The 57,671-nt window shown below is 30.0% G+C and carries 52 protein-coding genes (2 of these 52 running past the window's edge); 26 read left to right on the top strand and 26 right to left on the bottom strand.

Annotation, left to right across the window (positions count from 1 at the left end):
* The 3 genes from hemE to hemF form a co-directional block, all read left to right on the top strand.
* On the top strand, positions 1-706 hold the 3' portion of the coding sequence (gene hemE, locus ACFO3U_RS00730; RefSeq protein ID WP_379737472.1) for a uroporphyrinogen decarboxylase. 320 nt of this gene lie to the left of the window's left edge; the window shows 706 of its 1,026 coding nt (coding positions 321-1,026); the start codon falls outside the window, past its left edge; it ends in the stop codon at positions 704-706.
* Between the two features lie 51 nt (positions 707-757).
* Positions 758-1,309 carry a transposase gene (locus ACFO3U_RS00725; protein WP_379737470.1) on the top strand — a complete coding sequence of 184 codons (552 nt, stop codon included), beginning with the start codon at positions 758-760 and terminating at the stop codon, positions 1,307-1,309.
* Between the two features lie 104 nt (positions 1,310-1,413).
* Positions 1,414-2,316, top strand: coding sequence for an oxygen-dependent coproporphyrinogen oxidase (gene hemF, locus ACFO3U_RS00720; RefSeq protein ID WP_379737469.1), 903 nt, complete (start codon positions 1,414-1,416; stop codon positions 2,314-2,316).
* Positions 2,317-2,372: 56 nt separating this feature from the next.
* Here hemF and ACFO3U_RS00715 read toward each other — a convergent pair whose 3' ends face one another.
* Together ACFO3U_RS00715 and ACFO3U_RS00710 are read right to left on the bottom strand one after the other, a co-directional pair.
* Positions 2,373-4,226: a hypothetical protein gene (locus tag ACFO3U_RS00715; protein ID WP_379737467.1), complete on the bottom strand. Its 1,854-nt coding sequence runs from the start codon at positions 4,224-4,226 to the stop codon at positions 2,373-2,375.
* 8 nt (positions 4,227-4,234) lie between these two features.
* Complete coding sequence (locus tag ACFO3U_RS00710) at positions 4,235-4,867, bottom strand: hypothetical protein (RefSeq protein ID WP_379737465.1); 633 nt, start codon at positions 4,865-4,867, stop codon at positions 4,235-4,237.
* 155 nt (positions 4,868-5,022) lie between these two features.
* Here ACFO3U_RS00710 and hemB point away from each other — a divergent pair, with 155 nt between their 5' ends.
* The 3 genes from hemB (at position 5,023) to ACFO3U_RS00695 (ending at position 7,028) form a co-directional block, all read left to right on the top strand.
* Positions 5,023-6,021 carry a porphobilinogen synthase gene (hemB, locus tag ACFO3U_RS00705; protein ID WP_379737463.1) on the top strand — a complete coding sequence of 333 codons (999 nt, stop codon included), beginning with the start codon at positions 5,023-5,025 and terminating at the stop codon, positions 6,019-6,021.
* Positions 6,021-6,530 carry a DinB family protein gene (locus ACFO3U_RS00700; RefSeq protein ID WP_379737461.1) on the top strand — a complete coding sequence of 170 codons (510 nt, stop codon included), beginning with the start codon at positions 6,021-6,023 and terminating at the stop codon, positions 6,528-6,530. The genes hemB and ACFO3U_RS00700 overlap by 1 nt, the downstream gene beginning before the upstream one ends.
* Before the next feature lie 78 nt (positions 6,531-6,608).
* Positions 6,609-7,028 (top strand): c-type cytochrome, encoded by a 420-nt coding sequence (locus ACFO3U_RS00695; RefSeq protein ID WP_379737459.1) that lies wholly within the window; start codon positions 6,609-6,611, stop codon positions 7,026-7,028.
* 1 nt (position 7,029) lies between these two features.
* Here the strand turns inward: ACFO3U_RS00695 and ACFO3U_RS00690 are convergent, their stop codons facing one another.
* Both ACFO3U_RS00690 and ACFO3U_RS00685 read right to left on the bottom strand, forming a co-directional pair.
* Positions 7,030-7,713, bottom strand: a complete 684-nt coding sequence (locus tag ACFO3U_RS00690; protein ID WP_379737457.1) for a response regulator transcription factor — start codon at positions 7,711-7,713, stop codon at positions 7,030-7,032.
* Positions 7,706-8,980 carry a sensor histidine kinase gene (locus tag ACFO3U_RS00685; RefSeq protein ID WP_379737455.1) on the bottom strand — a complete coding sequence of 425 codons (1,275 nt, stop codon included), beginning with the start codon at positions 8,978-8,980 and terminating at the stop codon, positions 7,706-7,708. Before ACFO3U_RS00685 ends, ACFO3U_RS00690 begins: the two co-directional genes overlap by 8 nt.
* A 149-nt stretch (positions 8,981-9,129) precedes the next feature.
* Here ACFO3U_RS00685 and ACFO3U_RS00680 point away from each other — a divergent pair, with 149 nt between their 5' ends.
* The 7 genes from ACFO3U_RS00680 to ACFO3U_RS00650 all read left to right on the top strand — a co-directional run bounded on the left by ACFO3U_RS00680 (position 9,130) and on the right by ACFO3U_RS00650 (position 14,808).
* Positions 9,130-9,582 (top strand): DUF1573 domain-containing protein, encoded by a 453-nt coding sequence (locus tag ACFO3U_RS00680; RefSeq protein ID WP_379737453.1) that lies wholly within the window; start codon positions 9,130-9,132, stop codon positions 9,580-9,582.
* 87 nt (positions 9,583-9,669) lie between these two features.
* Positions 9,670-10,143 (top strand): methylated-DNA--[protein]-cysteine S-methyltransferase, encoded by a 474-nt coding sequence (locus ACFO3U_RS00675; protein ID WP_379737451.1) that lies wholly within the window; start codon positions 9,670-9,672, stop codon positions 10,141-10,143.
* Between the two features lie 64 nt (positions 10,144-10,207).
* Positions 10,208-11,365 (top strand): serine hydrolase domain-containing protein, encoded by a 1,158-nt coding sequence (locus ACFO3U_RS00670; protein ID WP_379737449.1) that lies wholly within the window; start codon positions 10,208-10,210, stop codon positions 11,363-11,365.
* A 46-nt stretch (positions 11,366-11,411) separates the two neighbouring features.
* Positions 11,412-12,125 carry a 3'-5' exonuclease gene (locus ACFO3U_RS00665; RefSeq protein WP_379737448.1) on the top strand — a complete coding sequence of 238 codons (714 nt, stop codon included), beginning with the start codon at positions 11,412-11,414 and terminating at the stop codon, positions 12,123-12,125.
* Between the two features lie 103 nt (positions 12,126-12,228).
* Entirely contained in the window at positions 12,229-13,668 is a 1,440-nt protein-coding gene (locus ACFO3U_RS00660) for a nucleoside recognition domain-containing protein (RefSeq protein ID WP_379737446.1), read from the top strand.
* Positions 13,669-13,674: 6 nt separating this feature from the next.
* Positions 13,675-14,076, top strand: a complete 402-nt coding sequence (locus tag ACFO3U_RS00655; RefSeq protein ID WP_379737444.1) for a hypothetical protein — start codon at positions 13,675-13,677, stop codon at positions 14,074-14,076.
* A gap of 144 nt (positions 14,077-14,220) precedes the next feature.
* Complete coding sequence (locus ACFO3U_RS00650) at positions 14,221-14,808, top strand: hypothetical protein (RefSeq protein WP_379737442.1); 588 nt, start codon at positions 14,221-14,223, stop codon at positions 14,806-14,808.
* A gap of 33 nt (positions 14,809-14,841) precedes the next feature.
* On the opposite strand, the gene ACFO3U_RS00645 is transcribed toward ACFO3U_RS00650, so the two are convergent.
* The 6 genes from ACFO3U_RS00645 to trhO form a co-directional block, all read right to left on the bottom strand.
* Positions 14,842-15,501 (bottom strand): 3-oxoacid CoA-transferase subunit B, encoded by a 660-nt coding sequence (locus tag ACFO3U_RS00645; RefSeq protein WP_379737440.1) that lies wholly within the window; start codon positions 15,499-15,501, stop codon positions 14,842-14,844.
* 2 nt (positions 15,502-15,503) lie between these two features.
* Positions 15,504-16,202, bottom strand: coding sequence for a CoA transferase subunit A (locus tag ACFO3U_RS00640; RefSeq protein WP_379737439.1), 699 nt, complete (start codon positions 16,200-16,202; stop codon positions 15,504-15,506).
* Between the two features lie 65 nt (positions 16,203-16,267).
* Positions 16,268-18,553: a penicillin-binding protein 1A gene (locus ACFO3U_RS00635; RefSeq protein ID WP_379737437.1), complete on the bottom strand. Its 2,286-nt coding sequence runs from the start codon at positions 18,551-18,553 to the stop codon at positions 16,268-16,270.
* An 8-nt stretch (positions 18,554-18,561) separates the two neighbouring features.
* A complete protein-coding gene (locus ACFO3U_RS00630) occupies positions 18,562-19,047 on the bottom strand; it encodes a gliding motility lipoprotein GldH (protein ID WP_379737435.1) in 486 nt (161 codons plus the stop codon).
* The gene (locus ACFO3U_RS00625) at positions 19,028-20,194 is read right to left on the bottom strand and encodes a PSP1 domain-containing protein (RefSeq protein ID WP_379737434.1); all 1,167 of its coding nucleotides are present in this window, start codon (positions 20,192-20,194) and stop codon (positions 19,028-19,030) included. The genes ACFO3U_RS00630 and ACFO3U_RS00625 overlap by 20 nt, the downstream gene beginning before the upstream one ends.
* 195 nt (positions 20,195-20,389) lie before the next feature.
* Positions 20,390-21,748: an oxygen-dependent tRNA uridine(34) hydroxylase TrhO gene (gene trhO, locus ACFO3U_RS00620; protein ID WP_379737433.1), complete on the bottom strand. Its 1,359-nt coding sequence runs from the start codon at positions 21,746-21,748 to the stop codon at positions 20,390-20,392.
* Between the two features lie 171 nt (positions 21,749-21,919).
* Between trhO and recA the strand changes: the two genes are divergently transcribed.
* The 4 genes from recA to ACFO3U_RS00600 all read left to right on the top strand — a co-directional run bounded on the left by recA (position 21,920) and on the right by ACFO3U_RS00600 (position 25,497).
* Entirely contained in the window at positions 21,920-22,924 is a 1,005-nt protein-coding gene (gene recA, locus ACFO3U_RS00615) for a recombinase RecA (RefSeq protein ID WP_379737431.1), read from the top strand.
* Positions 22,925-23,017: 93 nt separating this feature from the next.
* Positions 23,018-23,425, top strand: a complete 408-nt coding sequence (locus ACFO3U_RS00610; protein ID WP_379737429.1) for a membrane lipoprotein lipid attachment site-containing protein — start codon at positions 23,018-23,020, stop codon at positions 23,423-23,425.
* A 12-nt stretch (positions 23,426-23,437) separates the two neighbouring features.
* Positions 23,438-23,980, top strand: a complete 543-nt coding sequence (locus ACFO3U_RS00605) for an RNA polymerase sigma factor (protein ID WP_379737428.1) — start codon at positions 23,438-23,440, stop codon at positions 23,978-23,980.
* Positions 23,977-25,497 carry a hypothetical protein gene (locus tag ACFO3U_RS00600; protein WP_379737426.1) on the top strand — a complete coding sequence of 507 codons (1,521 nt, stop codon included), beginning with the start codon at positions 23,977-23,979 and terminating at the stop codon, positions 25,495-25,497. Before ACFO3U_RS00605 ends, ACFO3U_RS00600 begins: the two co-directional genes overlap by 4 nt.
* A 95-nt stretch (positions 25,498-25,592) precedes the next feature.
* Here the strand turns inward: ACFO3U_RS00600 and ACFO3U_RS00595 are convergent, their stop codons facing one another.
* Positions 25,593-26,336: a lysophospholipid acyltransferase family protein gene (locus tag ACFO3U_RS00595; protein WP_379737424.1), complete on the bottom strand. Its 744-nt coding sequence runs from the start codon at positions 26,334-26,336 to the stop codon at positions 25,593-25,595.
* 135 nt (positions 26,337-26,471) lie between these two features.
* Between ACFO3U_RS00595 and trpS the strand changes: the two genes are divergently transcribed.
* A complete protein-coding gene (gene trpS / locus ACFO3U_RS00590) occupies positions 26,472-27,440 on the top strand; it encodes a tryptophan--tRNA ligase (protein WP_379737422.1) in 969 nt (322 codons plus the stop codon).
* 98 nt (positions 27,441-27,538) lie between these two features.
* Here trpS and ACFO3U_RS00585 read toward each other — a convergent pair whose 3' ends face one another.
* The 3 genes from ACFO3U_RS00585 to dprA form a co-directional block, all read right to left on the bottom strand.
* The gene (locus ACFO3U_RS00585; protein ID WP_379737421.1) at positions 27,539-28,189 is read right to left on the bottom strand and encodes a hypothetical protein; all 651 of its coding nucleotides are present in this window, start codon (positions 28,187-28,189) and stop codon (positions 27,539-27,541) included.
* A gap of 150 nt (positions 28,190-28,339) precedes the next feature.
* A complete protein-coding gene (locus ACFO3U_RS00580) occupies positions 28,340-30,913 on the bottom strand; it encodes a phosphoenolpyruvate carboxylase (protein WP_379737419.1) in 2,574 nt (857 codons plus the stop codon).
* A gap of 69 nt (positions 30,914-30,982) precedes the next feature.
* Positions 30,983-32,092, bottom strand: coding sequence for a DNA-processing protein DprA (gene dprA, locus ACFO3U_RS00575; RefSeq protein ID WP_379737418.1), 1,110 nt, complete (start codon positions 32,090-32,092; stop codon positions 30,983-30,985).
* Positions 32,093-32,237: 145 nt separating this feature from the next.
* Here dprA and ACFO3U_RS00570 point away from each other — a divergent pair, with 145 nt between their 5' ends.
* Both ACFO3U_RS00570 and ACFO3U_RS00565 read left to right on the top strand, forming a co-directional pair.
* A complete protein-coding gene (locus tag ACFO3U_RS00570; protein ID WP_379737416.1) occupies positions 32,238-33,176 on the top strand; it encodes an HU domain-containing protein in 939 nt (312 codons plus the stop codon).
* Between the two features lie 63 nt (positions 33,177-33,239).
* Positions 33,240-33,752, top strand: coding sequence for an acyl-CoA thioesterase (locus ACFO3U_RS00565; protein WP_379737414.1), 513 nt, complete (start codon positions 33,240-33,242; stop codon positions 33,750-33,752).
* Between the two features lie 89 nt (positions 33,753-33,841).
* Here the strand turns inward: ACFO3U_RS00565 and ACFO3U_RS00560 are convergent, their stop codons facing one another.
* From ACFO3U_RS00560 to ACFO3U_RS00535, 6 genes are all read right to left on the bottom strand, one after another.
* Positions 33,842-35,122, bottom strand: a complete 1,281-nt coding sequence (locus tag ACFO3U_RS00560) for a murein hydrolase activator EnvC family protein (RefSeq protein WP_379737412.1) — start codon at positions 35,120-35,122, stop codon at positions 33,842-33,844.
* Positions 35,123-35,125: 3 nt separating this feature from the next.
* On the bottom strand, positions 35,126-35,899 hold the full coding sequence (gene lolB1, locus ACFO3U_RS00555; protein WP_379737410.1) for a lipoprotein insertase outer membrane protein LolB1: 774 nt from the start codon (positions 35,897-35,899) through the stop codon (positions 35,126-35,128).
* 2 nt (positions 35,900-35,901) lie between these two features.
* Complete coding sequence (locus ACFO3U_RS00550) at positions 35,902-37,242, bottom strand: tetratricopeptide repeat protein (protein ID WP_379737409.1); 1,341 nt, start codon at positions 37,240-37,242, stop codon at positions 35,902-35,904.
* An 11-nt stretch (positions 37,243-37,253) separates the two neighbouring features.
* Entirely contained in the window at positions 37,254-38,264 is a 1,011-nt protein-coding gene (locus tag ACFO3U_RS00545; RefSeq protein WP_379737407.1) for a sugar phosphate nucleotidyltransferase, read from the bottom strand.
* A gap of 70 nt (positions 38,265-38,334) precedes the next feature.
* Entirely contained in the window at positions 38,335-38,769 is a 435-nt protein-coding gene (gene dut / locus ACFO3U_RS00540; RefSeq protein ID WP_379737405.1) for a dUTP diphosphatase, read from the bottom strand.
* 133 nt (positions 38,770-38,902) lie between these two features.
* Positions 38,903-39,514 carry a helix-turn-helix domain-containing protein gene (locus ACFO3U_RS00535; RefSeq protein WP_379737403.1) on the bottom strand — a complete coding sequence of 204 codons (612 nt, stop codon included), beginning with the start codon at positions 39,512-39,514 and terminating at the stop codon, positions 38,903-38,905.
* Between the two features lie 115 nt (positions 39,515-39,629).
* On the opposite strand from ACFO3U_RS00535, the gene ACFO3U_RS00530 reads away from it, so the two are divergent.
* From ACFO3U_RS00530 to ACFO3U_RS00510, 5 genes are all read left to right on the top strand, one after another.
* Positions 39,630-40,028 carry a type III secretion system chaperone family protein gene (locus ACFO3U_RS00530; protein WP_379737401.1) on the top strand — a complete coding sequence of 133 codons (399 nt, stop codon included), beginning with the start codon at positions 39,630-39,632 and terminating at the stop codon, positions 40,026-40,028.
* Positions 40,029-40,155: 127 nt separating this feature from the next.
* Positions 40,156-40,857, top strand: a complete 702-nt coding sequence (locus tag ACFO3U_RS00525; protein ID WP_379737399.1) for a PspA/IM30 family protein — start codon at positions 40,156-40,158, stop codon at positions 40,855-40,857.
* A gap of 2 nt (positions 40,858-40,859) precedes the next feature.
* Positions 40,860-41,510 (top strand): hypothetical protein, encoded by a 651-nt coding sequence (locus ACFO3U_RS00520; protein WP_379737397.1) that lies wholly within the window; start codon positions 40,860-40,862, stop codon positions 41,508-41,510.
* Between the two features lie 41 nt (positions 41,511-41,551).
* Positions 41,552-43,564, top strand: a complete 2,013-nt coding sequence (locus ACFO3U_RS00515; protein WP_379737395.1) for a flotillin family protein — start codon at positions 41,552-41,554, stop codon at positions 43,562-43,564.
* Positions 43,565-43,709: 145 nt separating this feature from the next.
* Positions 43,710-48,518: a DNA repair ATPase gene (locus tag ACFO3U_RS00510; protein WP_379737393.1), complete on the top strand. Its 4,809-nt coding sequence runs from the start codon at positions 43,710-43,712 to the stop codon at positions 48,516-48,518.
* 60 nt (positions 48,519-48,578) lie between these two features.
* On the opposite strand, the gene ACFO3U_RS00505 is transcribed toward ACFO3U_RS00510, so the two are convergent.
* Genes ACFO3U_RS00505 through ACFO3U_RS00490 form a run of 4 tightly spaced genes read right to left on the bottom strand, consistent with a single transcriptional unit; the run spans position 48,579 to position 53,303 of the window.
* Positions 48,579-50,045 (bottom strand): oligosaccharide flippase family protein, encoded by a 1,467-nt coding sequence (locus ACFO3U_RS00505; protein ID WP_379737392.1) that lies wholly within the window; start codon positions 50,043-50,045, stop codon positions 48,579-48,581.
* Positions 50,046-50,077: 32 nt separating this feature from the next.
* Positions 50,078-50,539: a hypothetical protein gene (locus ACFO3U_RS00500; protein WP_379737390.1), complete on the bottom strand. Its 462-nt coding sequence runs from the start codon at positions 50,537-50,539 to the stop codon at positions 50,078-50,080.
* A 2-nt stretch (positions 50,540-50,541) separates the two neighbouring features.
* Positions 50,542-50,967, bottom strand: a complete 426-nt coding sequence (locus tag ACFO3U_RS00495) for a GNAT family N-acetyltransferase (protein WP_379737388.1) — start codon at positions 50,965-50,967, stop codon at positions 50,542-50,544.
* Entirely contained in the window at positions 50,967-53,303 is a 2,337-nt protein-coding gene (locus ACFO3U_RS00490; RefSeq protein ID WP_379737387.1) for a S9 family peptidase, read from the bottom strand. Before ACFO3U_RS00490 ends, ACFO3U_RS00495 begins: the two co-directional genes overlap by 1 nt.
* 104 nt (positions 53,304-53,407) lie before the next feature.
* Between ACFO3U_RS00490 and ACFO3U_RS00485 the strand changes: the two genes are divergently transcribed.
* The gene (locus tag ACFO3U_RS00485) at positions 53,408-55,492 is read left to right on the top strand and encodes a prolyl oligopeptidase family serine peptidase (RefSeq protein ID WP_379737385.1); all 2,085 of its coding nucleotides are present in this window, start codon (positions 53,408-53,410) and stop codon (positions 55,490-55,492) included.
* Between the two features lie 64 nt (positions 55,493-55,556).
* Here ACFO3U_RS00485 and atpG read toward each other — a convergent pair whose 3' ends face one another.
* Positions 55,557-56,414 carry an ATP synthase F1 subunit gamma gene (gene atpG / locus ACFO3U_RS00480; RefSeq protein ID WP_379737384.1) on the bottom strand — a complete coding sequence of 286 codons (858 nt, stop codon included), beginning with the start codon at positions 56,412-56,414 and terminating at the stop codon, positions 55,557-55,559.
* 78 nt (positions 56,415-56,492) lie between these two features.
* Positions 56,493-57,671: the 3' portion of a F0F1 ATP synthase subunit alpha gene (atpA, locus tag ACFO3U_RS00475; protein ID WP_379737382.1), read on the bottom strand. It continues 396 nt past the right edge of the window; only the last 1,179 of its 1,575 coding nucleotides appear in the window; its start codon lies off the right edge, out of view — the gene reads right to left on this strand; it ends in the stop codon at positions 56,493-56,495.

Genomic DNA, 57,671 nt, shown 5'->3' with positions numbered 1-57,671 from the left:
TAACGTTTTTATTCCAGACATCAACGAAACTTTAGGATATGTTATGGATGCTATTGACATGACTCGAGAAAAACTTGATAATGAAGTGCCTTTAATTGGTTTTGCAGGTTCACCTTGGACAATTTTCTGTTATGCTGTTGAAGGAAAAGGTTCTAAAAGTTTTGATAAAGCCAAAGGTTTTTGTTTTACAAATCCTGTTGCGGCTCATTTATTGTTGCAAAAAATCACAGATACAACCATTTTATATTTGAAAGAAAAAGTAAAACATGGTGTAAATGCGGTTCAAGTATTTGATTCTTGGGGTGGAATGCTTTCTCCAGCAGATTATCAAGAATTTTCATGGAATTACATGAATCAAATTGTAGAAGCTTTAGCACCAGAAACAAAAGTGATTGTTTTCGGAAAAGGTTGTTGGTTTGCTTTAGACGAAATGGCAAAATCAAAAGCATCAGCAATTGGTGTAGATTGGACTATTACAGCAAGAAATGCAAGATATTTAACTGGTGGAAAGAAGACCTTACAAGGTAATTTTGACCCATCAAGATTATTATCTCCAATTCCAGTTATCAAGAGAATGGTACATCAGATGATAGATGATTTTGGAAAAGATAATTACATTGTAAATCTAGGTCACGGAATTTTACCAAACATTCCTGTTGATCATGCTAAGGCCTTTGTGGAAGCTGTGAAAGAGTATAAACAGTAGTTTGATTTCCTGCAAGGTTTTCAAAACCTTGTAGGTATAATGAGTTAATAAATGAAGTTAGAAGTATTAGAAAAAGACAGGTTTTATCACGTTTATAACAAAGGAATAAATGCTACTAATATATTTTCTAACAATGATAATAAAAGATATTTTTTAAAACAATTAAAGTTATATTTAAAGAATCAAATTTCAATTTATGCTTATTGTTTAATGGATAATCATTTTCATTTAGTTATAAAAATAAATTCTGAACCTGATATTGTTACACAAAGTTTTTCTAATTTTTTTAACTCTTACGCAAAAGCATATAACAAACATATTGGTAGAACAGGAAGTCTTTTTGAAAAACATTTTAAAAGAATTCGATTAGAAAATGAAGAATACTTGAAGAACTTAATAATTTATGTTCATATGAATCCTAAACATCATTTAGATATGGATTTTAAAGAATTTGTGTTTTCTTCATATCAAACTATTTTATTAGAAAAAGAAACTAAAATTGAACGAAAAACAGTTCTTGATATATTTGGAGGAAAGGATAATTTTATTTTTTGTCATAATGAAAGAAATGATAAATTAACAGAAAAATATACTTTTGAATAGAGTTTAATTTCCTGAAAGTTTTTTAAAACTGGGCAGTATATTTTAAGAAGAAATAACATAAAAAACACCTACAAGGTTTTGAAAACCTTGCAGGAGAGAGAAACATGAAAGATAAATTTTACGCATACATACAAAATTTACAAGACCAAATCTGCAAAGGTTTAGAAACTATAGATGGAAAAGCCTATTTCAAAGAAGATCTTTGGAGTAGACCAGAAGGTGGTGGTGGAAGAACGCGTGTTATTGAAAACGGAAATGTTTTTGAAAAAGGTGGAGTAAACATTTCGGCTGTTCATGGAAAGTTGCCTGATTCTATGCAAAAACTTTTTAATGTTGGTGAAGCAGATTTTTTTGCTTGTGGATTGAGTTTGGTTATTCATCCAAAAAGTCCAATGGTACCAACTGTTCATGCTAATTGGAGGTATTTCGAAATGTATGATGATCATGGAAATATAATCAACAGTTGGTTTGGTGGTGGACAAGATTTAACACCATACTATTTGTTTGAAGACGATGCTACTCATTTTCACCAAACTTGTAAAACCGCTTGTGACAAACATAATCCTGAATTTTATCCAAAATACAAAAAACAATGTGACGATTATTTTTGGAATGCTCATAGGAATGAAGCACGTGGAATTGGAGGATTATTTTTTGACTATTGCAAAGAAACTTCTGAAATGAAAATGGAAGATTGGTACAAATTTGTGACTGAAGTTGGGAATAGTTTCCTGAGTGCTTATTTACCAATTGTTGAAAAACGCAAAGATTTATCTTATACAGATGTTCAAAAGAATTGGCAAGAAATTCGTCGTGGTCGTTATGTAGAATTCAATTTAGTTCATGATAAAGGAACACTTTTTGGACTAAAAACTAACGGTCGAATTGAAAGTATTCTAATGAGTTTGCCACCACATGTTCAGTGGATTTATGACCATCATCCTGAAAAAGGAAGCGAAGAAGAAAAGCTACTTCAAATACTAATGAATCCTAAAGAATGGGTTTAAAAAAAAGAGCAGTAATTGAATAACTACTGCTCTTATTTAGTTCAATTTCCATTAGATTAATTCATATAATCAATTAAATCTAAGGTTTGTAAAATAATGTTTTTGTTTGAAAAATTAGAATTCAAATTCATTTCTACTTTCATGGTATTTCCATCTAATTTATTGGATGATTTCATTTCAATATTTCTAAATTGATCTGCTACTCGCAATGCTTTTGCAGTATCTCTTCCAAAATCCTCTACTAACATATAACTTTTGATAAAATCTTGGATATTGAAGTTTCCTGAAAAATAATAATCCGCAGATTCTTTTGCCATTCTTTTAGAAAAATCCGATGGAGAACCTTTGGTTAAGTAGTTTATTCCATTTGTAAAGACAAGGACATCACCTTCTTTCATGATAAACATATCTCCAAATTCATTCGTACCTTTTATTTTATAATTTCCGTTTTCTTGTACCAATACATCTTTCTTTAATCCTAATTTCAATAATTTTTCGCTCATTTTTGGATGAGTTGATGTTAAAATCACTGAAAAAACTGGCTTGTTTTTTTCAATGGTTTTTTCCACTTCAATCTCTTCATAATCATCATCATATTCAACCGTTTTAAAAGTGTAGTTAAACTTCTCCATTCCATGAAAGAACATAGCAAAATCTCCATCCATTAGGGTTGCTGTAGCTTCTTCATCAACAATGGTTGTCATCAAATCCATTACAATATCAATTCCTTCTTTCTCGATAGGTAAAGCCGAAAATGATTGTTCAATAATTGCTGGATAATTTTTTAGAATTTCTGCTGTACTCATGTGATAAGTAAAATATCCTAAAGGTTCATTTTTTGGAAAATACTTATAAATGTTCTCGTTAGGTTTTCTTGAAATCACTTTTTTCATCACATTTGCTAAAGGCTCTGTATATTCAAGTGTTTGTGTAACTCTAGCTTTGTCATTTTCAAAAAACATATCCATATTCATTCCTTTTACACTATAAGTTAACTCATAAGGAATTGCATTTGGAGTCATTTTACCAAAAAAAGCATACAAAGAAGTCATTTTCCCAGTCAAAGCTTGATAATCCATCCAAGCTGAAATATCAGCCTCTTTGTTTACTTTTGAAGAAGTTGGTATATCTAATCCTTTTTTAAACATTTTAGCAATTTCATCAGATTGTCTTTCATGTTTTAATTTTCTTTCTTCTGCTATTCTTTTTTCGTTTTCCTCTCTCATTTTTTTAAAGTACTCATCGTCATAATAATCATCATAGTCTTCTTCCATTTCTTCTGCTTCAACTTCAACAACTTCAACAGCATCATAATCTTCTTCTAAGATTTCTGTACTTTCAATCTTCACTTCTTCAACCTCAATTGCTTCTTCATCATAAGACTCATCATAAACAGTTTCTTCAACTTCATAAGCTTCTCCGTAAGGATTATTTCTATAATAATTCTTTGGCTTAGTATCATAACTAACATAAATAACCAAAACTTTTTTATTCCAAGCCAACGAGTAATCTTCATTTGCTGGTGAATACATTGAATAGTTAGATTTTTTTACAATTTTATCATTTTTTGAAGCTTGATTTTTCTGAATCATACGTTGTATTAATTCAGTAGTTTTCTTTTCATCTACAATTGGAAGCGTAATTTGGGTATAAGAAATACTGTCTTTAAATGTTCCGTGAATTGTTGCGTTTTTAGATTTATCCAAAAGAGAAACAAAATCTTTTAATTTAAAATCTGAATTTTGTTTGTTAAAACTTTTGAATAATTTGTGACTAAACAAACTATCAATATTTACTTTTTTAGCAAACTGATTCGTATTAAACTGAACAAAATAATCATAATTTTCTTTGTTGTTTTGGCTGAAAACAAAGAAAGGTACCAACAATAATAGAGCGTAGAATTTTTTCATGTTAAATATTAAGGTGTAAAACTAATTGTGTTATTCATCAAGCTGTTGTCATTTAAAACACTCCAAACATTATGTTTCAAAAAAACAGTTTTTTTTGATTTTGATAATTTGCTATTGGCATTTTGAACCGTTTTTACTTCTTTGTCAAAACTATAAACAGCCGTAATTTTTGCTTCTTGCAAATCTTCTTTTTTGTCTTCTTTTTCTTTTAGCTTTTCTGGAATAGGATAAGAAGCTATTCGTTCAAATTTTCCGTTTGATTCTTTAAAATGATCAAGTTTTGTTTCTTTATCAATAGTATTTAAAACTGCATTCAAAGTTTCAATAGAATCGTAGCTAAAATTTAATTTGAAAATATAATTGCTAAAATCATAAGAAGTAGAAATTTTTGTAGCACCTTTTATTTTGGAAGCATCACTTCTAAATTGAGCTAATTTTTGTTTCATTTCTGCTTCACTTGGTATTTTTTCACCATCAACTTCACCTAACATAATGGCTGCTCTAGTTTTTATCCAAGAGTCAGAGAAATCAATAACCAAGCTATAATCACCACTTTGATTAGCCTTATGGTTTATTTTCTCTGTTACTTGAAAACAGCTTGATAAGAAAATACACAGAAATAAAACGCAAATTTTTTTCATAGGCCAAAAATATGATTTTATTTTTAACAAAAATAATTTCAAAGTTCTGGTTTTACTTTTTATTGAAACTTTAATACCTAAATTTTAAATTTAAGTTTTATTAAAGACTCAATAAGAATTAGTATTTTTATCTTTGTATCAAATATAGAAAAATTATGTTTCCATTACACAGAGGTAGAAGATTAAGAGTAAACGAATCGATAAGAAGTTTAGTTCGCGAAACAAGTTTAAGTCCAGCTGATTTTATGTTTCCAATGTTTATTGCAGAAGGAGAAAATGTAAAAGTTGAAATTCCTTCAATGCCAGGAATATTTCGTCGTTCTATCGATTTAACTGTTGAAGAAGTTAAAGAATTATTCGATTTAGGAATACGAGCTGTAAACATTTATGTAAAAGTTGATGATTCTTTAAAAGACAACACCGGAAAAGAAGCTTGGAACGATAATGGATTAATGCAAACTGCTATCAAAGCCATCAAAAAAGCTTGTCCGGAAATGATTGTGATGCCAGATGTTGCTCTTGATCCTTATTCCATTTATGGTCATGATGGAATTATTGAAAATGGTGATGTAGCAAATGATGCAACCAATGATGCTTTGGTAAAAATGGCTATTTCTCATGCTAAAGCTGGAGCCGATTTTGTAGCACCAAGTGACATGATGGACGGAAGAGTTTTGCGTTTACGTCAAGGTTTGGATGAAGCAGGATTTCACAATGTTGGAATTATGAGTTATTCGGCTAAATATGCTTCTGCTTTTTATGGCCCTTTTCGCGATGCTTTAGATTCGGCTCCAAAAGATGCTGAAGTTGAAGTTCCGAAAGACAAGAAAACCTATCAAATGGATTATGCCAATCGAATTGAAGCCATCAAAGAAGCCATTTGGGATGTTGAAGAAGGTGCTGATATGGTTATGGTAAAACCTGGAATTGCTTATTTAGATATCGTTCGAGAAGTAAAAAATGCTGTGAATGTTCCTGTAACTGTTTATCATGTTTCTGGAGAATATGCAATGGTTAAAGCTGCTGCCGAAAGAGGTTGGCTTGATAACGACAAAACTATGATGGAACAATTAATGTGTATCAAAAGAGCTGGTGCTAGTTTAATTTCTACTTATTTTGCCAAAGAAGCTGCTATACTATTAAATCAAAAATAATGAAAAAGATATTCTTTTTATTTACACTATTAATTTCTTTTGCAGGATTTTCGCAGAACGAAACAATCGATGCATTTCTTGAAAAATGGGAAAACTCAAAAAACTATTTACTTGAAATTGCGGAAGCTATGCCTGAAGATAAATATGATTTCAAGCCAACTGAAAGAGAAATGTCTTTTGGAGAACAGTTAGTTCATATTAAAGGAAATATGGATTGGTTAGGAACAACGTATTTTACTTCTGAAAAATTTGAGAAAAAGAAAGATGAAAACGTTTATTCAAAAGATGAAATTATTTCAATGTTAGAAAAATCATTTAATGATGTAACTGAAATAGTTAAAAACACAAAACCTGAATCGTTGAATCAAAAAGCAGAATTTTTTGCCGGTCCAAAAACAAAATTACAGATTTTAAACTTGCTTCAAGATCATGTGACACATCATCGTGGTCAATTGATAGTTTATCTTAATTTAAACGAAATTGTTCCTCCAAAATATGTGGGTTGGTAGTTTTTTATGTGACATTTATCACATTGTAAACCTTATAGAAGTTGTAAATTTGAAAATAATTTTAAATTTTTAACCACAATGAAATCTTATTTAAAATTCGCATTTGTAATTGTTTTGGCTTTAACTTTTGTAAACTGTGGAGATAAAAAACCCAAAGAAGATTTTGGCATCTCTTCTGAAGAAAACTCAACAACTGAAGCTACGTCTGAAGAAAACACTTTAAATTCTTTAGTAAAAGAAGGAAAAACGATTTTTGAAGGCAAAGGAACTTGTACAGCATGTCATAAACCTGATGCAAAAATAATTGGTCCGAGTTTAGCTGACATTTCTAAAATCTACAAAGAACAAAATGCCAGTATTGTTGCTTTCTTAAAAGAAGAAGGAAAACCAATTGTTGATCCTTCTCAGTATGAAGTGATGAAAGCCAACTTTGCCATCACAAAAAGCATGAGTGATGAAGAATTAAAAGCCCTTGAAACTTATATATTGAGTTTTTAATTTATTCAACAACTAATTTAAAACCAACTCTTGGAATATTTTCAATTCTAACGTTGGTTTCTTCTTTTATGATTTTTCGCAAACGAGAAATAAATACATCTAAACTTCTTCCCATAAAATAATCATCGGTTCCCCAAAGAGCATTTAAGATTTTTTCACGTTTTAAAACTGTGTTTGGATTGTCTAAAAACAATTGTAACAAAGCCGCTTCTCTTTCGGTTAACGTAATGTCTTTTTCACTATTTTTTAATTGGTAATTTTCAGGTTCAAATTCAAACGAACCAAATTGATATGTTTTTATAGTTTTTTCAACTGATTTCTGACTTCTATTTAAGAAAATTTCAATCTTTAAAATTAGTTCTTCAATAGAATATGGTTTTATTAAATAATCATCTGCTCCTAATTTTAAACCTCTAATTCTATCTTCTTTCATGGTTTTAGCACTCAAAAAAATAATAGGAATTTCTTGATTTCTTTTTCTTATTTCGGTTGCAATTTCAAATCCATCCATATCGGGAAGCATTATGTCTAACACACATAAGTCAAAATTATCTTTACAAAAAAGATCAAAAGCCTCTTTTCCATTGTTACTATGTACAACTTCAAAATGGTTTTCTAAATTATCAGCTGTTAAAAAAGCTAATGTTTCATCATCTTCTACATATAAAATTCGCTTTTTATCCATTTTTGATGTCTTCTTTATTAATTAAAATTTTTACTGTTGCTCCTTTTCCAGAATTGTTTTTCAAAGAAACTTTCCATTTGTGCAAATCGCAAATTCTTTTTACATATGAAAGTCCAATTCCAAATCCTTCAATATCTTTATTATCTTCACGAGTGACTCTATAAAATTTATCGAAAATAAAAGGCAAATCTTTTAACGGAATTCCACTTCCATTATCTGAAAAGCTTAGCGATAATCCTTTGTTAGTTTCTTTGGCTTTGATATCCACTTCAATATCTTTTCCAGCATATTTAACAGCATTGTCAATGATATTATAGATAATATTATAAAAATGAAACTCATCAGCTCTAATTTTGTAGTTTTTGTCTAACTCAATCTTAAAATTAATTTCTTTTTGGTGTTTTAGTACAATATTTTCTTTGACTAAATCAATTGTTTTTTCTAAATCAACCGTAGACTTTTCAAGTAAAATTTGATTACTATCGGTTTTGGCAACATATAAAATCTTTTCAATATGTTGATTTAATTTGTTGCTTTGATTGATAATTATCTGAACGTATTTGGTAAGCTTTGGGTTGTCTTTAATTTCATTTTGAGAATTGGCAAAGTTGGAAGCAATCAAAATAGAAGACAAAGGAGTTTTGAATTCATGTGTCATATTATTGATAAAATCTTTTTGCAATTCTGTATATCTTTTTTGTTGTAACATCAAAAAAACTGAATATACATAAATGATAAGAACCAAAAACAGCACAAATGTAAAAATCCAATATTGCTGCAAATTTCCATAAAATGTTTTGTTGATGTCAGGAAAACGAATCGCAAAATAATAGATTAAGTCATTGTTTGTTGAAAAACATTCTTCACATTTATCTGGAGTTTTTCCAGTGGAAGAAACGTAGTTTCCATAAACCATTTTATCTGTACCACAATTGTAAATAGCATATTCAAAATCTAAATCAATATTAACTTTTTGAAATTCTACCTTTAAATAATGTTCTAATATCTTATTTTCAAAAACATCATCAACATTTACAATATAATAGTCATCAGAAACTTTTTTAATTTGATTATTAAAAGTAATGCTAGATTTATTGTCTGAATAAATACGCTCCACAACATCTTGAAGTGCAAAAAAGATTTTACTTTCTAGTTCTTTCTTTTCAAATTTCAATGCTTTGTTTAACAATAACAATTGCATGATAATTACACCTACAATGGCTAAGAAACCTATAAATATTACAATATTAAATCGTGTTAGTCTCATAATTGATGCTATATTAGCACAAAATTAGAACAATAATTACACTGTTAACAACTCATTAACAATCATTAAAAAGTGGTTAACAAAAGCATTTTAAAATTAATTTAGTTTTGTAAAGGTAAAACATTAAACAATTTAAAAAATACATATTTATGAAAACAATTAAATTAGCAATCGTAGCCTTATTTATTTCAGCTGCTTCATTTGCTCAGTCACCAGAAGTGAAAGCTGCAACACCAGTTTTAACAAAACAAACTCCATCGTTACTTAAATGGGATACAGATTTACACGATTTTGGAACATTAAACCAAGGTAAACCAGCAACTTATGAGTTTACTTTTACAAATACTTCAAAAGAAACAGTTTTAATTACAAACGTAAGACCTTCTTGTGGTTGTACTGCTGCTAACTATACAAAAACTCCAATTAAACCAGGAGAAAAAGGAATGGTTGCTGCAACTTATAATGCTGCATCTCCAGGAAATTTTGCAAAATCAATTACTGTAACAACTAGTGATTCAGAATTGCCAAAATCATTAACAATAAAAGGTAAGGTTGAAGCCGTTGCAGCTCCAGCTCAAGATAGCAAAACTATTGCCAACTAAATAAAAAATACAACAACTTTTATTATTCATCTTTTAAAAGGAAAAAACCATCAGTGAAAACTGGTGGTTTTTTGTTATTTTTACTTCATGGAAATTGCAATTATTAAAACTCATTTAGGATTTACACAAATAGTTGGTGATGAAAAAGGCATTTCAGAAATCCATGTTTTTGATGATGAGCAAAAAATAAGCAAAAAAATTCCTGACATATTACAAGTAGCTGTAAAACAAATTCAAGAATATTTTGAAGGAAAACGAACACAATTTGACTTCAAATTAAATCCAAAAGGAACAGAATTTCAACAAAAAGTTTGGCAAGAATTGTTAAACATTCCTTTTGGGAAAACTACTTCATATCAGGAACTTTCTATTAAACTTGGTGATGTAAAAGCTATTAGAGCTGTTGCCAATGCCAATGGAAAAAACCCACTTTGGATTGTTGTTCCTTGCCACAGGGTTATTGGTTCTGATGGTTCTTTAACAGGTTATGCTGGTGGTTTGTGGAGAAAAAAATGGTTACTAGATCATGAAAATCCTGTGAAACAACAATCTTTGTTTTAAAATCTGATTTCAATTCTCTTTTTTGAAAAGAAATTTCATTAAATTCGTAGGAAACAATTTAAAAATGAAATTTCTCAAAAAATTCTTCAAGTGGTTTGCTATTGTTTTAGTAAGCATCATCATTTTAATGTACATTTTTGATGTAGATTACTTACTTCGAGCTGTTAGAACCATTTATTTTAGAGGATACACCACTGCTTTTTTAGAAGATTATACCCATTTCCCAAATAGAGAAATTAAAAAAGGAACAGCTCAACCTTGGAATATTGCCAAAGATTATAATTCTGTTGAAGCAACTCCAACTTTAGCAGAGACTCACAAAGAACTTCAAACTATTGCCTACGTAATCATTAAAAATGATAGTATTTGGCACGAAAGTTATTTTGATGGATTTGATAAAGATTCAAAATCCAATTCCTTTTCAATGGCAAAAAGTGTCGTTACAGCTGCTCTTGGAAAGGCAATAATGCAAGGAAAAATTAAAAGTTTAGACCAAAAAGTAACTGATTTTTTTCCTGAATTAAAAGGAAAATATGCAAAAGATGTTACTGTTGGTGATTTATCATCAATGGCATCAGGGCTGAGTTGGGACGAAAAATACTACAGTCCTTTTTCAATCGTAACTCGTGCTTATTTTGATGATGATTTGAAAAAAGTCATTCTAGGTTTAGAAATCAATGAAAAACCTGGTCAATCTTTCAAATATTTAAGTGGTGCAACTCAATTGCTTGCCATGTGTATTGAAAAAGCAACAGGAGAATATGTATCTGATTATGTTTCTAAAAACTTTTGGCAACCAATGGGTGCTGAAAATGATGCACTTTGGCAATTGGATCACGAACCAGACGGAATTGAAAAAGCTTATTGCTGTATTGCAAGCAATGCAAGAGACTTTGCTCGTTTTGGAAAATTGTATAAAGAAAACGGAAAATGGAATGGTGAACAAATTTTGGATTCAACTTTTGTAAAAAAATGCATTACACCACGATTTGAAAGTAGTCCACAATATGGTTATGGTTGGTGGATGCATACTATTAATGGAAAAGAGCTGTTTTATATGAGAGGACATTTAGGTCAATTTGTAATTGTGATTCCTGAAGATGATTTGATTATTGTGCGTTTGGGTCATTTAAAAGGTCTTCAAACCGAAACTGATCCACATAGTAATGATTTGTATGTTTATGTGGAAGAAGCATATAAAATGTTGGAGAAGAGAAAATAGAACATAGAGAAAAGAATATAGAAAATATAAAAAAATCAATGCAATCATGATTGAAAAAGTAAACCTCAACAATATTCTGTTTTTAGATATTGAAACTGTTCCTCAAGAAACTAGTTATTTAGGAATGGATGAAGAAACCAAAAAACTTTGGGAACAAAAAACACAATACCAAAGAAGAGATGAAGTATCAGTAGAAGATTTTTATGAAAAAGCTGGAATTTGGGCTGAATTTGGAAAAATTATCTGTATTTCAGTAGGTTTTTTTAACAATAAAAGTGATATACGAAATTTTAGAGTAACTTCTTTTTTTGGTGAAGAAAAACAAATATTAAAAGATTTTTCTAACTTATTAAATGAAAACTACAATTTAACAGCACATTTGTTGTGTGGTCATAACATCAAAGAATTTGATATTCCTTTTATTGCAAGAAGAATGATAATCAACGGTATTGCTTTGCCTTCTAAAATTAATCTTTTTGGGAAGAAACCTTGGGAAGTTCCTCATTTGGACACATTAGAATTATGGAAATTTGGTGATTACAAACACTTTACTTCTTTAAAATTGCTTACTAAAATTTTAGGCATTCAATCTCCAAAAGATGACATTGATGGAAGCGAAGTTGCAAGAGTTTTTTACATAGAAAATGACATTGACAGAATTGTAACCTATTGTGAAAAAGATGTAATTGCAGTAGCTCAAGTATTCTTAAAAATGCGAAGAGAAGATTTGTTGGTGGATGATGAGATTTTGCATGTTTAAAATTAGAGATAAGGGATTAGACAAAAGGCATTAGTTAAGTACTATTAATTAACATTGTTCTTGAAATTGCAATTGATTTACTACTTTTACAAAAATTCGATTTATGGTTTTAAGCAGATTTTGGCTCGTAATATTTGTTAGTTCAATTGTTTTTATAATTGTAGGTTTATTTACAAATCAATATTATTCTATTGACTATGTCTTAAACGGAAAACAAGGTGAGCAGCTTTTAATTAGTGAAAAATATCTACATGAAATTCCAAAGTTTATTCAAGATAGTTTAAAAGCATCTGAAAACAAGGATTATATTCTAAATAATATTACAACTGATGCTGACACTACTTATGTTTACAACAAACAAACCGTAAAAGTTTATAGTGGCAAACAACAATCAGACGGTTTGCTTCCTATGGCAAAAAGCAGTTTGCTTGATTTAGTACTTCCATTAATTGCTTATTTATCATTCTTTTGTGGAATAATGGAATTGCTTATAATTTCAGGTGCATCTGAAAAATTAGCAGGTTATTTAAGTCCTGTTTTTTCAAAAATATTTCCTTCAATTCCAAAAAATCATGAGTCCATTTCTTATATGACTTTGAATTTTGCTGCTAATTTTCTTGGATTAGATTCTGCTGCAACACCTTTTGGATTAAAAGCAATGGAGAAACTACAAGAAATCAATCCTGATAAAGACAAAGCTAGTGATGCTCAAATTATGTTTATGTGTTTGCATGCTGCTGGTTTAACTCTAATTCCAACCTCAATTATTGGATATCGTGCAGCTGAAAATGCCGCAAATCCAGCTGATGTTATGTTGCCTTGTATAATTACATCTTTTGTGGGAACAATTGCAGCTTTTCTTTTGGTTGGTATGAAGCAAAGAATCAATTTCAAAAGTGCTTCTTTAGTTGTAGGTTTAATGGGATTGATAGGAGCTATTATCGGATTGTTATTTTATGTTGACACATTAGATTTAATTGGTAAAAATTATTTTACGGCTAACTTATCTGGAGTTTTATTATTAGCAATTATTGGATTCACTTTGATTTTTTCTTTCATCAATGAGAAAAAATTTGTTGCAAAAAACACTAATTTATTTGACACTTTTGTGGTTGGAGCTAATAATGGATTAAAAACTGGTGTGATGATTTTTCCTTATGTAATGGGAATGCTTGTTGCGATTTCATTATTTAGAAACAGTGGTCTTTTTGAATTGATTAGTTATGGAATGGCATTTGTTTTTTCAAATTTAGGTGTACATAAAGAAATTATTGATTCTTTACCAGTTGCTATGTTGCGTCCATTTGCATCAAGTGGTTCACGTGGATTTATGATTGATGCTATGCGAGTTTATGGACCTGATTCTTTCGCTGGACGTTTGAGCTGTATTTTTCAATGTAGTGCTGAAACGACATTTTATGTAATTGCTGTTTATTTTGGTTCAGTTAATATTAAAAATACTCGTTACACATTATGGATGATGCTTCTTGTTGACTTAATTTGTGTAATAACTGCTATCTTTGTGGCAAGTTGGTTTTTTTAATATAAAATGATAAATATGTTCACCGATTCTTTCAAAGATTTTTATTCAAAATTTAAAGCAAGTTTAGCTGATGGCACTTTTGCGAAATTGACTTTTGCAAAAACCATTGGAAATACTGAATTAAAAAACATTTACATCAGACCAATTATTGATGAAGATATATTGAAATTAGAATTGAAATTCAGGTTTCAAAAAGAAGAATTGTTTGAAATTTATACGATTGAAAAAGCATTTGATAGATTACTTCCATTTATCAATAATCCATTTTTATCAGTTATTTTATTTACAACTGAATTTGATTTGACCTATAAATTAAACAAAAAAAGAATCGTGAATTTATCAGACCAACATCCTACCTTTGGAAATGCTAATGAAGTTTTGTTGGAATATTTGAGTAATCAAAAATAAAAAATTATGAAATATTTCTATCTAATTTGTGTTTTGATTCTTTGCTCTTATCATGAAAACAAAAAAGTAAAATCAGAAATTATATCTGAAAATAAATTAGAAATATTCACCAACTAAATTTCTTTAAAAACAGATACCTTAAAATTGAGTTTAGATAAAGATTTAATCGAAAATGATTGGGTTTTAATTCAATTATTGGGGAAAAAATATACCAAAGATTCCATTTTAAATGGTGACTATAGGTTTGATTTTTATAGAAATGATTCTTTAGTTAAACAAGCACATTTTACTTTGGAGAATTTGTTTGAAGAAAATGGAGAATGGTATGCACAATCAGGTTTTAAATATGAGGAAACTTCTAAATATTCTTCGTTTTTAACAATTAGTAACGGTTATCCTGCTTGTGGTTATGCTCATAAACATTTATTATTTGACATTAAAAACAATACTTTTAATTTAATTTATGATTATGAAACTATGTTTGACGGAGGTTGGGGTAGTAATGTTGAATTTTTTGAAATAGATGATAACTTTATTATTTCAAGAAAAACTAACTTTTGGCCTAATGAAGAATCTACTTCAAATGAAGAAATAGGAGTTGAAGAGTTATCAGATTCAATTCATTTTAAATTTATAAATAATAAATGGATAGAAACATATATTACTCCAAAAGACACCATTTATAAAAGTCGAAAAATATCTTTTAATAAATTTCACAACATCCAAGAATAAAAAAACCGATTTAGATAAAATCGGTTTTCTTTTTTAATTTAAAATCATTTCAGGAATATCTCCTTCAATAATTAATGTACCTTCTGTAGCATTTTTAATATCTTCAATAGAAACTCCTGGTGCTCTTTCAAGTAATTTGAATCCTTTATCTGTTACTTCAATTACGGCTAATTCGGTTACAATTTTCTTAACACAACCAACTCCTGTTAAAGGAAGTGAACATCTTTTTAAAAGTTTAGATTCTCCAGCTCTATTAACGTGCATCATTGCCACAATAATATTTTCTGCTGAAGCGACTAAATCCATTGCTCCACCCATTCCTTTTACCATTTTACCTGGAATTTTCCAATTAGCAATGTCACCATTTTCAGCAACTTCCATGGCTCCTAAAATAGTTAAATCTACTTTTTGAGAACGTATCATTCCAAAACTAAAAGCTGAATCGAAAAAACTTGCTCCTGATAAAGTTGTGATGGTTTGTTTTCCTGCATTAATGATATCTGCATCTTCTTCTCCTTCAAAAGGGAAAGGTCCCATCCCTAAAACTCCATTTTCAGACTGAAATTCGACTGAAATATCGTCTCTTACAAAATTGGCTACTAAAGTTGGAATTCCAATTCCTAGGTTTACATAGTAACCGTCTTTTACTTCTTTTGCAATTCGCATTGCAATTTGATTTTTATCTAGTGCCATAATTATTTCTGTCTAACTGTTCTTTGTTCAATTCTTTTTTCAAATTTTTCTCCTTGGAAAATACGATTTACCATAATTCCAGGAATATGAATTTGATTTGCATCTAATGTGCCTGCTGGAACTAATTCTTCTACCTCAGCAATTGTTATATTTGCAGCTCCAGCCATAACAGCATTGAAATTTCTAGCAGTTCCTTTGAAAATTAAATTTCCTGCTTCATCACCTTTCCATGCTTTTACTATAGCAAAATCAGCTTTGTATGCTAATTCCATTACGTGCATTTTTCCATTAAATTCTCTGGTTTCTTTTCCTTCTGCTACTTCAGTTCCAAAACCTGCTGGTGTAAAAAACGCTGGAATTCCTGCTTGAGCAGCTCTACATTTTTCAGCTAAGGTTCCTTGAGGTGTTAATTCAACATCTAATTCTCCTGAAAGCATTTGACGTTCAAATTCAGCATTTTCTCCAACATAAGATGAAATCATTTTTTTAATTTGTTTCTTTTGCAGCAATAATCCTAATCCGAAATCATCAACTCCAGCATTATTTGAAATACAAGTTAATCCTGAAACATTCATTTTTACCAATTCGGCAATGCTGTTTTCGGGAATTCCACAAAGACCAAAACCACCTAACATGATAGTCATATTGTCTTTTATACCATGTAATGCTTCTTGAACATTATTTACTTTTCTATTAATCATGATTGTTCTAAAATTTGCTTAAAAGTATAAAAAAAACACCTTCTTTCAAAGGTGTTTCTGTAATTTTAAAATTGTAACTCATCAATATCTGGAACTAAAGTTTCAGTCGTATCGATTTCTTTTTTGGCTCTCCAACAATCCACTTTTATTGACATATCAGCAGGTTTTGGAAATCTTTCTTGGGAAACATTTAATGATTTGTCTTTGTAGCATTTATCCATAAAAATTCCCCAAATTGGTAAAGCCATCGTTGCTCCTTGACCATAATATGTTCTTCTAAAGTGAGCTGACCTGTCTTCGTTTCCAACCCAAACTCCTGCTGCTAAATTTGGAACCATTCCCATAAACCATCCATCAGAATTGTTTTGAGAAGTTCCTGTTTTACCTGCAATTTCATTTTGAAGGTTATAATTATAGGTCATAAAACCTGCTCCACCTCTTCTAACACGTTGTCCTGTTCCCCCTTCAGTAACACCAGCCATTAATTTTATAACTGCATAGGCTACTTCCTTATTAACTACATCTTTTGTTTCTGGCATACTTTCAAAGATAACTACTCCGTTTTTATCTTCTATTCGAGTAATAATTTGAGGTTTTACATATTGTCCTTCATTGGCAAATGTACTTAAGGCAGCAACCATTTCTTCTACAGTAATTTCAACAGCTCCTAATGCTATGGCTGGTCTTGCTGGAATTTCTGAAGAAACTCCTAGTCTATGAACCATATTTACAACAGCTTCTGGTCCAACCCTGTCCATTAACTTTGCAGAAATTGTATTTACTGAGTTGGCTAATGCTGTTTTTAAATTGATTAATCCTCTATATTTTCCATCTGAATTTCTTGGTGACCAAGATTGTGTAATTCCCCATTTTCCTTTTGGCATTGTAAATGGTCCATCAATGATTGAATCACATGGTGACATTCCTAATTGGTCAATAGCTGTTGCATAAACGAATGGTTTGAATGTAGAACCAACTTGTCTTGCTCCTTGACCTACGTGATCATATTGAAAATATTTTTGATCTATTCCTCCAACCCAAGCTTTAACATAACCTGTTTGTGGTTCCATTGCCATAAAACCTGTTTGCAAGAAATGTTTGTAATAAATAATTGAATCTTTTGGAGTCATTACTGTATCTCTTTCTCCATTCCATGTGAAAATTTTCATTTTGGTTTTTACATCAAATGATTTTAAGATTTCTTCTTCTGTTTTATCATCACCTTTCATAATTCTCCAACGTTCAGAATTTTTCATGGCTCTTTTGATAATGCCATTTGTTTCTTCATCTGTTAAATTTACAAAAGGAGCATTCTTTTTTCCTTTAGCTTCTTCGAAAAATTTGGCTTGAAGATTTTTTAAATGTTGAGCAACTGCTTCTTCTGCATATTTTTGCATTTTAGAATCAATCGTCGTGAAAATTTTTAAACCGTCTTTATGAATGTCATAAGTTGTTCCATCAGGTTTTGGATTCTCTTTGGTCCATTTTTTTAAATAATCACGTAAGTATTCTCTAAAATAAGTTGCAATTCCATCATTATGGTTTTCTAATTTGAAATCAAGTTTTATTGGTTTTGCTTTTAATTCTTCAAATTTTTCTTCAGAAAGATGCTTGTTTCTAACCATTTGTCCTAAAACAATGTTTCTTCTGTTTGTGGCTCTTTCTTTAAATCTATTTGGATTAAATCGAGAAGGGTTTGTAAGCATTCCAACTAAAACTGCACTTTCTTCAGTTGCTAAATCTTTTGGTTTTTTGTTGAAATAAATTTTAGATGCTGATGAAATCCCTATTGCATTATTAACGAAATCAACTTGATTAAGATACATAGCAATGATTTCTTGCTTAGTATATTGTCTTTCTAAACGAACAGCAATAATCCATTCTTTCACTTTTTGAACAATACGAACAACTATATTTCTTGAACCATCACTTCCATGAAAAAGATTTTTGGCTAACTGTTGGCTAATAGTACTTGCTCCTCCATTGCTTCCCAATTTAAGCACTGCTCGCATTGTTCCTCTTGGATCAATACCTGAATGTTCGTAAAAACGTTCGTCTTCAGTTGAAACTAAAGCATTAACTAAATCTTCAGGAAGGTCTTTAAATTTTACTGGTATTCTGTTTTGAATCGCAAATTTTCCAATGGTTTTTCCGTCAGAAGAAATGATTTCTGAGGCAATATTTGAATTTGGATTTTCTAATTCATCAAAAGAAGGCATTTCACCAAAAAATCCCCATGAAGCCAAAAAGAAAAAGGCTACTACGGCAATTATACCATAGGTAAAAAGAATCCAAAACTTTCTTATATAATCTGAGAAATTCTCTTTATTGTTCTTTTTTGCAGTTGCCATATTCTATATTATTTTTTTTCAATTCTAAAACCAACTTCTGTAATTCCTTCTAATTCTTCAACTCCTTTAACTTTGCCTGTTTCTCTATTGGCTTGTGTTATTGAAACTGAATATTTTCCTGATTTTGGAAATTTAAAATTCTCCTTAAACCAAAGCTTATTGTGTTTTGTATCGGTAATTCCTTCACCTAATAAAGTCCCATCAGGGTTAGCCATTAAATACTCTAGTGTATCTACTTTTACAACATTATCAGGTTGATTTACTTTTACAATCAAAAACAAATTGTTAAAAGGATAATCATTGTTGTTTCTAACCGTCACAAACATGTTATATAAATTGATAGTGTCCTTTTGTTCAAACGAAAATTCAACTTGATCTTTTGTAGTCCATTTTCCATCAAGACTAACATATTCATCAAAAAATCTTTTATCGTCACAAGAAGTAAAAATCACGATAAAAAATAAAAGCAAAACACTATTTCTTTTTAGGTTCATTTGGCTTCTTTTTAAAATTCTTCTTTCTCTTATTGTTGTTTTTGTTCTTTTTGACTGGTTGATCAAATCGTGTTAAACTATCTTGACCTACAACATTTTGGTATGTTTTTTCTATTTGTGGAGCTGTTTCAACTACAAACTCTTCAAGAGAAGACACACGTTCTTTTTTCTTATTTATCTTTAAAATTTCCTGAACTTGAGCTACTGGTAACACATGCCAATGTGCTGAATTATTTGCATAAGAAAACCACATTAATTCTTTGAAAATGTCAATTTTTTGACAAAATGCATCTCCTTTTTCTGTGTATAATTTGGTATCCATATCTGGAATGTGCTTCAAAGCGTCTAAATAAGTATCTAATTCATAATTTAAACAACATTTAAGTTTTCCACATTGACCTGCTAATTTTTGAGGATTTAAAGAAAGTTGTTGGTAACGAGCTGCTGAAGTATTTACACTTCTAAAATCTGTCAACCATGTAGAACAACATAATTCTCTACCACAAGAACCTATTCCACCAAGTCTTGAAGCTTCTTGACGAAATCCAACTTGTTTCATTTCAATTCTTATGCTAAATTCTCGCGCAAATTCTTTGATTAATTGTCTAAAATCTACTCTGTCATTTGCTGTATAATAAAAAGTGGCTTTTGAACCATCTCCTTGATATTCAATATCAGAAATTTTCATTTCTAATTTTAAATTAATGGCAATTTCTCTTGCTTTTACTTTTATTTTTTCTTCCTTTTCACGGCAATCAGACCAAATATCGATGTCTTTTTGAGTTGCTTTTCTATAGATTTTAGCTAAATCACCATCAGGATTTTCACCTTTTTTCTTCATTTGAACTTTAACTAATTCTCCTGTTAGTGAAACAATTCCTATATCATGACCTGGAGAAGCTTCTGTAGCGACAACATCTCCAATGGAAAGCGTTAATTTTTCTGTGTTTCTAAAAAATTCTTTTCTACCGTTTTTAAAACGTATCTCAACTGCATTAAAAGGTTCTTGACCACCAGGCAAAGCCATGTTAGACAACCAATCAAAAACTGTTAATTTGTTGCAGCTATCGGTGCCGCAAGTACCATTATTTTTACATCCTTTTGGTGTGCCATCTTTAGCACCCGTAGAACAGTTTGTACATGCCATAATTTGTATATATATTGATTGTTCCTTATTCGGAACTACTTGTCAAAAGTGTATTTTGAGTGTAAAGATACTATAATTTTATATATAGTAAAACGCTAAATATTTACACCAAAAGAAAACCTACTTACATTTAAACGTAAATAGGTTTTATAAAGTATAGTGTTCTAAAATCTTGTTTGAAAAAATGGTTAAAATTTAATTCAAAATTTTGAATAATTTATCGGAAAGTCTTACTCTAAAAGGTACTTCAAAAGTGATTTTATCTCCAACTTTAGCTTCAGTAGCCTCTTTTCCATTAACAAACATTTTTTCTAAAAGCATTTCTTGATTTCCTGTTGTTGGACCAGAAATTAAGATTTTATCTCCCGTTTTAATTTCTAGATTTTCAATTATGAAAAGTCCAACTTGAGCTTTTACATAATAATGTTCTGTCTTACCTACTAAAACTTTTTTTGTTTTTATTTTTTGACGAATATCTTTAGTTTTACTAACAATAGCTAGTGGTGTATCGCTTAGTTCTCCAGAATGTTTGAATTTTAATTTTTCTGATTTTCCTTTTCGGAAGACTTTATTGCCAACTTGTTTTCCGCTTCTTAATTTTACTTGTTCTGCTAAAGAAAGATGGGTTATTTCTTGACACTCTACAGAACAACAATTTTCCATAGCAGCTTTACATTCATCACATTGAATAAATAATAAATGGCAGCCATCATTATAACAATTAGTGTGATTATCACAAGGTTTACCACATTGATGACATTGAGAAACTATATCATCTGTAATTCTTTCACCTAAACGATTATCGAAAACAAAATTTTTTCCAATAAACTTGCTTTCCAAATTCTCTTCTTTAATTTGTTTAGCGTATTGAATAATTCCTCCTTCTAATTGAAATACATTTTTAAAACCTTGATGTTTGTAGTAAGCACTTGCTTTTTCACAACGAATTCCTCCAGTGCAATACATGACAAGGTTTTTAGTTTCTTTGAATTCTTTTAATTGTTCATTAATTATGGGTAAACTTTCTCTAAAAGTTTCAACATCTGGAGTAATAGCTCCTTTGAAATGTCCAACTTCACTTTCATAGTGATTTCTAAAATCTACCACAATTGTGTTTGGATCATCTAAAATTGCATTGAATTCTTTGGCTCTTAAATGAACTCCTTTGTTGGTTACATCAAAAGTCTCATCATTTAAACCATCAGCCACAATTTTATGACGAACTTTGATTGTTAATTTTAAGAATGAATGATCATCTTGATCTACAGCTACATTTAATCGTATACCTTTCATGAAATCGTAAACTTCTAGCGTTTTGCGAAAAGCTTCAAAATTATCTGCAGGAACACTCATTTGAGCATTTATTCCTTCATGAGCAACATAAATTCGGCCAAGTGCATCAAGCGCATTCCAAGCTACGAATAAATCATCTCTAAATTTTTTGGGATCTTCAATTTTGGCATACGCATAAAAAGAAAGAGTAAGACGTTGCTTACCTGCTTCATCAATAAGTTGAGCTCTTTCTTCTGCGCTTAAGGTGTTATACAGTTGCATGCTATAAACGTTTAAGTGAGAAAATATTTTTTTAAATCCTAAATGGAAGGATTTGGTTGCAAAGGTAAAAAAATGATTTAAAAATCAAATTTTGTGTCCTAAAATAAAACATATTAACAATTTTTGGCACACCAAAAAAAAGAAGTATTTTTACGAAAAATATATGCAATTATGAGTTCAGATAAAGAAGCCAAATTAAAAGCGTTACAGCTAACATTAGATAAATTAGACAAAACCTACGGAAAAGGAACCGTAATGAAATTAGGAGATTCAGCTGTTGAAGAAGTAGAGTCAATTCCGTCAGGTTCATTAGGAGTTGATATTGCTTTAGGAGTTAATGGTTATCCAAGAGGAAGAGTCATTGAAATATATGGTCCAGAATCTTCTGGTAAAACGACTTTGACATTACATGCCATTGCTGAAGCTCAAAAAGCAGGAGGAATTGCCGCTTTTATTGACGCTGAACATGCATTTGATCGTTTTTATGCTGAAAAATTAGGAGTTGATATTGATAATTTAATTATTTCTCAACCAGATAATGGTGAACAAGCGTTAGAAATTGCTGAAAATTTAATTCGTTCTGGAGCAATTGATATTGTTGTAATTGACTCTGTTGCTGCTTTAACTCCAAAAAGTGAAATTGAAGGAGATATGGGTGATTCTAAAATGGGATTACATGCTCGTTTGATGTCTCAAGCTTTAAGAAAATTAACAGGAACTATTCATAAAACAAATTGTACGGTTTTCTTCATTAACCAATTAAGAGATAAAATTGGAGTAATGTTTGGAAGTCCAGAAACAACAACTGGAGGAAATGCACTTAAATTTTATGCTTCCGTTAGAATTGACATTAGACGTTCAACTCAAATTAAAGATGGTGAAAACGTTATTGGAAATAGAACAAAAGTAAAAATCGTTAAAAACAAAGTTGCTCCACCATTTAGAACTGCTGAATTTGATATTATGTACGGAGAAGGAGTTTCTAAAGTTGGAGAAATTTTAGATTTAGCTGTAGAATATGAAATTGTAAAGAAAAGTGGTTCATGGTTTAGTTATGGAGAAACTAAGCTAGGTCAAGGACGAGATGCTGTTAAACTTCTGATAAAAGACAATCCAGAGTTAATGGATGAACTAGAACAAAAAATTAAAGAGTATTTAGCAGAAAACAAATCATAATCAAAAAGCCCGAAAAAATTTCGGGCTTTTTTTTATCTTTAACGCAACCTTTTAAGTAATTATACATCTAAACTATATAAGATGATTATAAAAATGAAGAAGATAGTTTTTTTTCTGGTAACGATTTTTGCTTTGACATCTTGTTCTTTAGATGATGAGCCAAAATCTGAACAAGTTTCATTGCCCATTGAATCGGTTGTAATTCCTGATAACTGGCCATTAAATGAAGAAGGATTTATTACCTTAACTTATAGAAGACCAACAACGTGTCATCTTTTTAATGGCTTTAATTATCAATACACTGATGAATTTACTAGAACAGTTAGTATTGAAGCTATAAAATTAAATGAAAATAACTGCATAGATGCAAGTCTAGAAAGTTATGATGTAGATTTAAATTTTAAACCTCTCAAAGAAGGTCTATATCATTTCAGATTTTGGTCTGGTATAGATGAAAACGGAAATTATACTTTTTTAGAATATGATATAGACGTACAATAATCTTAAATTAATTTGTTAATAGAGCAACTCATACATGAATGTACTACAGACAATACGAAAGCAAAAGAGCAATTATATAGGCTGTTATCCCCAAAATTATTTGCTGTTTGTTTGAAGTATTCGAGAAGTTATGAAGAGGCTCAAGATAATTTACAAGAAGGTTTTTTATTATTGTTTGACAAAATTCATCAGTTTAAACATAAAGGTTCATTTGAAGGATGGGCCAAAAGGGTTGTAATAAATTACATTTTACAACAATATAGAAGTCAAAGTATCTTTGAAATAGTTTCTGAAAATTTTCCAGAAGAAGTTGAAGTTGAATCAGAAGAAGAAAATATAACATTAGATTTTTTAACTCGAATTATTCAGGAGTTACCAGATCGCTACCGATTAGTTTTTAATCTTTATGTAATGGATGATTATTCACACAAAGAGATTGCTGAAATGTTGAATATAAATATTGGAACATCAAAATCTAATTTGGCAAGAGCTAAAGCAATATTGAAAGAAAAAATAGAATTGAATAATCAAATGTCAATTCCTAAGACCAAATGAAAGAACAGAAAAATATAGAACGTTTATTTCAAGAAAAGTTTAAAGACTTTGAAGTTGCCCCACCAGAGATGGCTTGGAAAAACATTGAAGCAAGACTTGAAGAAAAAAAGAAAAAGAGAAGAATTATTCCTTTTTGGTTTAAAGCTTCTGGCATAGCAGCTTCATTGATATTAGGCTTCTTTATTTATTCTCTTTTTATAAAACCTTCAAATGTTGACTTAAAAACTGATGATAATTCTATTGTTGTTGATGATAAAAATAATTCAATTCCAAATCAGAGTGACGCTTATACAATAGAAAAAAATGAGAATAATAATACTGTTTTAGATAATGAAAATAGTGTTTTAACAGAAATTGACAATTCTAACAAAGCAGCTATTAGTTCTGAAAGTGATAAAGATAATAACGCTAATACTTTCAAAAATAAAAAACAAAAGAATACTTACTTTGAAACAGAAGAAAATATTTTAACCGCTTCAAACAGTATTGATAAAGATAAAATCAAGATTAACACAAATCCAAGATATAAAGAAAATTCAATTTTCAGCAACCATAAAATAGTTGAATTTGATAAAAATAATGATGAAAGTAAAAATTCGGATTTAATAAAAAATGAAATTGATTTTAATAAAATTAATAAACTTTCAAATGATAAAAATAGTTCGATTGTTGTTAAAGAAAAAACAAGCATGACAACTCAAGATAGTTCTCTAGTTTCAAAAATTTCTGAAGAAGTTAATGAATTAGAGCAATTGCTTAAAGAAAAAGAGGTGGGAAAAAATGTTGAGGAAAAAGAAAAAGAGATGCAAAATAGATGGGCTGTAAGTAGCAATGCTTCGCCCGTTTATTTTAATTCTACATCAAAGAACTCTACTCTTGACACAAAGTTTGATTCTAATGAAAAAGGATACAATTCTAATCTTAGTTATGGTCTTGGTGTTTCTTATGCCATAAACAAAAAAATAAGTATTAGAACTGGAATAAATACTTTGAACTTTAATTCTAATACAAATGATATTTTATTTTATCAAAGAAATAATCCTGTGCCCATAGATAATTTAAGTAGAAATAAAAGAGGTGATTTAATAAATATTGAAAATAAATCAAAAGGTAATCTTAAAGAGGCCAGTATTTATGGTAGTGAGGTTATAAAATACAATGGGGCTTTAAATCAAGAATTAGGATATATTGAAGTACCACTTGAGTTGAGTTACAAATTAATTGATAAAAGATTTGCGATTGATGTAATTGGAGGAATGAGTACACTGTTTTTAAATAACAATAGTGTTTCTATTATTTCAAACGACATGGAAATGGAAATTGGTTCGGCTACAAATTTGAATAATATTCATTACAGTACGAATTTTGGAATGGGTTTTAGCTACACGTTTTTAAAATCATTTCAAGCAAATATAAACCCAATGTTCAAATACCAACTCAACACATATACTGATAACTCTAATAATATTAAACCTTATTTTATAGGGATTTATTCAGGTATATCGTTTAAGTTTTAATTTTTTTGGTTAAAAAAATTCTGTTTAGTTAAGTTGTTTCATTCTTTAATTTTTAAAGATGAAGCTGAAAAAGCACTCCAGCCACGAGTGCTTTTTTATTTTTGATAAGATTCCAAATCCTTCAAAATCATATTTCTAACTTGATTTTTTATTATAGCTTTATCTTCTAATTTCAATCCTTTGGTTTCTATAAATGGATGAATATCCACTCGCATTCTTCCAGTAGTTCCGCTTAAAAAAGTAAAAGAAAAACGTTTTTTATTATCTACAAAAGTCATAGGAACAATCGGAATTTGATGTTCAATAGCTAATCTAAAAGCACCATCTTTAAACTCATCTAACAAAACAGATTCATCCTCAGGAACACCACCTTCTGGAAAAATACAAACACTTAATCCTTGATTGATTTTGTGCTGTGCCCTTTCAAAAACCTTAAAACGACTTTTGCTATTGCTTCTATCTACTAAAATGCAAGTACGTTTATAGAAAAATCCAAAAATCGGAATTTTAGCTAATTCTGCTTTTCCTACAAAAACAAATGGATTATCTTTTACAACAGCCAACATCAACATAATATCTGTCATGGAAGTATGATTAGCAACTAACATATAACTTTTTCCATTTTCAAATTCTTGGCTTTTTTCAATTTTATAATAAAAACCCATTCCAAACAAAATGAATTTGGCCCAAAGTCTTGCCAACCAAAAAAATTGAGGATATGTTTTTTCGCTAAGAATAGATAGGATTAAAAAAGGAAATAAAACTAAAATTGGAACTAATACTAAAACATAGAACCAAATTCGCCACAAAACCCAAAATACTATTTTAAAAATCTTCATTATAAAATTTTCTTTTTGTACTAATTTTTCTCAAATGTACTGAAAATAAAAAATCTTAAACCATACATTTAAAATCTTAATTCAAAACCTTACTTTTGTACAAAAGAACAGATACTGAAATAAATTCAGCATATTATGGCAAAAATATTAACTGGTGTACAAAGTACAGGAACACCTCATCTAGGAAATTTATTAGGTGCAATTCTTCCTGCAATTGAAATGACTAATAAAAGTGATGATCAATCTTTTTTATTCATTGCAGATTTACATTCTATTACGCAAATCAAAAACGGAGAAACCCTTCGTCAAAACACGTATAGTACTGCTTCAGCTTGGTTGGCTTGTGGTTTAGATGTGAATAAAGTTACTTTTTATCGTCAATCTGATGTGCCTCAAACTACTGAATTATCTTGGTATTTGAGTTGTTTCTTTCCTTTTCAACGTTTGACATTAGCACATTCATTTAAAGATAAATCGGATAGATTAGAAGATGTAAACGCTGGATTATTTACCTATCCAATGCTTATGGCTGCTGATATTTTATTGTATGATGCCAATATTGTTCCTGTTGGAAAAGACCAGTTGCAACATTTAGAAATTACTCGTGATGTAGCTTCTCGTTTTAACCATCAAATGGGAGAAACTTTTGTGTTACCAGAAGCAAAAATTGATGAAAACACAATGATTGTTCCTGGGACAAATGGTGGAAAAATGAGTAAATCGGCAAACAATTACATCAATATTTTTTTAGATGATAAAGCCTTACGCAAACAAATCATGAGTATTGAAACCGATAGCACACCACTTGAAGAACCAAAAAACCCTGATACTTGTAATGCTTTTACCTTATATAAATTATTAGCTTCAGCAGAACAAACAGAAGTGATGAGAACCAATTATTTAGGTGGAAATTACGGCTACGGACACGCAAAACAAGCTCTATTTGAATTAATTGTAGAAAAATTTGCAACCGTAAGAGAAAAATACAATTACTACATCAACGACAAAGAAGAAGTAGATAAATTATTACTAGATGGAGCTGCAAAAGCAAGTGTTGTGGCTAATGGAGTTATTCAAAGAGTCAGAGAGAAATTGGGGTATTAGTTAGAAGCTGAATCAAGTTCAGCTTGACAAAGATTCATGTTTGTAGTAATTATTTACGCTATTTTTTGTCATTCTGAACTTGTTTCAGAATCTCAAGCTTAGTCTTCTTCTTTAATAAATTCTTTTACAACCCATTTTTGCTTTTTTTGAGAGAAAACACAAATTACATCATAACCACCATAATATTTATAAACTGAAAATTTAGCAACTTTTTTATTTTTATTAATAAGTACTCTGGTAAGAAATAATAAAGGATTATCTGAATTTCTATCTTCTCCCTCGAAAGTATTTTTTCTTGTTACTAAATTTATTTTAAGATTTGATTTAGCAAATTCCTCTTCAGATAAACCTCTAACCTCTAAAGAATCAAATTCATAACGATTTTCATCTGATTTTAATCTTTTGATTGGATATAATGTATCTAAAACGCCAAAAGTCACTTTTTTATATTCATTAAGTTTTAAAAGCTTTTTATTTATTACCTTCTTATTTTCAATTCTCAATTCTTTCCATCTTTTTATTTCATCTTTATTAATACTATCAATTTGATTTTGATTTAATTTTAAAGAATCTAAACCATAAGCTTGAGGTGGTGGTGGAGGATATAAATAATGAAATGAGTAATTCAATTCATATTTAGCAACTTCAGGCAAAACATCACATAGAACTTCTGCTTCTATTTCTTCATACGTTTTTTCTTTGCAACTAAACAAAGTGAAAAAAAGAAATAAAAAGAGTGTCTTTTTCATTTAATTTAATCATAATAGTTTAAGAAGCTGAATCAAGTTCAGCTTGACAAAGTTTTATATTTGTCGTAATTATTGATTTTGTTTTTTATTGCTCAAGTTGTCTTTTGTCATTCTGAACTTGTTTCAGAATCTCTTTGTTCATGTTTTATTTTAAGCCGAATTCCTACTAGCATTAATATTTCCAAATAACGAACGTGTTACTATTTTTTCATAAATAGCAATTTGCTTTTCATCTGGGTTTGGGCTTTCTTTTAATTCTTTTATTTTCAATAAAGCATATTGCTGAATGGTTAAAAGTGGTAAAACAATTTTCTCACGAAGTTCTACTGAGGCTTTTCCGTCTGGATAATTTTCCATTAGTTCTTTGTAACCTGATAGTTTTAAAAGTAAACGTTTGGTTTCTAAAAATTCGGTGTAAATCAATTGCCAAAAATCTCCAAATTCTTTGTCATTTTTCATGTAAGCAGTTAAGGGGAAGAATGATTTGCTCAATGCCATCATACTGTTTTCAATCAACGTTTTAAAGAATAAGGAATTGTTGTATAAGTCGGAAACTTTTTGCCACTCATTGTTGTCTTCATAGGTTTTTAAAGCGGTTCCAACTCCAAAAAATCCTGGAACATTTTGTTTCAATTGACTCCAAGAACCTACAAAAGGAATCGCTCTCAAATCCGCAAAATTCAATTTATCCGATTGGTTTCTTTTGGATGGACGACTTCCAATATTCGTTTTTGCATAATAATTCAACGTACTCATTCGCTCCAAATAAGGCACAAACATCTCATGATTCTTAAAATCCACATATTTTTTATAACTGATTTCTGAAAGGTTTTGCAAAACTTCTTTTTCCGCTGAAGTCAACTCATTTTCGGTTTTAGTAAAAACTTGATTGCTTGCTCCAGCACTCAATAAATTCTCTAAATTATAACGACAAGAATCCAACGTTCCGAAATTAGAACTAATCGTTTGTCCTTGAACCGTCAATTGAATTTGTTGGTTTTCAATTGTTGGTCCAAGTGAAGCGTAGAACTTATTGGTTTTTCCACCACCACGAGCAGGTGGTCCACCACGACCATCAAAAAATACTACTTTCACATCAAATTTTCTAGAAATAGCTGTTAGAGCTTCTTTGGCTTTGTAAATTCCCCAATTGGCCATCAAATAACCACCATCTTTTGTTCCGTCAGAAAAACCTAGCATAATGGTTTGCTCGTTTCCTCTTTGTTTCAAATGATTGGCATAGGTTGGATTTGTATACAATTGTTCCATGACTTTGTCAGCTTTCTCCAAATCTTCAACCGATTCAAAAAGAGGCACAATATCAACGGTAGGATTTTGCCAACCACATAAATGAAACATACTCAAAGTTTCAAAAACATGCAAAGCACTTTCATTATTACTAATTATATAACGATTACAAGCTTTCTCACCATTATTTTCTTGAATGGTTTTCATGGCTTTTATAGATCCAATTGTAGATTTTGCAATTTCATCTTCAAAATCATCTACTTCTAAATCAGAAGAAACGTTAGATAAAAATTGTAGTTTTTGTTCTTCTGTTAGTGTTTGATAATTTTCTGGAAAAATGGTTTTTTCATTGGAAACAATAGCCTCAAAAACTCGAGCATGAATTCTACTGTTTTGACGAATATCTAAAGTCGCAAAATGGAAACCAAATAGATTAATTTTATTCAACAATAAGTCAATTTCATCTATATAAAGCGATTGGTGCTTGTTTATGACCAACATTTTTATTTGTTCCAATTTATCTTTCAATTCTTCTAGTGAAATGAAAATTTCTCCTTGAGAATAAAAAACAGAACGATATAATTTGCTTTCGATATCAGCAATTATAGTGTCAACACCAATAAAAGTTAATTTTCTTTTGAGTTTTCGAATATCTGAATAATAACTTTTTAAAATAGAAGTTCTTAATCTATCTGCAACTTTCAATGTGATTTCAGTAGTCACAAACGGATTTCCATCTCTATCTCCACCAGGCCAGAATCCTAAATTTAAAATGTCATTTTTAGGCATTTCTCCATCCAAAATGTTTTTCTGAATGTATTGCATCATTGCTCCAACTGTTTCATAAAACACATTTTCCAAATACCAAATAAGACTTACTGCTTCATCATAAGGTGTTGGTTTTTCTTGTTTGATAAAAGGTGTTTTTCCTAATTGAGCCAATAATTCTTTGATGGAATTTAAATCGTTTAATCGGATAGCTTCTGTCAAATCGGTAATAATTCCTAAAACTGAACCTGGATAAAATTGCGTTGGATGAGCTGTTAAAACTGTTCTAATTTTGAAATTTTCTAAAAAAGTTTTTAGTTCTTCTTGCCTGTTTTTTTGTTCTGCATTTTCCTTCATGTCACGCAACGAACCTTTTCCTTCCAAATTATTGACCACAGCAAATGCAGCATCTTCAATCGCATCAAAAAGCACCACTTGACGTTCGATATATTGAATAAACCTAAACATTAATGATTCCTTTTCCTCTTGAGTTGGATTATCTAAATACTTAGCTACAAAAGTGTCAAAAATCTCTTCTGGACTGTGATGGTTTTTGAAGCCGTTTTCACAAACTTCAGCAAATAAAGGCAAGAGAACACCAGTGTTGTTTATTTCGTCAAAAGGTAAAGTGATAAAAACACTGTTGTAAATATTATATTTTGAAGCAACGTTTTGATTAAAACGCTCGATTTTTGGTAAGGTGTACATGAAAATTAAATTTGACCCTAATTTACAATTTTAATTTTTAAAAATGAATTAATAAAATGTGAAGGCTTTTTAAATCGCTTCAAACTTTTTTCCGGGTAATGGTCTTATGACTCCTTTTAATTCCATGTTTAATAAAATAGATGAAATTCTGAATATTGGAAAATCACATTCTAAAGCTATGATATCCATTTCTTCTTTCCCTTTGTTTAAAAGATAATCATATACTTTTTGCTCTTCTAGTTCAAGAGAAACGAAGAGTTGTTTTTGAATGGTTTTAGTTTCCTTTTTATCGTTTTCTAATTCCCAATTTAAGATGTAAACTATATCAGCAGCACTTGAAAGTAGATTGGCTCTTTGGGTTTTAATCAAATTATTACAACCTTGACTCATTTTATCAGAAGTTCGACCTGGAACAGCAAAAACATCTCTATTATAATCATTGGCTAAATTGGCTGTGATTAAAGAACCTCCTTTTTCTGCACTTTCAATTACAATGGTAGCTTCGCACATTCCAGCAACGATTCGGTTTCTTTTTACAAAATTTTCTTTATCTGGATTTGAAGTGCTCCAAAATTCGGTTAGAAAACCACCATTTTCTTCCATTTTGGCAACATACTTTTTGTGGACTTTTGGATAAATTTGGTTTAAGCCATGTGCTAAAACTCCAATCGTTTGCAAACCTAAATCCATAGCTGTTTGATGGGCTACAATATCAACTCCATAAGCAAAACCACTCACGATAATTGGATTTAAAGGTGCTAAATCTTCTAGTAATTTTTTACAAAATTCTGTTCCGTAACTTGTGATTTGTCGTGTTCCAACAATACTGATGATTTTTCGGTTTTGTAGATCAATATTTCCTGATTGAAACAAAACTAAAGGACTATCAAAACAGTGTTTCAATCGTTCTGGATATAATTTATCTTGAAAATATAAAGTCTGGATATCTTCTTGTTCGATAAATTTTAATTCGGCTTCAGCTTTATTAAAGATGGATTTATCTTTGAGATTTTTGAGAATAGAAGTTCCAACTCCATCAATTTTTTGAAGTGTAGCTTTCTTTTCTTTGAAAATGTTTTCGGCAGAACCACATTGGTTGATGAGTTTCTTTGCCATGACATCTCCAACTCCTTCCACTTGTAGTAAGGATAAGGCATAAAATAATTCTGTTTGGCTCATATGAATAAATTGGCTTCAAAAATAAATATTTTTTTGAAGTTATAACACATTGTTAATAAACATTTTGTAAAATAATTTAGCGAATGTTAATAAATATAGTCAGATAAATTTTGCTTTAATGCGTTAAAATTTTTTCTTTGCTCTTATGAATATTAACAGTCACATTTCTTCATTGTTGTATCGTTACCAATGCGTTACAGTTCCTGGTTTTGGTGCTTTTTTAACCGAAATTCAGTCTGCACAACTAAATGGTAGTGCTGTTACATTCAATCCACCTAGAAAAGTGGTTTCTTTCAATGCTAATATTAAGAATAATGATGGTTTATTGGCCAATCATATTGCTTTAGCAGAGAAAATTTCTTACGAAGAAGCTGTTTCTAATTTGACAAAGGAAGTTGCTGTCTGGATGCAAAAATTACAAAACAGAGAAACTTTGTCAATTGAAAACATTGGAAATATTAAACTTTCTAGTGAAATGACTTGGTTTTTTGAGCCAATCAACAATACTAATTATCTAACAAGTTCTTTTGGACTATCTAATTTCATTTCTCCTACTGTAAAAAGAGAAGAATTGAAAAAAGTAGTGGAAGAATTAGAAGAAGTTGCTCCAATAATTTTCACTCCTGAAAAGAAAAGGAATTATTCCTACTTAAAATATGCTGCTGCAGCTGTTTTATTTTTTGGTTTAGCAGGAACTGTTGGTTATAAATATTATTATGACAATCAAATTGAACAACAAACTTTGATGGTTGAGAAATCAGTACAAGATAAAGTTCATGATAAAATTCAGGAAGCTACGTTTTTTATTGACACTTCTATTCCTGCTGTAAATGTTGCCATAGAAGAAGATACAAAAAACTATCCTTATCATATTGTAGCAGGTGTTTTTAGTAATGAACAAAATGCTAAAAACGCTTACACTGATTTAATTAAGCAAGGTTTCAAAGCTGAATTAGGCCCAAAAAGTAACAATGGAATGAACCCTGTGTATTTTCAAAGCTTTTTAGAATACAATGAAGCAAAATTGTTTTTAGATAATTTAAGAAAAACGACAAACGACCAAGCTTGGTTATTGATTGACTAATTTTTCTTAACAACTTTTTAATTACAAAATAGCTAATTTCCTTTATCTTTGCCAAAAAAAAGAATGGAACCAAGAAAAGCTTCGCAATCCTTAACTATACTTACTGACCTTGTTTTACCTAGTGAAACAAATCCGTTAAACAATTTATTTGGTGGTGAATTATTAGCTCGTATGGACAGAGCTGCTAGTATTGCTGCAAGACGTCATTGTAGAAGAATTACGGTAACTGCAAGTGTAAATCATGTGGCTTTTAATAAATCTATTGCTTTAGGAAGCGTTGTGACTGTTGAAGCAAAAATTTCGAGATCATTTAATTCTTCTATGGAAATTTTTCTTGATGTTTGGGTAGAAGATAGAGAAAGTGGTAATCGTTCAAAAGCCAATGAAGCTATTTATACTTTTGTAGCTGTTGATGATTCTGGAAGACCTGTTCAAGTTCCAGCAGTTATACCAGAAACTGATTTAGAAATTGAACGTTTTAAAGGTGCTTTGAGAAGAAAACAATTGAGTTTAGTATTAGCTGGAAAAATGAAACCTAATGATGCTACGGAATTGAAGGCATTGTTTATGGAATAGTCCAATTAAGTTATTTTATTATAAAAAAAGAACCCTTTTTGAGTTTGAAACTCTAAAAGGGTTTTCTAATTAAATATTTTTGGAAGACATTACAAACTCAACCAACTAGAAGGATTCAAAGTTGTTGTGTTTTGAGTTACAATAAACTTCATGGTTGTTTTACCATCTGAATTGGTATGTATTTTTCCTAATTTTTGCTTGATTGAAACTTTATCACCAACAGCAACACTCAACGATTCAATATTCATATACAAAGTAATATAATCACCATGTCTGATGTAAACCGCGTAATTATTAGCATAAATTGATTGCACTTGAATAACTTCTCCAGCAAAAACGGCTCTTGCATAAGCACCTGGTTGTGTGGTAATTTCAACACCACTATTATGTGTTGTTAGGTTTTTATGAATTGGATGTGGTTGATCACCATAAGGCAACGAAATATATCCTTTTTCAACAGGTAACGGAAGTTTTCCTTTGTTTGCTTTAAAGTTGTCTGAGTCTACTTTTCCTTCAGCTGTTAGAATGAATTTTGAACTATTTACACTTGCATCTGGTGTTGTTTTTGTTGTACTTGTTGTAGATGTAGAAGTATTATTCTTTTTAGCTTCAGCTTTTGCTTTTTCTTCGGCTTTTTTATTGGCAGCAGCAATTGCATCTGCAATTGTCTTTTTAATTTGTCTGTCTACTTCTCTTTTTTCTTTCTCTTTTTTATCAATTTCAGCTGAATATTTCTTTTTGTCTTTTTGAATAATCTTAACCAGTTTTTCTTTTTCTTGCTTTTGATTTTCTAACTCTTCTTTTTCTTTAGCTGTTTGAGCAATTACTTTTTCTCTTTGTTCTTTTTTTGCTTGAAGCGTTACAATTGCTTGATTTAGTTTTTGTTGTTTAATCTTAATTTCTTCTGCTTGTGCTTTTCTGAAACCTGCATATTGTTTCATGTACTGAATTCGCTTGTAAGCTTGATAGAAATTTTGAGAAGACAAGACAAACATAATTCTACTGCTTTGTGAACGACTTTTGTATGCTTTCACAATCATACTTGCATAATCTTCTTTTAAAATTTCTAACTCTTTGGTTAGGCTTTTTATTAATTTTTGATTTTTAGCAATGTCGTTGGCAATATATTTTACTTGGGTTTCATTAGTAGAAATTAGTTTTTCACTCAAACGAATTCTTGCGTCTTTTTCTTTGATTTCTGTTAAAACCGATTTTTCTTTTTTCTTTTCAATATTCAACAAACCATTGTATTGAAGAATAGCATTAATGATTTTTTCTTTTTTTGCCTCTAATTCTAGTTGCTTAGAAGTTTGAGCCCAACTAAATGTGCTGCATAAAAGGAATGCTATAATAACTATTTTTGACTTCATCTATTATTGTTGTTTAATCTCAACTTGTTCGTAATCATCTGGAATTGAAAAAGGGAAAGTTAGCTCTGGATTGATGTCTACTTTTTTATATTCAATATCTATGGAAACTTCGTTTTTTTGACTTGCTTTGATACTCATTTCTTTTGGAAAAACAGTATCATCTACAAGTGTGTGTGAAACATAATTAATCTCTAGATTTTTATTGTCTGAGAGCTGTTTTATTATTTCTTGTTTCAATAAAAACCTTCCAGCTTCAAAAGTATATTGTTTTTGAATGTTATTTTGTTTTTTTTCAGAAAGTTGATACATGTTATTTACAATTTCTGATACATATTCTTCTTTTGAAATTTCGGTTAATACTTTTCCTAGCAAAAGATTTTGAGCTTTTTGAAAATCTAATTCGGTTCCTAACCAATTGCTTAATAAAATATAGTCTCCTTCAAAATAGGTTCCGTTTACTTTTTCATAATAGCTTACTTTTTCTGGTGTAATCAAAGCTTTAGCAACAGGAAATCCTAAAAACTTAATGTTAATCCAAATGATTTCATCCTTTTTTATGCGAATATCAGCACTAATCGATTGCTTGTTTTTTACATCTTGATACTTTAAATCTGTTCTAATACTTAACGTAGAAAATTCTTTAAAATTATCATTGTGTCCTTTAACAATTTCTTCCACTTTCACACCTTTAGATGCTTTAGCGTTTGAAGCTAATTGTGTTGTTTTACACGAAACCAATACCACAGAAAGAAATACAAATAGAAAGACTTTTTTCATTGTTATTTTACGTTTTGAATTTTAGATAAATACATTTCTTTCTTTTTTAAATCTCCTGTTTTTTCGTAAGAATTAGCTAATTGTGTGTAAAATTCTTTTTCTAATGTTGGATTTTCAACCACATAATCAACACCTTCTTCCAGTTTAGAAATAGCTTCTTTAGTTTTGTTTAAATTTAATAATGCTACACCAGAGTAATAATACAAACTCGCTTGAGTAGGATAAAGTTCTAATTGTTGATTGGCATATTTATCTACTTTCTCGTATTGTTTTTTCTGCATTAATAATTGCATTAAAAATTCAAAACTCTCAAAATCTTCTGGTTGGTTTGCAATGCTTTTTTCAAAATAGAAAATAGACTCGTCTAATCTGTTTTTCTTTAGAAAATATTTTGCTACTTCTTTACTTACATTTACACTTCTGTCTTCATCTAATAACGTAATTCCTTTCTCTAAATTGCTTGAAAAATCTGGATTATTTGAAGCAAATATTAAGAATTCATTGAAAACTCTGTGTTTGATTTTATTGTCAATCTTACTGCTTTCTAAAACTTTAAACATAGAATTAGAGGCATTTTCACCATCATTATTATTCAAATAAAATTTGACCAAACTTACATGAGCCCAATCTGAATTTGGAATGTTTTCGGCTAATTTTTTAGCTACTTCAAAGGCTTTTTCTTCGTTGTTCGATTCTGAATATTGGTAAATTAAATCAATATAATTTTGTTCTACTAATGGATTTTTCTTGATTGCTTTTTCTAAATCTTGTTTTTCTGGTTTATTAACTTCTGGAGTTCTTTCCAATTGCAACTTGTAATATTCCATGGTTTGGGACAAATTGGTCGTTTGTTCCATATCTTTCAACAAAGCTAAAGCCTTATCTTTTTGATTGGTATACATGTACAACGAGACCAAATCATCTTGAAAATCTTTATTGAATTCAATCAATTTTGTTACAATTCTGATAGCATTGTTATAATCTTTGGTTTCGTAAAAAACATCATATAAACCATTCCAATACCAACGTTCTTTTGGATTTAAATCAACCGCTTTTTGAAAGGCATTTTGTGCTTCAGCGTATTGTTTTAGTGCAAAATAATTTTTACCAAGTTCATTATAAATAACCGGATTATTGGCATCTTTATCTAAACATTTTTGCAAAGAAACTATCGCTCTGTCGTAATTTTCAATGGCTTTTTGAGTTAAAGCATCATAAAAATTATTTTCAAAAGCATCATCAACCGCAGCAATTTCTTCTGGGTTTGGAATATCTTGAGCATAAAATACTTGGTTATAACCAAAAGCTATAAAAAGTATAGAAAATGTGATAAATTTATTCATTAAGTTATTTTTTATTCTAAAACCGAATAATCTCCAATACTAATACTAGTAAAATTACCATCAAATGAAGCATGATTTCCTATCATAGCATTGTCTAAATTGGCATTTTTGATATGAGCATGTGTTTGAATCAAACTGTTTTTAATCGTTGAATCAATCACGTGGCATCCTTTTCCTAAAGATACATTTGGTCCAACTGTAGCGTTAATTAAAACTACATCTTCACCAATGTAACAAGGAGGAATTATCGTTGAGTTTTCTTGTTTTACATCATAATCAATTAAATGATCTCCATCATTGTGCAAAAACCCTAACATTCTTGTGTTTGTATCAACAGTTACATCTTTGTTTCCACAATCCATCCAATCATCTACTTTCCCTGGTACAAATTTCATGCCTTTTACCATCATTTGTTTAATTCCATCATTAATTTGATATTCTCCACCATGAATGATGTTATTATCAATAACCAATTGCAATTCATTTTTAAGAACGGCTACATCTTTGAAATAGTATATTCCGATAACCGCTAAATCGGATACAAACTCTTTTGGTTTTTCAACAAGTTCAATGATTTCTCCATTATCATTTAGGTTTACAACTCCAAAAGCTTCTGGTTTATCAACTTGTTTTACCCAAATTACACTATCTGCATTTTTGTCTAAATCGAAATCTGCTCTAATTAAAGTATCTGCATAAGCAATAACTGCTGGTCCAGAAAGCGAATCTTTAGCACACATAATTGCATGTCCAGTTCCAAGGGCTTCATTTTGATAATAAATTGTTCCTTTTGCTCCTAATTTTTGAGCAATTGCAATTAATTCATCTTCCACTTTTTTACCAAAACTTTCGTGAATGATAAATGCTACTTCTTCAATATCTTGGTTTAAAACTCCTGCAATATCTTCCACTAATCTGTGAACGATAGGTTTACCTGCAACAGGAATTAATGGTTTTGGAACTGTTAATGTATGTGGACGAAGACGTGAACCACGACCTGCCATTGGTACTATTATTTTCATGTGTTTTGTATTAAGATTTGAGTATTAAGTAGTAAGACAAAACTGCCAACTAATTACTTAATACTGATTACTATTTAACTCCTGTGCTACCAAAACCACCTTCTCCACGAGATGTTTCAGATAATTCTTCCACTTCAATCCATTCGGCTCTTTCGTGTTTGGCTATGATTAATTGAGCAATTCGTTCTCCATTTTCAATTACGAAGGGTTCATTTGATAAATTTACTAAAATTACACCGATTTCTCCACGATAATCTGCATCAACTGTTCCTGGTGAATTTAATACTGTGATTCCTTTTTTAGCAGCCAAACCACTTCTTGGTCTAACTTGTGCTTCATAACCAATTGGTAATTCAATGAAAAGTCCTGTTTTTACTATGGTTCTTTCTAAAGAATTTAGGGAAATTGGTTCTGTTATATTAGCACGCAAATCCATTCCGGCTGAAGCAATTGTTTCGTAATTAGGTAGTGAATGCTGGGATTTGTTGATTATTTTGATGTTCATTTTAACTTTTTTCTTGAAAATAAATTATTTTCAAATTTTTTACTTCTTAATTATAAGCATCAAAGTTAAAAAAAATAAAGATAAATAGTCGGTTTTAGATTTTTGTTAAGAGATTTAAAACAAATAAAATGGATTATTTTCCAAAAACCTTTTTCTCAAGTAAATTTAATCGTTTTAAAATTGTGTTTTGATCCATATTTAAGTTACTTCCTAAAACACCGACAATTTCATAATTTTTTAAATTGGGAACAAAAATATCTGAAATTGAAACCTTTCCTTTTTCTAAAATCAGGTAGTCATTTGTGGTTATTTCTGCTTTTTTAATTTCTTTTAAAAACAAAACAGCCTCTTTTACATAAATACTTGTTGCTGCTAAATCTTCATCTACTATATATATAACATCAAAATGTGCAAATATTTTTTGCATTTCAACATCTTTTAAATCACCATTAGAAGTGATTTCTTGTAATTTAGGTTCTTTTTCGTCATTTATAGCCGAAATACTTTCTTCAATTAAAGAAAAATTAGATAATTGATTAACCGTAAGTGGTTTTGAAATAATATCATCGGTTGGAATGCCAAAATAAGTTGCAATTCGTAAAAGAGTTTCAATCTTTGGTTCGGCACGTCCTTCTTCATATGAGCTAATCACGCCTCTGTTTAAATCAATAAGTTCTGCAAAAGCTTGTTGACTTAATCCTTTTATCTGTCTTATTTTCTTTAAATTGGTTCCAAAATATGTCATTTTGCTATTATTTTTTACAAATATACAAAGTTATTATCATTTTTTTGCTAAAAATATTTGCAATATTAGATTTTTTATTTACATTTGTTATTATAACTAACCTAACCATCAATTTATGGAACATTTAAAATTGTTTTCTAATGTAAAGAATTGGCTGCTCGAATTAGAGTTCAACATTCAGCTAGAAAATGAAGAGCATCAGTCCTTTATTATTGAAAAAGAAAACGAAGGAATTAAAAATATGATGATTGTAATTGCACCACAAATTTTAATTATTGAACAATTTTTATTTCGTTGCAAAAATAATCAGCAAGAAGTACACAAACAGTTATTGATTAAAAACAGAGATATTGTTCACGGTGCTTTTGTTTTAGATGAATCTGGAGAAAAGGTAATTTTTAGAGATACATTACAAACAGAAAACTTAGATCAGAATGAGCTAATCGCAACTATAAATTCTCTTAGTTTATTGATTAGTGAGTATTCTACAGAAATGATATCATTTAGTAAATAAAAAACTAAGAATCAATATGGTATATTTTATTTTTCATATAGTTTGTTTTTTAACTAAAATATTACTTATGATTTTTAAATAATTCGAAAAAAAAACGTAGTATTAACATTGTAATTCTTTATGTATTATGAACATTATTAAAAGACTTTTTAGAATAGGAAAAGCAGAAGCACATTCTGCCATTGGAAGCCTAGAAGATCCAATAAAAATGACCGAACAAGGTATTCGCGAAATGAAAGAACAATTGGATCAAAGTATTCAAGCTTTAGCTCAAGTGAAAGCTTTGTCCATTCGTAGAAAAAATGAACAAGAAGCTTTGGTAAATCAATCTAGTGATTATCAGAACAAGGCTATGCTTTTAGTACAAAAAGGTATAAAAGAAGAAATGCCTATTGAAGATGCAGATAGATTAGCTAAAGAAGCATTAAAAAAGAAAGAACAATCTTTGTTAGATGCTCAAATAGCTGAAGGAGAACGTCAAAAGTTAGAAAGTGATGTTGAGAAAATGCAAATAAACATCAACACTTTAAAATCCACAATTTCTAAATGGGAAGGTGAATTAAAAACATTAAGAGCTCGTGTACAGGTAAGTAAAGCTACACAAGATATTAATAAAAAAATGACTCAAATTGACTCTGACAGCACTATTTCTATGCTAGAAAAAATGAAAGATAAAGTGTTGCAACAAGAGGCTTTAGCCGATGCTTACAGTCATATTGCTGATGCTTCAAAAAGTATCGATCAAGAAATAAATGCTGCTGTTGACACTTCAGATGCACATGCAGAAAGTGAATTACAAAAATTAAAAGAACAATTCAACGCTAACTAATAATGAATTTAGACGAGTTAATAGAAGTTTCCTTTAATCCAGCCAATAGTATACTATCAATTTTATTGATTTTAAGTGTTTTTTATTGGATTATGACTATGGTGACAGGTGTAGGAGATTATGATATAGATTTTGATGCAGATGTAGATGCTGACTTTGACGCTCCTGATGGAATGGTTGAAGTTCCTAACGATCCATCATCGTTTATTCAATTTTTAAAATTTTTAAATTTGGATATCATACCTATTACCTTTTTTATAACTCTGGTCTTATTATTTACTTGGCTAATAAATGTTAATATTAGTTACTATATTGCTTTGCCTTATTGGATGTATTTTATAACAATAGTTCCAGCTTTTGTAGCGAGTTTATTTTTAACTAAATATCTTAGTATGCCTTTAAAACCAATTTTTAAAGAAATTAACCATAAAGGAGAAATTGCTTATGATTATTTAGGAAGAGTTGGTGTGCTCAAATCAACCATTGAAAACGACAAATTAGGAATGCTTGAATTAGTAATCAATAAAGATCCTATTAAACTTTTAGTGAAAAGCAAAGATGGGTCATTTTTAAAAGTAGGAGAAAAAGCTTGTATTGTGGATGAAAACCCAGATAAAAAATTCTACTTTGTTGAAAAATCTTACGAAATTTAAATACCTTTAACATCAAATTAATTTAATTAAACAAAAAATTTATGACTACATTTTACGTTACAATTGCAGTTATTATAATTGCCTTTTTAGGTTTAGTATTTTGGGTTTTATCCATGTACAAAAAAACTGTTCAAGGAGTTGTTCTTCTTAGAACTGGATATGGTGGAGCCAAAGTCTTTTTTAATGCTGGAGTAGTAATTCCCGTTATTCATCGCTTAGAATACATGGATATTTCTGTAAAAAAATTAGAAATATCCAGAGAAGGAAAAGATGGATTGATTTGCAAAGATAACATGCGAGCAGATATTCAAGTAGCATTCTTTGTACGCGTAAATAAATCAGTTGATGATATTGTTAATGTAGGACAAACTATTGGTTGTCAAAGAGCATCTGACATTGGAACATTAAGAGAATTATTTGAAGCTAAATTTTCTGAAGCTTTAAAAACTGTTGGTAAAAAATTTGATTTCATTGAGTTATATGAAGCTCGACTTGAATTCCGTCAAGAAATTCTGAATATCATTGGAACAGATTTAAATGGTTATGTTTTAGATGATTGTGCGATTGATTATTTAGAACAAACTTCTCTACAGCATCTAAATAAAGACAACATTTTAGATTCTGAAGGTATCAAAAAAATCACTGAACTAACCGCAACACAAAATATTAAAGCCAATTTAGTTCGTAGAGATGAAGAAAAAACCATCAAAAAACAAGATGTTGAAGCAAGAGAAACTATTCTTGAATTAGAAAAGCAATTAGCCGAAAAAGAAGAACAACAACGTAGAGAAATTGCAAATATTCAATCTAGAGAAAACGCAGAAATTTTAAAAGTTGCAGAAGAAGAAAGACTAAAGTCAGAATCAGTTCGAATTGCAACTGAAGAAACACTTCAAGTAGCAGAAGAAAACAAACTTAGACAGGTTGTTATTGCTGCAAAAAATAAAGAAAGAGCTGAGTTAGTTGAAACAGAAAGAGTTCAAAAAGACCGAATGTTAGAAGCTACAGAAAGAGAGAGAGTCGTAGCATTAGCTGATATTGAAAAAGATAAAGCAGTCGAAGTTGAAAAGAAAAATATTCAAGATGTAATTCGTGAACGTTTAGTTAAAGAAAAAACGGTTGTAGAAGAACAACAAAATATTTTAGATGTAGAAGCTTTAAAAGGTGCAGAAAGAGAGAAACAAGTTCAATTAATTGTGGCTTCTCGTGAAGCAGAAGAGAACTTAATCACTCTAACTCGCGCTGCTGAAGCTCGTAAACAATCAGCTGAAAAAGATGCTCAAAAATACGTTATTGAAGCACAAGCAAAACGTGATGCTGCCGAAAAAGAAGCTGATGCTCGTAAAATTATCGCGGAAGCTCAAGCAAAAGAAGAAGCTACTGTTGGCTTATCTGAAGCTCAAGTAATGCATGCTAAAGCTGAAGCTATGGAAAAACAAGGATTCGTTGAAGCAAACGTAATTGAGAAAAAAGCAGCAGCTAATAAACAAGAAGGTTTGGCCGAAGCTGAAGTAATCAAAGAAAAAGCATTTGCTGAAGCTGCAGGAATTACTGAAAAAGCTGAAGCCATGAAAAAACTAAACGATGCTGGTAAAGAGCATGAAGAGTTTAGATTAACATTGGCCAAAGAAAAAGAAGTAGAATTAGCTCAAATTTCAATACAAAAAGACATTGCTCAAGCACAAGCAAGTGTATTAGCGGAAGCATTTAAAACTGCAAATATCGACATTGTTGGTGGTGATAATTCATTCTTCGACAATGTGGTTAGACAAGTTTCTGCTGGTAAAGGAATCGACAAATTCATTCAACACAGTGAAAATGCTCAAATAGTGAAAGAAGCATTATTAAGCCATGATGGTGATGAAAATCTTATCGGAAAAGTGATGAATATGGTTGAGAAATATAAAATTTCATCAGAAGACATCAAAAACTTGAGTGTAGCTTCTTTAATTTTTCAATTAAAAGGTGTTGCCAATGATAAAGAACAAGGTATCTTATCAAGAGCAATGGATATGGCTAAACATTTAGGTATTGATAACAAACCATTGAAGTAAAATTTAATAGATACATTGTAAACTAAAAAATAATTCTCTACTTCAATTGAGTAGGGAATTATTTTAGTTCCAATTGCTTTCCCTTCATTTTAAAGCTAATTAAAGTTTTTACAAGAAAGACTTTTAAAAATTTTACCGAAAATTAATGAGTAACGAAAAATTAAATACGGGTACATACGAAATCATTCAAAATCGATTGGATGAACAAAAAGAAGATTTAATTCAACGCATTCAATCTCTAAATGAAGATCGAAAAAAGGTTTTTGGAGGTGTTGATTTTTCACTTATTGCCAATGAACGTATTTCTACAGACCAAAACTGTAACATAAAAGATATCTTTTCTTTGGGAAGATTATGTTTGGTTGGACACAACACGCATTTAGGATTACGAACAGAAATAAATTTAAATGATGTTTTTTCAGCTTATTTATTAAAAGATAATCGTTTTGAACCACAATCCATTGAATTTATTGAGGATGAAACTTTTATAGAAGAGTTCAGAAATTTATATAAATATTACCGAAATACCATTTTCGTTCGTTTTCATCTTACGCAAAACTATTTATATTTTGTTTTTCAATTATCAAATAGCCCTTCCGATATAAAAGCATTTAAATGGTTAATAAAAGATGATACATTAACTTTTGTAGATGCTAGAAGTGCTGCAGAAGTAAAATATCCCAATCAACAAGAATTTACTTGGACAAAAGTAACGCGAGACATGCAACGTATTGGAAGTCATCCACACGTTTCATTAGCGGACAAGGTCTTTGTAGAAGCTATTGGTGGAGATATTACTATAAAAATTGAAGACAATACTAGTTCAGGAAAAGGAATTTATGCAGAAGATGTTATTCATAAAGATCAAACATTAGATGATGCTGAAATTCATTATTTCGACTATAACAATTTGGTTATTTTTAAGATAAAACCCTATCAAGAAGCTGAACGTTTTTTTATCTATAACCATAAGGAAAAGAAAGTTGCACGTGTTGATTCGCTTCAATACTCAATAATTCTTCTACCTGAAAACCAAGGTGTAATTTATCCCAATGGATATGCTTTGCAAACGGGTGAAATAAAAGTAATCGCTTCTGAAGACAAACCAGTATATTTCAACCGAAGAATCCTTGGAATTAATGGAGAAAACTTCATGTTTGTTTTTTATGATGAGCAATCACATGATTATTTATTGATTCCATATAATATCATCAAACAAACCATAGAAACTCCAATCAATTGTAATGGATTTACGTTGTTTGATAATGGAAAATTAGCTTATTTCAAATCTAACGAAGAAACAAAACATCATCTAATTCAAATTTGGCAAACACCTTTTACAAAAGAAGTTACTATTGATGATGCTTTAAAATCAAATTTATTATACAAAATTGGAAATAAAGATTTAGTTCGTGTAATGGCTGAATGTCAAGAGCTGAATATTTTGTTGTCCAAAAAAGATTCATATTCTGGTTTGTATAATGACATTGTTAAACAAGCAACAATAATTTTAGACAGTTATTATTTCTTGGCTGAAAAGGAAATTCATCAATTAAATGAACCTTTACTCGAAATTAGAAAAATTGCACATGCTGCGATTAACGAATTTGAAAAAGCACAAGAAGTCAAAAATAAAACAGCGCAAACCATAGCTGATTTAAAGGAAAAGTGCGAACATATTTTATCGGATACAAATGTTATTTCTTATAATTCTCTAGATCAATTTATTACTATTTTAGCTCAAATTAGAGCTTTACGCGGTGAATTAATTAGTGCTAAAGATTTAAAATATGCAGATATTGTTTTAATTGAATCCTTAGAAAAACAATTACAAGAAAGGGCTGACGAACTTTCCAATGCTTGTGTTTCTTTTCTTTTACAAGACAATGCTTTAGTTCCTTATCAAGAAAAAGTGACTTTGATTAACAAACAAATAGCAGATCTTAAAAAAACCATTGATGCCAAAACGCTTGAAAAAGACATTGACGAATTAGCGTTGCAATTAGAATTATTAGTAGACATCGTCAATAATTTAAAGATTGAAGACGCTTCGCATTCAACTCAAATTATTGAAAATATTTCTTTGATTTTTGCTCAAATCAATCAGCAACGCATTGAGTTAAATAACAAGAAAAGACAAATTTCTGGAAAAGAACTTTCTGCTGATTTTAAAGCACAAATTACCCTTTTCGACCAAACAGTTATCAACTTTTTAGAATTAGCAAATACATCTGAAAAATGTGATGATTTCTTAAATAAATTATCCATTCAATTAGAAGAAATGGAAGCTAAGTTTGTTGATTTTGATGATTTTATTCAACAAATCAGCGAAAAACGTGAAGAAGTTTATGGTCATTTTCAGAGTAAAAGTGTTCAGCTTACCGAAACTAGAAACAAACGAACTACCATGTTGTTTCAATCGGCTGAACGCATTTTAAAAAGTGTCAAAAATAAAGCAGCTTCCTTTGAAACAGAAACCGAAATCAACGGTTATTTTGCATCTGATTTAATGATTGAAAAGGTTCGTGACATTGCTAATCAGTTAAAAGATTTAAACGATACCAATAAAGCTGAAGAAGTAAATACATTACTTAAAACAGCCCAACAAGAATCAGTAAGAAAATTAAAAGATAAAAATGAAATTTATGAAGATGGTGATGCAGTAATTGCTTTTGGTGATCATAAATTTGCTGTCAACAAGCAAAAACTTGACTTGACTTTGGTTTTAAAAGACCAACAATACTTTTATCATTTAACAGGAACAAATTTTTACCAACCCGTTGAATTTGAAGAAATTGAACAATACAAAGAGGTTTGGAATCAAGAGTTTATTTCGGAAAATCAAAAAGTAAAACGCTTTGAATACATGGCTTGGGAACTATTCTTACAACAAGAAAGTATTGTTCCTGAATCGTTGAATTTGCAAAGAGTGCAAGAATTCATGGCAACTCATTTTGGAGAAGGATTAGTAAAAGGTGTTCATGATGTTGATGCATTGTTGATTTTACAAAATTTGCAACAAATTAATAACGAATTAGGTGTTTTAAAATACACTCCTTCAGAAAGAGCATTAGCTCAATTGTTTTGGTTTTTTCTTAATGAAGAAGACAAAGAATTTTATGAAAAACAATTTGATGCTGTAAGTTTGTTGAAAGAAACGTTCTCAAGTTCTGAGCAATTTAAGTATTTGAACAAACGATTGTCTCAAAAAATTGAAGAGTTTAATAGCTCATTTGATGGTTTTGATTATGTTTCTGCATACAGAGCTGCTGTTTATTTGAAAAAAGAAAACCGAAAAGCATTTTCCATTTCAAAAATTGCTGCAGATGTTTACGAACGCTTTTTTAAAAGTTTGAAAGAAAAAGGGAAAGATGTTGTTTTTAGCAATCAAATAAAAGATTTATACAATTATCCTTCTGCTTGTTATGACATTGTTGAAAACGCATTAAAAACATTTTTAATCGATGAAAATATTACAATATCTCAAAGGTTTGTGGAAGAAGTAACTGCTTTTATATTGACACAGAATTACCACAAGAAACAAATTGTAAAAGTAAATTCATCTGTTGAAATAACAGGCTTGAAATCTATAGAAAGTAACCTTACTTATACTTTAGATTATTACGAATTTTCGGCTCGATTGGATTATTTTCATTCTAAACTAAAACCTGCTTTCTTAGAATTACAGCAACTTAAAAAGCATTGGGTTGAAAACAAAAAGAAAGAAGTAAAATTACACACATTTACAAGTCAAGTGTTAACCTCATTTGTACGAAATAAATTAATTAATGATGTATATTTTCCATTAATTGGAGCCAATTTAGCCAAACAATTAGGGTCAATTGGTGAAAACAAGAGAACTGACAGAATGGGAATGTTGTTATTAGTTTCGCCTCCAGGTTATGGAAAAACAACATTAATGGAATATTTAGCTGACCGAATGGGATTGGTTTTTATGAAAATTAATGGTCCTTCTATTGGTCATGAAATTACTTCGACTGATCCAAGTGAAGCTAAAAATGCAGGAGCAAGACAAGAATTAGAAAAATTAAATCTTGCTTTTGAAATGGGTGATAATGTGATGTTGTATTTAGATGACATCCAACATTGTAATCCAGAATTTTTACAGAAATTTATTTCATTAGCTGATGGACAACGAAAAATTGAAGGAATTTATAATGGTGAAGCTAAAACTTATGACTTACGTTCAAAACGTTTTTGCTTGGTTATGGCTGGAAATCCTTACACAGAAAGTGGTGATAAATTTCAAATTCCAGATATGTTGGCTAATAGAGCTGATACTTATAATTTAGGAGATATTTCAGGTTCAAGAGGTGATTTATTTGAATTGAGTTTAATTGAAAATGCTTTAATGTCGAATGAATATATGGTTCGCTTAACACAACCATCATATCAAAATTTATATAAATTATATGATGCTATTCAACAAAATGATACCAATTATGATTTAGAAGGCAACTTTTCTTCTCAAGAGATAGAAGACTTTAAACAAGTTTTATTGAAAATTATTTTAGTGAGAGATACAGTTTTAAAAGCGAATGCACTTTACATAAAATCGGCAGCTATGTCTGATGATTATCGCAATGAACCTAACTTTAAATTACAAGGTTCTTATCGTGATATGAATAAGTTAGTGGCAAAAATTCAGCCTATTTTAACGGAAAAAGAAGTTGAAGCTATTGTTTTGAATCATTATCAAAACGAATCGCAAACACTAACCAATGGTGCAGAAGCTAATTTGTTAAAGCTAAAAGAACTGATGCAAATTCAAAATGAAGAAGAGCAAAAACGTTGGGAAGAAATTAAAACGACTTTTGTGAAAAATAAACTTTTAAAAGGTGTTGGTGGCGATGATAGAATGGCACAAGTAATTGTGTTGTTGTCTGAATTTTCAGAGGGTTTGAATGGGATTAAAGATGTGTTGAAGAAATAAAATTTAAATTTTAAAACCTCATTTATATTTTCTTATTCAGATTATATGAATGAGGTTTTTTTATTTTCTTTTAAAAACTTTTAAAATTGTAGCCTTTTCGTTTTTATAAATAAAGTAAGCAAAAAATAAAATGGCAACAATTCCAAAAATAAATGTACTTCTAAAAATAGGTACATAAAAAGATAAGCCTGAGAGAACTATAGAAATACTTAAATACCCAAATATCTTTTTCATATCATACGGAATAGGATAATATTTATTTCCAAGATAATAAGAAATGAACATCATTGTTCCATAAGCTGATATGGTTGCAATGGCACTTCCCATATAACTCCAAATTGGAATTAATAAAAAGTTTAAGGTTAATGTAATTATTGCTCCAACTATTGAAATGTACATTCCCATTTTGGTTTTGTCAGTTAGTTTATACCAAACCGATAAATTGTTATAAATTCCTAGAAATAGATTAGCTAAAATAATTAATGGAACCACTTTCATGGCTTCCCAAAATGAAGAATCTCTTACTATAAATATTTTTAAAACATCTGCAAAAACAACTACAACTAATAGAATTATAGAACCAAATATCACAAAATATTTAGTGATTTCTGCATATGTTTTTGGAGCATTTTCATTAGAAGAATGACTAAAGAAAAAAGGTTCAATTCCCAATCTAAAAGCTGTTGCAAATAAGGTCATGAATAAAGCTAATTTATAACAAGCCGAATAAGCACCAATTTCTCTTAAATCAACGTGCATCCATTCTAAAAGGATTCTATCAAATGTTTCGTTTATGGCAAAGGCAATTCCTGCAACCATTACTGGCAAACTGTATTGCATCATTTTTTTCCAAAGTACCTTGTCAAATTGCCATTTCATTTTTAGATAATTTGGAGAAAGCATTAAAAACGTTGCTAAACTAGCAATGATATTCGCTACAAAAATGTATCCTATTTGAAAATTTTCGAAATAAATTGTACTTATAAAACTGTCTGGTGAGTTGGCTGCTAATTTGGGTAACCATAACAAAAAGAACAAATTTAAAACCAGATTAATCAATACATTTCCAATCTTGATTACTGCGTAAAACATTGGTCGTTTTTCGGCTCTTAATTTTGAAAATGGAATGATGACCAATGCATCTAAAAATAAAATCCAAATGGTATAAATGATATATTCAACATTTATTTTTGATAATGCTGCCAAATAGTTTCTTCCTAAAAGGGCTACTATTAAAAAAGCAATTGATGACCAAAAAATAGATATAGTAGAAGTACTTATAACACTTTTAGAATCTTCAACTTTAGAATAAAATCTAAAAAAGCTTGTTTCCATTCCATAAGACAACACTACATTAAATAAAACTAACCATGAAAATATTATTGAAATTTCACCGTATTCGGAAGGGTTTTTTAGGACATTTGGAGTTGTATATAAGGGTACTAAAATAAAGCTAACCATTCTAGGCAAAACTGTTGCTAAGCCATAAATTGCAGTTTGTTTAAAAAGACTTTTATATACACTCAAAGCTGTGGTTTTTTATATTGAAGCAAAAGTAATTAATTCTTTTGTCTTTCCATCGATGGATAAGCAATCATTGATTTTTCTTTAACGTTTTGGATGTTTTTAATAACTACTTTTTTGTTTACTCTAAAAATCAAATTTGCTTCATTGGGTTTTAAATTCAGTTTTGAAGCTTCATTTCCATATTCTTTTTCAGGATTTTCATCTAAAATTAAATCGTTTTGATGTGTGTTTATTTTTGCTATATATTCTGTTTCTGAAATTTTTTCAAAAGCAACTTCATATACATCAAATTGAACTTTTTCTAATTTAGAATTTTCTTCTAAAGGTAAATTTAGATTGACATGAAAGTTTATTCCGCTTCCACCACCTTGAACTCCAGCCATCCATTTTTGGTAATAAACACTTTCTATGTTATCAGATAAATTAGGTGAAACTTCTTTTGAAGAAGAACAAGAAACTATTGAGAACAAAATAAATACAACTGAAATTTTCATCTTCATTCTTTTAAATCTTTTACAAAATGATATCCTTTGGGTACAAATCCATGATTCATATAAAACTTTTGAGCAGCAAAATTAACAGTATACACATCTAAAACAGCCATTGTACAATTGTTTTTAATGGCTTTTTCGACCAAATAATTTGTAATAATTTTACCAACACCTTTAGAACGGTGATTTGGGTGAACTATTACATTATCCAATTCTAAATATCTTCCACACCATAATTTAGTGGCAATCCAAAATCCTGCCAAACCAATAGTTTCATTGTTTTCTTGAACAATTACTTGTTTGTAATTTATGGGTAACATCTCACTCAAAAGCGATTCATATTTTTCCAAAGTAAAATCGGTATACAATTGTTGAATTATTGGAAGTTGTTCCAACATGGCTTCTTTGGTTGTTAATTCAAGAATTTGCATTATTCTTCTAATAAATTTTTATTGAACAAATCTAAAATTCTTCTGTACTCATCAACCCATGAATAAGTTTCTTTAAAACCATGTGCTTCCACTGGAAAAACGGCTAAATCCCAATCTTTTTTCCCTAATTCAATAAAACGTTGCGATAAACGAACTACATCTTGAAATTGCACGTTATCGTCAACCATTCCATGTAACATTAATAATTTATCTTGAAGATTTTCGGCAAAATAAATGGGTGAACTTCTTTTATAAGCAATAGAATCAGTTTCTGGGAAATTTAAAATATTAGCTGTATAACCTTGATTATAATGTGCCCAATCTGTTACTGAACGCAAAGCTGCTCCTGTTTTAAATTTTCCAGGTTCAGTTAATAAAGCCATTAAAGTTATAAATCCACCGTAAGATCCACCATAAATTCCAACTCGATTGGCATCAATTTCTAAATTCTCGACTAAATATTTTTTTCCATCTACTTGATCAGACAAATCTAAACCACCCATATGTCTGTAAATTCCTGTTCGAACATTTCTTCCGTATCCATCACTTCCTCTGTAATCAATATCTAAAACAGTGTAGCCTAAGTCCGTTAACATATTGTGAAACATAAATTCTCTGTGATAGGAACTCCAATAATTATGAGCATTTTGCAAATAACCTGCTCCATGTACAAAAATGATAGCTGCTTTGTTTTTGGTTGCTGCTTTTGGTTCGTATAATCTTGCATAAACAGAATTTCCGTCTTTTGCCTTAAATGTTATTACATTAGGATTTTTCCATTCGTAAGCTTCAAACTCTTTTGTGGTTGAATACGTAATTTGTTTTAGGGTTGGATTTGGTTTATTCTCTGCTAAATATAATTCCCAAGGTTTATTTTTATACGAATAACGAATTAAAAGTTGTTTTTCGTTTGGAGATAATTCCACTTCATAAGCACCATCATTGGTTAAAATGGGTGTCATTTTTTTGGTTTCGCTATCTAATTTATAAAACTCTCTATTTCCAGGATGATGGGTGTTTGTGGTAATGTAAAATGTTTTTAAATCTTGTGAAAGCTTTACATCTCTAACTTCCCAGTTTCCTGATGTGAGTTGGATTTTCTTTTTAGAATTCAAATTCAATGTATATAAGTGCGAAAATCCTGTTGTTTCTGATTGAAAATAAATCGTTTCGTTATCTTTTAAAAATCCTAAACTTCCTCCACCAAAAGAATAATTTGGAATACCTGGTCCACCAATCCAAGCTTCATCATGTTGATGGTCTAATTCTGTAATTTCACCTGAATTTAAGTTTAATTGAACAATCCATCTGTCTTTATTGTCTTGACTTCGTAATTCAAAAACTGCTTTTGTTCCAGTTTTGTTGTAAATTGGACTAACCATTACCACTGCTTTTTCAACCTTTTCTTTATCTTTTAAATCATCATATTCTTGATAATATTCAGGATAATCCATAATTCCAGTTAATTTGGAAAAAGAAACATAATAAACGGTGTCTTTTTCAATGCTATAAATTCCCATTTGGTGTTTGCTGAGATTGTCTATGGATACTTTAGAACGTGCTGTTTTGTTAGAAGTATAACCATCATCAGTAATAAAATGCTCTACTTTTGTTGGCTTTGGAGTTTCATAATCTGATAATCTAAATGTAACGAATTTTCCGTCAGGTGAAGGTTTGAGTTGTTCCAAAGCAGACTTTCCGTAGTAGATTTCTTTGATTAAAGCCTCTTTGTTTTTTTCATATTTAGCTTCATACCAATCATCCTTTATTTTGTTATCTCTTACAAATTGGAATAATTCAGCTTGTTGTTTTTGTAGATAATCTTCAGTTAGATTCTTTTTTTCGGATTCGCTTCCGGTTTTAAAATTGGTTAATTGGGTTATTGAAAAATCTTTGATATTCAACTGAAAAACATTTCGACTTTGCTGATAAAAAATAACATCTGGATTATTACTTCTTTCCACATTATAAATTCGATCTGTACCAACAATTACTTTCTTACTTCTTTTATTTTTTCTATTGTAAGCATATAGATTCCCTGCTTTGGTATAATAAACAACTTCATATTCTTTTTGGTTTGAATCGTCTATTTCCGCATCTAAATCTTCTAAAATTTGAGGTTCTTTTACTGAAGAATTCCAATAATAAGTGCTATTCCCTACTTCATTATTTGGATTCCAATCAAAATAAATTGTGGAACCATCTATTGACCAACGTTGATTTTCGGGTTGATTACCAATAAATTCATCACCTTTCATAATTTGCTCTAGTTGGAGATTTTGAGCATTAACATTTAATCCAATGAAGACAAAAAAGAAGAAAATATATTTTTGCATTGTATAGTTTTTGGTTTAAACAAATATATCAATTTGAAATTATATAAATTAAGTTCTTGTGTACTTCTTAAAAAAGGAATATTTTTAACTTTTTATAAAAACTTATGCAAAAAAAATACTCGTTTATTATTTCAGTCTTGTTTATTACTTTGGCAAATGCTCAAGGACCTACCGCTAACAAAATTATTTCTAGAATCACTAAACACAATATTACTATTGACGATGATTATGCATGGTTAGAAAATGTAAATTCTAATGAAGCAATAAATTGGGTCAAAAAACAAAATGAATATTCTGAAAATCATTTAAAAGAAGTTACAAAAGCCACTAATTTTTTATTTAAAATAAAAGATTATAATTATTTATCTACAAATGGATTACCTTCTAAATATGGTAAATATTTCTATTCAAATTATAGATTAGACAAGAAAAAACCCTATGTTTTACATTACAGGGAAAAACTAAATGATATGCCAAAACAATTGGTTGATCCTTTTGCTATCTATAAAGATGACAATGTTGTTATGAGCGGTTTTTATCCCTCTAAAAATTCAAAATTTCTAGCATATAAAATTAGTTTAAACGGAAGCGATAGAAATGAAATTCGATTTGTTGATATCTTAAATCAAAAGAATTTAGATGATGTATTAAAAGACATTAAATTTTCAAATGCTTCTTGGAATGATGACAAAGGTGTTTTTTACAAGAGAAATTCAAACAGTGATTTTTTTGCCAAAGATTCTACTTATCAGCTCTTCTATCATAAGTTAGGAGAGATTCAGGATAAGGATGCTTTAATATTTGACACTACCAATGATGAAAGTAATTTTAATTTTTTTGTAAGGGAAAACAAATTATTCATTTTTGAAACTAATAAAGAAGAAACCAAAAGAGCTTATCATTACATTGATTTATCAGATGAGACTTTTACATTGAAAGAATTTGTTGTTCCTACTCCAGATCATTTTTCCTATCTATATTCAAAAGGAGATGATGTTTATTTTAGTGACAAAAAATATGATTGGGGTGATGTTAGGTCATTTAATATAAATAACCCAAGTGAAGTTGTCTCAATAATACCTCAGATATATTCTCATTTATTAGTAGATGTTGATTTTAAAAGTGAGTACATAATCTGTAAATACAAACATTTAGGAAAAAATTACATCAATATTCACAATTATGATGGAACGTTTGTAAGAAAGTTTGAAGCTCCAATGGGGATGAATTTTAATATTCGCTTTTTAGATAACAAAACAAATGAATTGTATGTTACTTTTTATTCATATACCATTTCCTATTTAAATTACAAGCTAAATATTACAACAGGTGATTCAAATGTGTATTATAATGACTTTATTCAACCAAAGCCTACTTTGTTTCCTTTTGATCATTTTGAGACCAAATCCACAACTTATAAAAGTAGAGATGGAAAAGATGTGCCTATAACCATTATTCACAAAAAAGGAGCTTCATTGGATGGAAATAATGCAACTTTATTGGAAGCTTATGGTGGTTTTGGTGTTATAAGTGGTCCAAGTTATGATGTTGGTTTGTTGCATTTTCTTGAAAAAGGAGGTGTTTATGCTTATGCAGAAATTAGAGGTGGTGGAGAAAAAGGTAGAAAATGGCACAAAGATGGAATGGGTTTAAAAAAAATGAATTCGTTTAATGATTTTATTGATGCTGCCGAATTTTTAATTAGTGAAAAATATACTTCTCCAAATAAATTAGCGATTACTGGAGCTTCAAACGGTGGTTTAGTTGTAGGTGTTGCCATGACGCAAAGACCTGATTTATTTAAAGTAGCAGTGCCAAAAGTAGGTGTTTTTGATATGATAAAATTTGATCAATATACTATAGGAAAATTTCATTTAGACGAATATGGAAATCCCGAAAATGAAGATGAATTTAAATCATTATTGACTTACTCTCCATATCACAACATAAAAGAAGATGTAAATTATCCAACAACCTTGATTATAACTTCAGAAAATGATGATAGGGTTCCTCCTGTTCATTCCTATAAATTTGCAGCAAAGTTGCAAAATAGATCTGCTCAAAAGAATCCAATTTATCTCAATGTAAAAAGCAAAGCTGGTCACTATGGTAAGATCTCAAGTTATGATAAAAGTGTACAAGAAGATGCAGAATTTTACAGTTTCATTTGGGAACACTTAAACGAATAAGCTAGAAATAAAAAAAAGAGCCAAATTACTTTGACTCTTTTTTTATGAATATTTTCAAGAAATTCTAACTATTCAACGCTTCTGCTCCACCAACAATTTCAAGAATTTCTCCAGTAATTGCCGCTTGACGAGCTTTGTTATAAGTTAATTTCAATTGATTTCTTAAATCTGTTGCATTATCAGTTGCTTTGTGCATAGCAGTCATACGTGCTCCGTGTTCTGAGGCAAATGAATCTCTAACGGCTTTGTATAATTGTGTTTTCAATGATTTTGGAATCAGAGTTAACACAATTTCTTCTTTTGAAGGTTCAAAGATATAGTCAGATGAAACTGCTTCACCACCTGTAATTGGTGCTAAAGGTAAAAATTGCTCTCTTTGTACAATTTGAGTAGCTGCATTTTTGAATTGATTGTAAACAATTTCAATTTTATCATATTCACCAGCTTCAAATTTATCCATTAAAACTTGTGCAATAGCAGCAACATTATCAAACGTTAAATCATCAAAAATTGAATTTTTGTTTTCAATTACATTGAAACTCTTACTTAAAACATCATTTCCTTTTTTACCTATGGCAAAAACATCTACTTGTTTTCCTTGATAAGAATTTCCTGCAAGAATAGCTTGTTTGATAACATTTGTATTAAATGCACCACACAAACCTCTGTTTGAAGTAATAGCAACAATTAAAACTTTATTAATTTCTCTTTGATCTGCAAAACTTCCAACGCTATCTCCTTCAAGAGTTGCACTTAAGTTTTGTAATAATTCCGTTAATTTTTCGGCATAAGGTCGCATAGCTGTAATTGCATCTTGTGCTTTCTTAAGCTTTGCTGCAGAAACCATTTTCATCGCAGATGTAATTTGCATCGTAGACGAAACGGAAGTAATTCTATTTCTAATTTCCTTTAAATTTGCCATTTTATATAGGTGTTGGGTTATAGGCTATAGGTGATTGGTAAATACTATTACCTATCACCTAAAACCAATTACCTAAAATTAATATTTTGCTGAAACTTCTTTAGCTGCTGCTCCTAAAACGTCAGTAATTTCATCTGTGAATTTACCTGCTTTTAAAGCATCTAATGTATCTCTATGTTTTGCGTTAAGATATTCGATAAAATCTTTTTCGAATTCCTTTACTTTTTCTACAGGAACATTTCTTAATAAGTTTTTAGAACCAGCGTAGATAATTGCAACTTGATCTTCTACTGTAAATGGATCATTTACAGCTTGTTTTAAGATTTCAACGTTACGCTTACCTTTTTCAATTACGTTTTTAGTTGCTGCATCTAAGTCAGAACCAAATTTAGCAAACGCTTCTAATTCTCTATATTGAGCTTGGTCTAGTTTTAATGTACCAGCTACTTTTTTCATTGATTTAATTTGTGCATTACCTCCAACACGAGATACAGAAATACCTACGTTAATTGCAGGACGAACTCCAGAGTTGAATAAATCAGACTCAAGGAAAATTTGTCCATCTGTAATCGAAATTACGTTTGTTGGGATATATGCAGAAACGTCACCCGCTTGTGTTTCAATAATTGGTAAAGCTGTTAATGAACCCCCACCTTTAACGATTGGTTTCAATACGTCTGGTAAATCATTCATGTCTTTAGCAATCTCATCATTAGCGATTACTTTACAAGCTCTTTCTAATAAACGAGAGTGTAAGTAGAATACGTCTCCAGGATAAGCCTCACGTCCTGGTGGTCTTCTTAATAAAAGAGAAACCTCACGGTAAGCAACAGCTTGTTTAGATAAATCATCATAAATGATTAATGCAGGACGACCTGTATCACGGAAATATTCTCCGATTGATGCTCCAGCCATCGGTGCATAAACTTGCATTGCTGCAGGATCAGAAGCGTTTGCTGCAACAATAGTTGTATAAGCCATTGCTCCTTTTTCCTCTAATGTTTTTGCAATTCCTGCAACAGTTGAAGCTTTTTGTCCAATTGCTACATATATACAATATACTGGTTGACCAGCATCGTAAAATTCTTTTTGATTTAAGATAGTGTCAATACAAACTGTAGTTTTTCCAGTTTGACGGTCACCAATTACCAACTCACGTTGTCCTCTACCAACTGGAATCATCGCATCAATTGCTTTAATACCTGTTTGTAATGGCTCCGTTACTGGTTGACGAAAGATAACTCCAGGAGCTTTTCT

It is taken from the genome of Flavobacterium ponti (genome assembly GCF_042652765.1).
Classification (GTDB): domain Bacteria; phylum Bacteroidota; class Bacteroidia; order Flavobacteriales; family Flavobacteriaceae; genus Flavobacterium; species Flavobacterium ponti.
This window is presented reverse-complemented; position numbering and strand designations above follow the sequence as displayed.

Coding starts and splice junctions, on each gene's coding strand:
- ACFO3U_RS00710 (WP_379737465.1), bottom strand. CDS start 4,867: ATGAAAAAAATTTGCGTTTTATTTCTGTGTATTTTCTTATCAAGCTGT.
- ACFO3U_RS00570 (WP_379737416.1), top strand. CDS start 32,238: ATGAATATTAACAGTCACATTTCTTCATTGTTGTATCGTTACCAATGC.
- hemB (WP_379737463.1), top strand. CDS start 5,023: ATGTTTCCATTACACAGAGGTAGAAGATTAAGAGTAAACGAATCGATA.
- ACFO3U_RS00715 (WP_379737467.1), bottom strand. CDS start 4,226: ATGAAAAAATTCTACGCTCTATTATTGTTGGTACCTTTCTTTGTTTTC.
- ACFO3U_RS00565 (WP_379737414.1), top strand. CDS start 33,240: ATGGAACCAAGAAAAGCTTCGCAATCCTTAACTATACTTACTGACCTT.
- ACFO3U_RS00655 (WP_379737444.1), top strand. CDS start 13,675: ATGATAAATATGTTCACCGATTCTTTCAAAGATTTTTATTCAAAATTT.
- ACFO3U_RS00530 (WP_379737401.1), top strand. CDS start 39,630: ATGGAACATTTAAAATTGTTTTCTAATGTAAAGAATTGGCTGCTCGAA.
- ACFO3U_RS00585 (WP_379737421.1), bottom strand. CDS start 28,189: ATGAAAAAGACACTCTTTTTATTTCTTTTTTTCACTTTGTTTAGTTGC.
- ACFO3U_RS00700 (WP_379737461.1), top strand. CDS start 6,021: ATGAAAAAGATATTCTTTTTATTTACACTATTAATTTCTTTTGCAGGA.
- ACFO3U_RS00515 (WP_379737395.1), top strand. CDS start 41,552: ATGACTACATTTTACGTTACAATTGCAGTTATTATAATTGCCTTTTTA.
- ACFO3U_RS00560 (WP_379737412.1), bottom strand. CDS start 35,122: ATGAAGTCAAAAATAGTTATTATAGCATTCCTTTTATGCAGCACATTT.
- ACFO3U_RS00675 (WP_379737451.1), top strand. CDS start 9,670: ATGGAAATTGCAATTATTAAAACTCATTTAGGATTTACACAAATAGTT.
- ACFO3U_RS00600 (WP_379737426.1), top strand. CDS start 23,977: ATGAAAGAACAGAAAAATATAGAACGTTTATTTCAAGAAAAGTTTAAA.
- dut (WP_379737405.1), bottom strand. CDS start 38,769: ATGAACATCAAAATAATCAACAAATCCCAGCATTCACTACCTAATTAC.
- ACFO3U_RS00680 (WP_379737453.1), top strand. CDS start 9,130: ATGAAAACAATTAAATTAGCAATCGTAGCCTTATTTATTTCAGCTGCT.
- ACFO3U_RS00640 (WP_379737439.1), bottom strand. CDS start 16,202: ATGATTAATAGAAAAGTAAATAATGTTCAAGAAGCATTACATGGTATA.
- ACFO3U_RS00520 (WP_379737397.1), top strand. CDS start 40,860: ATGAATTTAGACGAGTTAATAGAAGTTTCCTTTAATCCAGCCAATAGT.
- atpG (WP_379737384.1), bottom strand. CDS start 56,414: ATGGCAAATTTAAAGGAAATTAGAAATAGAATTACTTCCGTTTCGTCT.
- lolB1 (WP_379737410.1), bottom strand. CDS start 35,899: ATGAAAAAAGTCTTTCTATTTGTATTTCTTTCTGTGGTATTGGTTTCG.
- ACFO3U_RS00695 (WP_379737459.1), top strand. CDS start 6,609: ATGAAATCTTATTTAAAATTCGCATTTGTAATTGTTTTGGCTTTAACT.
- ACFO3U_RS00495 (WP_379737388.1), bottom strand. CDS start 50,967: ATGCAAATTCTTGAATTAACAACCAAAGAAGCCATGTTGGAACAACTT.
- trhO (WP_379737433.1), bottom strand. CDS start 21,748: ATGCAACTGTATAACACCTTAAGCGCAGAAGAAAGAGCTCAACTTATT.
- ACFO3U_RS00545 (WP_379737407.1), bottom strand. CDS start 38,264: ATGAAAATAATAGTACCAATGGCAGGTCGTGGTTCACGTCTTCGTCCA.
- ACFO3U_RS00510 (WP_379737393.1), top strand. CDS start 43,710: ATGAGTAACGAAAAATTAAATACGGGTACATACGAAATCATTCAAAAT.
- ACFO3U_RS00630 (WP_379737435.1), bottom strand. CDS start 19,047: ATGAACCTAAAAAGAAATAGTGTTTTGCTTTTATTTTTTATCGTGATT.
- ACFO3U_RS00635 (WP_379737437.1), bottom strand. CDS start 18,553: ATGGCAACTGCAAAAAAGAACAATAAAGAGAATTTCTCAGATTATATA.
- dprA (WP_379737418.1), bottom strand. CDS start 32,092: ATGAGCCAAACAGAATTATTTTATGCCTTATCCTTACTACAAGTGGAA.
- hemF (WP_379737469.1), top strand. CDS start 1,414: ATGAAAGATAAATTTTACGCATACATACAAAATTTACAAGACCAAATC.
- recA (WP_379737431.1), top strand. CDS start 21,920: ATGAGTTCAGATAAAGAAGCCAAATTAAAAGCGTTACAGCTAACATTA.
- ACFO3U_RS00525 (WP_379737399.1), top strand. CDS start 40,156: ATGAACATTATTAAAAGACTTTTTAGAATAGGAAAAGCAGAAGCACAT.
- ACFO3U_RS00645 (WP_379737440.1), bottom strand. CDS start 15,501: ATGGCACTAGATAAAAATCAAATTGCAATGCGAATTGCAAAAGAAGTA.
- ACFO3U_RS00685 (WP_379737455.1), bottom strand. CDS start 8,980: ATGAGACTAACACGATTTAATATTGTAATATTTATAGGTTTCTTAGCC.
- ACFO3U_RS00485 (WP_379737385.1), top strand. CDS start 53,408: ATGCAAAAAAAATACTCGTTTATTATTTCAGTCTTGTTTATTACTTTG.
- ACFO3U_RS00610 (WP_379737429.1), top strand. CDS start 23,018: ATGAAGAAGATAGTTTTTTTTCTGGTAACGATTTTTGCTTTGACATCT.
- ACFO3U_RS00550 (WP_379737409.1), bottom strand. CDS start 37,242: ATGAATAAATTTATCACATTTTCTATACTTTTTATAGCTTTTGGTTAT.
- ACFO3U_RS00490 (WP_379737387.1), bottom strand. CDS start 53,303: ATGCAAAAATATATTTTCTTCTTTTTTGTCTTCATTGGATTAAATGTT.
- ACFO3U_RS00690 (WP_379737457.1), bottom strand. CDS start 7,713: ATGGATAAAAAGCGAATTTTATATGTAGAAGATGATGAAACATTAGCT.
- ACFO3U_RS00660 (WP_379737446.1), top strand. CDS start 12,229: ATGGTTTTAAGCAGATTTTGGCTCGTAATATTTGTTAGTTCAATTGTT.
- trpS (WP_379737422.1), top strand. CDS start 26,472: ATGGCAAAAATATTAACTGGTGTACAAAGTACAGGAACACCTCATCTA.
- ACFO3U_RS00625 (WP_379737434.1), bottom strand. CDS start 20,194: ATGGCATGTACAAACTGTTCTACGGGTGCTAAAGATGGCACACCAAAA.
- ACFO3U_RS00665 (WP_379737448.1), top strand. CDS start 11,412: ATGATTGAAAAAGTAAACCTCAACAATATTCTGTTTTTAGATATTGAA.
- ACFO3U_RS00535 (WP_379737403.1), bottom strand. CDS start 39,514: ATGACATATTTTGGAACCAATTTAAAGAAAATAAGACAGATAAAAGGA.
- ACFO3U_RS00580 (WP_379737419.1), bottom strand. CDS start 30,913: ATGTACACCTTACCAAAAATCGAGCGTTTTAATCAAAACGTTGCTTCA.
- ACFO3U_RS00500 (WP_379737390.1), bottom strand. CDS start 50,539: ATGAAAATTTCAGTTGTATTTATTTTGTTCTCAATAGTTTCTTGTTCT.
- ACFO3U_RS00725 (WP_379737470.1), top strand. CDS start 758: ATGAAGTTAGAAGTATTAGAAAAAGACAGGTTTTATCACGTTTATAAC.
- ACFO3U_RS00670 (WP_379737449.1), top strand. CDS start 10,208: ATGAAATTTCTCAAAAAATTCTTCAAGTGGTTTGCTATTGTTTTAGTA.
- ACFO3U_RS00595 (WP_379737424.1), bottom strand. CDS start 26,336: ATGAAGATTTTTAAAATAGTATTTTGGGTTTTGTGGCGAATTTGGTTC.